The sequence below is a fragment of the Acetonema longum DSM 6540 genome (assembly GCF_000219125.1).
Classification (GTDB): Bacteria; Bacillota; Negativicutes; order Sporomusales; family Acetonemataceae; genus Acetonema; species Acetonema longum.
Genome location: NZ_AFGF01000144.1, coordinates 1 through 57671 on the forward strand (window position 1 = coordinate 1; position 57671 = coordinate 57671).

At 49.9% G+C, this 57671-nt stretch carries 48 protein-coding genes and 2 pseudogenes (1 of these 50 running past the window's edge); 40 read left to right on the forward strand and 10 right to left on the reverse strand.

Features of this window, described 5'->3' with window-relative positions; translation table 11 throughout:
- Window positions 1-83 precede the first annotated feature (83 nt).
- The gene (locus tag ALO_RS14315) at window positions 84-1013 is read right to left on the reverse strand and encodes a DMT family transporter (protein ID WP_004097048.1); all 930 of its coding nucleotides are present in this window, start codon (window positions 1011-1013) and stop codon (window positions 84-86) included.
- A gap of 191 nt (window positions 1014-1204) precedes the next feature.
- On the opposite strand from ALO_RS14315, the gene ALO_RS14320 reads away from it, so the two are divergent.
- The 9 genes from ALO_RS14320 to citF all read left to right on the forward strand — a co-directional run bounded on the left by ALO_RS14320 (window position 1205) and on the right by citF (window position 11172).
- Entirely contained in the window at window positions 1205-2050 is an 846-nt protein-coding gene (locus ALO_RS14320; protein ID WP_004097050.1) for an SDR family oxidoreductase, read from the forward strand.
- A 208-nt stretch (window positions 2051-2258) separates the two neighbouring features.
- Window positions 2259-2981 (forward strand): GntR family transcriptional regulator, encoded by a 723-nt coding sequence (locus tag ALO_RS14325; protein WP_004097052.1) that lies wholly within the window; start codon window positions 2259-2261, stop codon window positions 2979-2981.
- A 19-nt stretch (window positions 2982-3000) separates the two neighbouring features.
- Window positions 3001-4176 carry a metal-dependent hydrolase family protein gene (locus ALO_RS14330; RefSeq protein ID WP_004097053.1) on the forward strand — a complete coding sequence of 392 codons (1176 nt, stop codon included), beginning with the start codon at window positions 3001-3003 and terminating at the stop codon, window positions 4174-4176.
- Between the two features lie 223 nt (window positions 4177-4399).
- On the forward strand, window positions 4400-5245 hold the full coding sequence (locus ALO_RS14335) for a LysR family transcriptional regulator (RefSeq protein WP_004097055.1): 846 nt from the start codon (window positions 4400-4402) through the stop codon (window positions 5243-5245).
- A gap of 219 nt (window positions 5246-5464) precedes the next feature.
- Window positions 5465-6697 (forward strand): methyl-accepting chemotaxis protein, encoded by a 1233-nt coding sequence (locus tag ALO_RS23950; protein ID WP_083821106.1) that lies wholly within the window; start codon window positions 5465-5467, stop codon window positions 6695-6697.
- A gap of 193 nt (window positions 6698-6890) precedes the next feature.
- On the forward strand, window positions 6891-8240 hold the full coding sequence (locus tag ALO_RS14345; protein ID WP_040293530.1) for a TRAP transporter large permease subunit: 1350 nt from the start codon (window positions 6891-6893) through the stop codon (window positions 8238-8240).
- 15 nt (window positions 8241-8255) lie between these two features.
- Window positions 8256-8489: a hypothetical protein gene (locus ALO_RS14350; protein WP_004097060.1), complete on the forward strand. Its 234-nt coding sequence runs from the start codon at window positions 8256-8258 to the stop codon at window positions 8487-8489.
- A gap of 145 nt (window positions 8490-8634) precedes the next feature.
- Entirely contained in the window at window positions 8635-9591 is a 957-nt protein-coding gene (locus tag ALO_RS14355) for an HpcH/HpaI aldolase/citrate lyase family protein (RefSeq protein ID WP_004097061.1), read from the forward strand.
- A gap of 48 nt (window positions 9592-9639) precedes the next feature.
- Complete coding sequence (gene citF / locus ALO_RS14360; RefSeq protein WP_004097064.1) at window positions 9640-11172, forward strand: citrate lyase subunit alpha; 1533 nt, start codon at window positions 9640-9642, stop codon at window positions 11170-11172.
- A gap of 73 nt (window positions 11173-11245) precedes the next feature.
- Here citF and ALO_RS14365 read toward each other — a convergent pair whose 3' ends face one another.
- On the reverse strand, window positions 11246-12205 hold the full coding sequence (locus tag ALO_RS14365) for a LysR family transcriptional regulator (protein ID WP_004097066.1): 960 nt from the start codon (window positions 12203-12205) through the stop codon (window positions 11246-11248).
- 159 nt (window positions 12206-12364) lie between these two features.
- On the opposite strand from ALO_RS14365, the gene ALO_RS14370 reads away from it, so the two are divergent.
- The 6 genes from ALO_RS14370 to ALO_RS14395 all read left to right on the forward strand — a co-directional run bounded on the left by ALO_RS14370 (window position 12365) and on the right by ALO_RS14395 (window position 18103).
- Complete coding sequence (locus ALO_RS14370) at window positions 12365-13504, forward strand: uroporphyrinogen decarboxylase family protein (RefSeq protein WP_004097068.1); 1140 nt, start codon at window positions 12365-12367, stop codon at window positions 13502-13504.
- Window positions 13505-13691: 187 nt separating this feature from the next.
- Window positions 13692-14492 carry a methyltetrahydrofolate cobalamin methyltransferase gene (locus tag ALO_RS14375; protein ID WP_004097071.1) on the forward strand — a complete coding sequence of 267 codons (801 nt, stop codon included), beginning with the start codon at window positions 13692-13694 and terminating at the stop codon, window positions 14490-14492.
- Between the two features lie 43 nt (window positions 14493-14535).
- A complete protein-coding gene (locus ALO_RS14380; protein ID WP_004097073.1) occupies window positions 14536-16386 on the forward strand; it encodes an ASKHA domain-containing protein in 1851 nt (616 codons plus the stop codon).
- Entirely contained in the window at window positions 16383-17093 is a 711-nt protein-coding gene (locus tag ALO_RS14385) for a DUF1638 domain-containing protein (RefSeq protein WP_004097075.1), read from the forward strand. Before ALO_RS14380 ends, ALO_RS14385 begins: the two co-directional genes overlap by 4 nt.
- Before the next feature lie 37 nt (window positions 17094-17130).
- Window positions 17131-17739, forward strand: a complete 609-nt coding sequence (locus ALO_RS14390; protein WP_004097077.1) for a GTP-binding protein — start codon at window positions 17131-17133, stop codon at window positions 17737-17739.
- Window positions 17732-18103, forward strand: coding sequence for a hypothetical protein (locus ALO_RS14395; protein ID WP_004097079.1), 372 nt, complete (start codon window positions 17732-17734; stop codon window positions 18101-18103). Before ALO_RS14390 ends, ALO_RS14395 begins: the two co-directional genes overlap by 8 nt.
- A 63-nt stretch (window positions 18104-18166) precedes the next feature.
- Here the strand turns inward: ALO_RS14395 and ALO_RS14400 are convergent, their stop codons facing one another.
- Window positions 18167-19273: a uroporphyrinogen decarboxylase family protein gene (locus ALO_RS14400; protein ID WP_004097080.1), complete on the reverse strand. Its 1107-nt coding sequence runs from the start codon at window positions 19271-19273 to the stop codon at window positions 18167-18169.
- A 71-nt stretch (window positions 19274-19344) separates the two neighbouring features.
- The gene (locus tag ALO_RS14405) at window positions 19345-19968 is read right to left on the reverse strand and encodes a cobalamin B12-binding domain-containing protein (RefSeq protein WP_004097082.1); all 624 of its coding nucleotides are present in this window, start codon (window positions 19966-19968) and stop codon (window positions 19345-19347) included.
- A 336-nt stretch (window positions 19969-20304) separates the two neighbouring features.
- Between ALO_RS14405 and ALO_RS14410 the strand changes: the two genes are divergently transcribed.
- Window positions 20305-21027: a GntR family transcriptional regulator gene (locus ALO_RS14410; protein WP_004097084.1), complete on the forward strand. Its 723-nt coding sequence runs from the start codon at window positions 20305-20307 to the stop codon at window positions 21025-21027.
- Between the two features lie 5 nt (window positions 21028-21032).
- Entirely contained in the window at window positions 21033-21704 is a 672-nt protein-coding gene (locus ALO_RS14415; RefSeq protein WP_004097087.1) for a cobalamin B12-binding domain-containing protein, read from the forward strand.
- On the opposite strand, the gene ALO_RS14420 is transcribed toward ALO_RS14415, so the two are convergent.
- The gene (locus ALO_RS14420) at window positions 21701-22255 is read right to left on the reverse strand and encodes a DUF2284 domain-containing protein (protein ID WP_040293536.1); all 555 of its coding nucleotides are present in this window, start codon (window positions 22253-22255) and stop codon (window positions 21701-21703) included. The two genes, ALO_RS14415 and ALO_RS14420, sit on opposite strands and share 4 nt — an antisense overlap.
- 484 nt (window positions 22256-22739) lie before the next feature.
- Window positions 22740-23498 (reverse strand): DeoR/GlpR family DNA-binding transcription regulator, encoded by a 759-nt coding sequence (locus ALO_RS14425; protein ID WP_004097091.1) that lies wholly within the window; start codon window positions 23496-23498, stop codon window positions 22740-22742.
- Window positions 23499-23902: 404 nt separating this feature from the next.
- Between ALO_RS14425 and ALO_RS14430 the strand changes: the two genes are divergently transcribed.
- From ALO_RS14430 to ALO_RS14510, 17 genes and pseudogenes are all read left to right on the forward strand, one after another.
- Window positions 23903-25417: a CoA-acylating methylmalonate-semialdehyde dehydrogenase gene (locus ALO_RS14430; protein ID WP_040293525.1), complete on the forward strand. Its 1515-nt coding sequence runs from the start codon at window positions 23903-23905 to the stop codon at window positions 25415-25417.
- Between the two features lie 58 nt (window positions 25418-25475).
- Complete coding sequence (locus ALO_RS14435; RefSeq protein WP_004097094.1) at window positions 25476-26324, forward strand: class II fructose-bisphosphate aldolase; 849 nt, start codon at window positions 25476-25478, stop codon at window positions 26322-26324.
- Window positions 26325-26335: 11 nt separating this feature from the next.
- The gene (gene iolC, locus ALO_RS14440; RefSeq protein ID WP_004097097.1) at window positions 26336-27355 is read left to right on the forward strand and encodes a 5-dehydro-2-deoxygluconokinase; all 1020 of its coding nucleotides are present in this window, start codon (window positions 26336-26338) and stop codon (window positions 27353-27355) included.
- A gap of 20 nt (window positions 27356-27375) precedes the next feature.
- Window positions 27376-28182: a 5-deoxy-glucuronate isomerase gene (locus ALO_RS14445; RefSeq protein ID WP_004097099.1), complete on the forward strand. Its 807-nt coding sequence runs from the start codon at window positions 27376-27378 to the stop codon at window positions 28180-28182.
- A gap of 20 nt (window positions 28183-28202) precedes the next feature.
- Window positions 28203-30065: a 3D-(3,5/4)-trihydroxycyclohexane-1,2-dione acylhydrolase (decyclizing) gene (iolD, locus tag ALO_RS14450; RefSeq protein ID WP_004097102.1), complete on the forward strand. Its 1863-nt coding sequence runs from the start codon at window positions 28203-28205 to the stop codon at window positions 30063-30065.
- Window positions 30066-30083: 18 nt separating this feature from the next.
- Entirely contained in the window at window positions 30084-30980 is an 897-nt protein-coding gene (gene iolE, locus ALO_RS14455) for a myo-inosose-2 dehydratase (protein WP_004097104.1), read from the forward strand.
- Window positions 30981-30993: 13 nt separating this feature from the next.
- A pseudogene (gene iolG, locus ALO_RS14460) lies at window positions 30994-32003 on the forward strand (inositol 2-dehydrogenase).
- Between the two features lie 43 nt (window positions 32004-32046).
- Window positions 32047-33351, forward strand: a complete 1305-nt coding sequence (locus ALO_RS14465; RefSeq protein ID WP_004097116.1) for a hypothetical protein — start codon at window positions 32047-32049, stop codon at window positions 33349-33351.
- A 32-nt stretch (window positions 33352-33383) separates the two neighbouring features.
- Window positions 33384-34028, forward strand: a complete 645-nt coding sequence (locus ALO_RS14470; RefSeq protein WP_004097118.1) for a corrinoid protein — start codon at window positions 33384-33386, stop codon at window positions 34026-34028.
- Window positions 34029-34214: 186 nt separating this feature from the next.
- On the forward strand, window positions 34215-35015 hold the full coding sequence (locus tag ALO_RS14475) for a methyltetrahydrofolate cobalamin methyltransferase (protein ID WP_004097121.1): 801 nt from the start codon (window positions 34215-34217) through the stop codon (window positions 35013-35015).
- Between the two features lie 121 nt (window positions 35016-35136).
- Entirely contained in the window at window positions 35137-36546 is a 1410-nt protein-coding gene (locus ALO_RS14480; protein ID WP_004097123.1) for a sugar porter family MFS transporter, read from the forward strand.
- 45 nt (window positions 36547-36591) lie between these two features.
- Window positions 36592-37380, forward strand: a complete 789-nt coding sequence (locus ALO_RS14485; protein ID WP_004097124.1) for an SDR family NAD(P)-dependent oxidoreductase — start codon at window positions 36592-36594, stop codon at window positions 37378-37380.
- A 20-nt stretch (window positions 37381-37400) separates the two neighbouring features.
- Window positions 37401-38342, forward strand: coding sequence for a sugar phosphate isomerase/epimerase family protein (locus ALO_RS14490; protein ID WP_004097126.1), 942 nt, complete (start codon window positions 37401-37403; stop codon window positions 38340-38342).
- A gap of 62 nt (window positions 38343-38404) precedes the next feature.
- On the forward strand, window positions 38405-39184 hold the full coding sequence (locus tag ALO_RS14495) for a hydroxypyruvate isomerase family protein (protein ID WP_004097128.1): 780 nt from the start codon (window positions 38405-38407) through the stop codon (window positions 39182-39184).
- Between the two features lie 73 nt (window positions 39185-39257).
- Window positions 39258-40094 (forward strand): sugar phosphate isomerase/epimerase family protein, encoded by an 837-nt coding sequence (locus ALO_RS14500; RefSeq protein WP_004097130.1) that lies wholly within the window; start codon window positions 39258-39260, stop codon window positions 40092-40094.
- Window positions 40095-40110: 16 nt separating this feature from the next.
- A complete protein-coding gene (locus tag ALO_RS14505; protein ID WP_202945789.1) occupies window positions 40111-40809 on the forward strand; it encodes a DUF1638 domain-containing protein in 699 nt (232 codons plus the stop codon).
- Complete coding sequence (locus ALO_RS14510; RefSeq protein ID WP_004097133.1) at window positions 40802-42616, forward strand: ASKHA domain-containing protein; 1815 nt, start codon at window positions 40802-40804, stop codon at window positions 42614-42616. Before ALO_RS14505 ends, ALO_RS14510 begins: the two co-directional genes overlap by 8 nt.
- Window positions 42617-42734: 118 nt before the next feature.
- Here the strand turns inward: ALO_RS14510 and ALO_RS14515 are convergent, their stop codons facing one another.
- Window positions 42735-43892 carry an N-acyl amino acid synthase FeeM domain-containing protein gene (locus tag ALO_RS14515; protein WP_004097134.1) on the reverse strand — a complete coding sequence of 386 codons (1158 nt, stop codon included), beginning with the start codon at window positions 43890-43892 and terminating at the stop codon, window positions 42735-42737.
- Between the two features lie 199 nt (window positions 43893-44091).
- Complete coding sequence (locus ALO_RS23220; protein WP_004097135.1) at window positions 44092-45807, reverse strand: ATP-binding protein; 1716 nt, start codon at window positions 45805-45807, stop codon at window positions 44092-44094.
- Between the two features lie 318 nt (window positions 45808-46125).
- On the opposite strand from ALO_RS23220, the pseudogene ALO_RS14525 reads away from it, so the two are divergent.
- From ALO_RS14525 to ALO_RS14550, 6 genes and pseudogenes are all read left to right on the forward strand, one after another.
- Window positions 46126-46816: pseudogene (locus ALO_RS14525) on the forward strand (response regulator transcription factor).
- Window positions 46813-48177, forward strand: a complete 1365-nt coding sequence (locus tag ALO_RS14530) for a sensor histidine kinase (protein ID WP_004097137.1) — start codon at window positions 46813-46815, stop codon at window positions 48175-48177. Before ALO_RS14525 ends, ALO_RS14530 begins: the two are co-directional and overlap by 4 nt.
- Window positions 48178-48368: 191 nt before the next feature.
- Window positions 48369-49526, forward strand: a complete 1158-nt coding sequence (locus ALO_RS14535; RefSeq protein ID WP_004097138.1) for an efflux RND transporter periplasmic adaptor subunit — start codon at window positions 48369-48371, stop codon at window positions 49524-49526.
- 12 nt (window positions 49527-49538) lie between these two features.
- Entirely contained in the window at window positions 49539-52679 is a 3141-nt protein-coding gene (locus tag ALO_RS14540; RefSeq protein WP_004097139.1) for an efflux RND transporter permease subunit, read from the forward strand.
- Between the two features lie 131 nt (window positions 52680-52810).
- Entirely contained in the window at window positions 52811-54166 is a 1356-nt protein-coding gene (locus ALO_RS20995; protein ID WP_004097140.1) for an efflux RND transporter periplasmic adaptor subunit, read from the forward strand.
- A 122-nt stretch (window positions 54167-54288) separates the two neighbouring features.
- Window positions 54289-55506 carry an ABC transporter permease gene (locus tag ALO_RS14550; protein WP_004097141.1) on the forward strand — a complete coding sequence of 406 codons (1218 nt, stop codon included), beginning with the start codon at window positions 54289-54291 and terminating at the stop codon, window positions 55504-55506.
- 86 nt (window positions 55507-55592) lie between these two features.
- Here ALO_RS14550 and ALO_RS14555 read toward each other — a convergent pair whose 3' ends face one another.
- Complete coding sequence (locus ALO_RS14555; protein ID WP_004097142.1) at window positions 55593-56084, reverse strand: hypothetical protein; 492 nt, start codon at window positions 56082-56084, stop codon at window positions 55593-55595.
- Window positions 56085-56325: 241 nt separating this feature from the next.
- Window positions 56326-57671, reverse strand: the 3' portion of a protein-coding gene (locus ALO_RS14560) for a B12-binding domain-containing radical SAM protein (protein ID WP_004097143.1). Its footprint extends 433 nt past the window's final position; the window shows 1346 of its 1779 coding nt (coding positions 434-1779); the start codon falls outside the window, past its right edge; it ends in the stop codon at window positions 56326-56328.

Here is a 57671-nt window from a genome sequence, read left to right on the forward strand (position 1 = left end):
GTTTGCCCCATCCCTTTTTTTTAAACGGAAACATACTCTGCAAAGCAGGTTTGTTTCTCGTTTTCCCGTTTTGCACCCGGAGTTTATAACTGTGACGTTGTCTCGCCCAAAGCGCTGTCTTTTGCCGGCTCTATACTCTGAAGCTGCGACAACAGCATTCCGGCGAACATGAGGGCACAGCCCAACAGCTCCTGGGTTCCTAGAATTTCATCCAGCAGCCAAAAACCGCCGATAGCCGCAAATACCGTCTCCATGCTGAGAATGATGGCGGCGTGAGTCGGTGCGGCATACTGCTGTCCCATGACCTGTAAGGTGTAGGCAATGCCCACTGAGCAAATGCCTCCGTACAGAATAGGGATGGCGGCAGCCAGAATGCTCGCCATGGTTATGGTTTCAAGCCAAAGCGCCGTCCCCAGACTCAATAATCCGCAGGTGATGAATTGCCAGGCTGACAGCTTTAGAACATCTACCCGACGGGAAAAATGACCAATCAGTAGGATATGGGCGGCCCAGAAAAAGGCGCCGATGAATTCGAGAAAGTCCCCGTAGGCTAAAGTCAAATTTTCTTTCACGCACAGTAAAAACAAACCGATTACGGCGAGACCGCAGGATAGCCAGGACAAAGCCGAAAGGCGCTGGCGCAAAAATATCCCTGCCAGGGGTATCAGGACAATGTACAGGCCGGTGATAAAGGCAGCCTTGCCGGCGGTGATGTATACCAGGCCTATTTGCTGCAGGGAAGCCCCTGCAAACAGTACCGCTCCAGCCAAAATGCCGGCCGGCAGTGCGTTTTGATACCGGTCTGGCCCCGGAGCGGCCTCACGATCAGCCTGTTGGGGTTTATTGCGCCAATACAGGAGCGGCACCAGAGAAAGACTGCCCAGAAGGAACCGGATGCCGTTAAAGCTAAACGGGCCCATATAGTCTACACTCACTCGCTGGGCCACAAAAGCGAACCCCCAGATGATAGCTGCCATTAAAAGTAACAAATTTGCCTTCCATCGTGTGTTCATGAGTTAGACTCCTTATAAAAATTATACCAATAGGTAATACACGATATGTATATTATTTCATTATATAAAAAAAAAGCGAACTAGGGAAGAGGATCGAACCGGAGAGCATTTAGAAAAATTTTCAATGAGATATTGACACTGATATATTAGTATATTAGTCTGGATTTAACAAAAAGAAAGGGGAGACAACTGTGAGCAGCAACTTGAAAGGCAAGGTAGCGGTGATCACCGGCGGCAGCGGTGTGTTGTGCAGCGCCATGGCCAAAGAACTGGGGCGTCAGGGGGTAAAAGTGGCGGTGGTGAATCGGACGGCGGAAAAAGGCCGACAGGTGGCGGATGAAATTAATCAGGCCGGCGGCAAGGCCATCGCCGTGGCTTGCGATGTTCTGGACCGGGAAAGCGTCGTGAAAACCGCCGCCATCATAAAGCAAGAACTGGGCCCCTGCGATATTCTGATCAATGGCGCCGGCGGCAATGATCCCAGGGGCATTACCACGAAAGAAACCTTTCAGCCGGATGATTTGACGGACAGGCAGGAAGGGGTCAAGACCTTCTTTGACTTGTCGGCTGACGGCTTTGACTATGTCTTCCGTCTGAATTTCATGGGAACATTTATTCCCATCCAGGTCTTTGCCGAGCAGATGATCGGCCGGCCCCATCCGGTGATTATCAATATTTCGTCCATGAGCGCTCCCTTCCCCCTGACCAAAGTAGCGGCTTATGGCGCGGCCAAAGCGGCGGTGAGCAATTTTACCCAGTGGCTGGCCGTTCATTTTGCCGAAGCCGGAATTCGGGTCAACGCCATAGCCCCCGGCTTCTTTCTGACCGAACAAAACAGAACCTTGCTCACCAATCCGGACGGGTCCCTGACTAACCGGGCGGAAAAGATTATCACTCATACCCCCATGCGCCGTTTCGGCAAACCGGAAGATTTGCTGGGAACGCTGCTCTGGCTGATAGACGAGCAGGCCGCCGGCTTTATAACCGGAGTGGTTGTGCCGGTAGATGGCGGGTTTATGGCCTATTCAGGCGTGTAACAGTTAAGACGTATATCAGCGGCATCATAGGGCAGGGACCTGTCAGCCTTTCATTCCGGGCGGCAGGTCTTTGTCTCTTTCATCCCGGAAAAAATTCTGCACAATACAAACACATTGACTCGTTCATAATTTTCAGATAAAATGAAATTAATGTATATATGTATATACACCCATCATCTGTAGGTATTTATACTTCTGGAGGTCGCCCATGAAGATCCGGCAGAATTTAATACCAGTCTATTACCGTCTGGCTGAAGATATCAGGCTGGCGATTGAATCAGGCAAGCTGAAGGATGGCGACATGCTGCCCACTGAGGGACAGTTGGGTGAAAACTACGGGATCAGCCGGATGACTGTGCGTCAGGGGCTGTCTCTGTTGGCGGAAGCCGGATTAATCGCAACTGTAAAGGGAAAAGGCACATTCGTCACCCGCCTCCGCCTCAATAAGCTGGTGATTGATCTGCATCAAAATGCCGACGGCAATCCTTTTCGTTACAGACTGGTAGGGGTGAAACTGGGCCGTGAGGATCATGAGGCTGTCCGACAGCTGGGATTAACGGCAGGGGCCAAGGTGATTCTGCTGAAGCGTTTATTATACCAGAATGAACAGGCAGTGGCGGTGGAAGAAAAATGGCTGCCATACCTGAGAGGGAAACCGTTACTGGAGACCCAATTAGAATACGCCGATTTTCCCGAAGTGGTGGCCAAGCACCAGGACAGTGTGCCGGTGCGCAATGACGCGATACTGTCGGTGGGCAGCCTATCTGTCGAGCAAGCCGCTTTGCTGGGAGAGGAACCGGGAAGTCCGGCTTTGCTGATTCGGCAGGTGATCTACTCCCGGGATGACCAGCCCCTTGGCATATCTTACATGGTCTGTCATAAAGAGCGTTTTCAACTTAAGGCCACGTCTTATTCCGCTATCAGCAGGTAGATCAAAGAGGGTGATTTTCTTGCTCATTAAAGCAGGTCTTTTAATTGACGGCACTGGCTCTGCCCCCCGGCAGGGCTGTTATCTTTCTCTTGAAAACGGCAAAATCGCCGCTGTCGGGCGGGAAGGCGACTTTGCCGGGCTGGAGGCAGAGCAGGCGCTGGATTATTCCGCCTATACCATACTGCCTGGTTTGATCGATGTCCATGTGCATCTTTTCCTGGAAGGCATCTCCGATCCCAAAGCCCGCGCCGGACGGTGGCAGGAAACCAAAGAGATGACCCTGCTGCGGGCGGCGAATAATGCGGCAGTTACTTTGAAAAATGGCGTGACCACAGTCAGGGACCTGGCGGGGCCTGGCGGCATGAGCCTTGCCCTAAAACAGGCAGTGGAGAAAAAAGTGCTTACGGGCCCGCGAATCATGACCTGCAATCGGGCCATTTCCATTACCGGCGGTCATTTTCATTACGCCGGCGGCCGTGAAGCCGACGGTCCCGATGAAATCGTGAAGGCGGTACGGGAGCAGGTCAAAGCCGGAGCGGCATGGATCAAGATTATGTTAACCGGCAGTGTAAACTTTGAAACCGGCAATGCCGGACCGATGGAATTCTCGTTTAGAGAGATCCAGGCGGCAGTGACCGAAGCGGAACGGTTCAACCGGCCGGTGAGCGCCCATGCCAACGGAGTCCAGGCAGTGCGCCAGGCCCTGACAGCCGGCGTGCAGTCTATTGAACACGGTGCTCTCTTGGATGAGGCTGCTGTCGACTTTCTGAGATCCAGTCCGGCCTACTGGGCTCCTACCCTTACGCCCTTTCTGCAAATGTTGCACCAAGGACATTTCAGTCCCCAAACTCAAACTGGCCTGGAGCAGGTCTATGCTCATCACTGCGCCATGGTCAGGCGGGGGATTGCGGCAGGCGCCAAAATCATCGCCGGAACCGATGCCGGTGCTCCCGGGGTGCAGCATGGCGAGGTTTGGCGGGAACTGGGGCTGTTTGTCGAGCTGGGGATGTCTCCTGTTCAGGCCATTGCTTCGGCCACTGGCCTGGCAGCTAAGGCAATTGGCGTAACTGACACCGGCGTTGTTACTGCAGGGAAAAATGCCGACTTGCTGGTTATTGACGGTAACCCGCTGGGCGATATTCAATCGCTAAGGCATATCGTCCAGGTATATAAAAAAGGAGTTGGCATTATTTGATTATCTGTGCACTTTGAACCCTCTGCCTTTGTATAAACTAGCCGTTCGGGCTGGCTTTTTATAAAGATCTTTGCCAGTCAGAGGGGGTTTTGTTATAATAACAATAAACATTAAGCGAATGAATGACGTGATTTTATAGAATATTGCGATCAATCGACTGTTGTTTTCTTGAATAAGATGCTGCATTTCATATTTGCTGAGTTCTGCATTAGAGGTGGTTACGATGGACGAACGGGATTGGTTAATTATCAAAGTGTTATATGAACAGAAAAACATTACAAAAACTGCCCAGACATTATTTATATCGCAACCTTCTCTTACCGCCCGTATACGTCAGATTGAAGACGAGTTTGGCGTTAAAATGATATATCGCGGCAGCAGAGGTATTCATTTTACTCCCGAGGGTGATTATCTCGCAGATTGTGCCCGTAAAATGCTGACCAATACGCGTCAAATAAAAGAACAGGTTATCAATATGGGGACTGATATAAAAGGAACGTTGCGAGTGGGGGCGTCCAATTATCTGTCCAAGCATAAAATTCCCCGGCTGCTGGGGCTTTTTAAAGAACGCTACCCCAATGTCGAATTTAATGTTATTACCATATGGAGCCGTGATATCTGCAGTCTCCTGTTTAATCAAGACGTACATGTGGGTTTTATGCGTTCGGATTTTGGCTGGCGGGGCGAGAAATATATTTTATATGAGGCACCTATATGTATAGCATCCAAAAAGGTAATTACGCTAAAAGATCTTCCCGACCTGCCGCGGATTGACTATCATACGGATGACTTACATAAGGCGTTGCTTGATACATGGTGGAATGAGAATTTTTCACAACCTCCGACCATTGGGATGACAGTAGGGTATCTTGATATATGCAAATCAATGGTCATAAACGGCTTGGGATATGCCGTCGTCCCTAACGATTTATTAGAGGATGTCGGATATATTCATAAGATATATATAACGGATAGGCAGGGGAACCCGATATTAAGAAAGACATGGATCTCTTTACCACCGGGAAATACTAGAGTTAAAAATGGTGAGATTATTTTTGGACTTTGCTAAAGCAATGGACTTTAGTACTATATAGCGGGTGAAAAATTAGACATTATGAAGATTCTACGACTTATATGAGTGTAGAATCTTTTTTATACCCGAAATTCTTTAAGCGTATTTCTGATACCGGGTATCGAATATTTATATTTCTTAATTTTCAGATGCATGAGCTATGATTTAATTAGTAACATCATAAAACATGAGATCCAATAGTTGAGATGCAAAAGCATGTCATCTCAAATCATGATTAAAGGGGCGGATAACACGATGCAAAGGAAGTCAGAAACAATTTTAATGTGTACAGTGGCTGGCACTGAAGCAGCTGCGCAGGAATTTGCTGCGGCGGCCCGCGATGTTCTAGGAGAGGGAGTTATTGTGGATGCGCTAACGCCACAGTATATAACCCAAAATGAGAAATACGAGTTGTATTTGACAATGCCTTCAAGAGTCAAGGAACTAACCGCCGTTGTACCTGAAAAAAGAGTAATGGCTTTCGAAGTTGTGCCGGAGACAGGCTTTTTTGTAGCGGCAGCCCAGATTCCCCGGGGTGAAACAATATATGTGTTTCACAATAACCAGCGGGGCGGAGAAGAGATCTTTATCAGGCCCTGTCAACGATACGGCATCACACAGGTTGAATTTCGCGTTATTGCTTATCAAGAGATGAGCCAGGCGGAAGTAGCGCGTCTTGTGGGCACGGCGAAATATATTATTGGTTCTGAAATTTCGGTAGGATCGGACGGATATCTGCTTAGTCAGCATAGGGCAGCGATAAGAAACGATGCGCTTCTTATCGCTGCCAGACGAATTCTTACGACTGAGTCCGCCGTGCAGCTCATGTTCCGAATCGTGTCTATCCGTCATGAGCGTATGGCTGCCAGCGTTATTCAGAGGATTCAGGAGCAATACCAGCAGATCCAGGAAGTAACAGCGACTACTAATATTGTTACAGCAAAGCTAGAACAGGGAGTCTCCTCGTTTGTGGCCATGAGAAAGGGAATTAATGCAGAAATTACGCATATTCAGCAAATCGGTGAGCTTACGAACAAGCTATCGGAGGCAAATAAGAGTATTGAGAATATTGTTATTTCGATCAGGTCTATTGCAGACCAGACAAATCTTTTGGCTCTTAATGCCGCGATTGAAGCGGCACGCGCGGGAGAACAGGGAAGAAGCTTTGCGGTGGTGGCGCAGGAAGTAAGAAAGCTGGCGGAAGAAAGTAAAACGTCCACTAAGATGGTTATAGCAGTAGTAGATACGATTGGGCAATCAATCGCCAAGATTATCCCCGCCCAAAAAGAAATTTCGGATACTATGAAGGCCTATGGTGAAAGGCTGGCCACGATACTGAACGACTTTGAGGATAATGGCAAAGCAGTTCAAAACATTTTGGCTTCTATGGAAGAAATTACCCAGGCCAGCGATAATCTGCTAGAGGTAGCCCAAGGAATGATTGGATAAAATGATGCGTTTTGTAATTGAAATACATATTTCTGATGCTTGATATCAAATTTAAATATTTTTAATTCTTCTGAATTATACCTATAATTAGTTTGAAACATGTTTCGACACTTAATTACAGTAATGAAGGGAGCTAAGACGGCAGAATATGGTTGGACTTCAATACTAAGAAAACGGAGGAAAGAACGTGGGAATGAGTATTTGGTCGCTTCTAGCGTATATTGCGGCTATTATCTTTTGGAGCTCATGGCTCAAGAGGAATATCGGAGAGGCTATGGTCGTGGGCTGGGTAGTAGTACTTCTTTTCGGCGGAAGTCAGTTTTTTGATCTGCTGATGAAAAGTATTGTTTTCGCGGCTATGCAGGAGACCGTATATGCAGCGCTTGCTTTTGTATTCATGGCCTTTGTTATGTCGAAAACCGGACTTGTGAACCGCCTGGTAGACATTCTAAATTCGACTCTGGGGCGAGTCGCAGGCGGCGCCGGGTATATCTCCACTTTGGCGAGTGCCCTCATGGGACTGATTTCCGGGTCAGGATCCGGCAGTGCTGCATCGGTGGGCGCAGTGACTATACCATGGATGGTCAATTCTAACTGGCCCCGCCAGTTAAGCGCTACGATGGTTGCCGGTAATGCCGGCCTGGGTATTGCTTTGCCGCCATGTTCATCGATGTTTCTCATATTAGGATTAGGGGTCGTCGCCGAGAAAGTAACGATCGGATCGCTCTATATCGCTCTGCTGACAGCCGGTTTGTGGACGCTGCTATATCGTCTCATTTTAGTGCGATGGTTCGTTTTCAAGTATAATATTCAGCCATTGCCGCCTGCAATGATAAAATCCTTTTCGCAGACTTTTCGGGAAGGCTGGACATCCCTGCTTATATTTGTCGGCATCATTGTCCCGGTAGGTTTGACAATCGGCCCGGTAGCCGATTATCTGACAGCAATAAAAAGTTTCGGTCCCAAAGGCTTGAAAAGTATTTCAATCATAGTCTGGATTCCCGTGCTGATTAGCTGGATCGCGATCTTTGAAGGCCGGAAATATCTGCCGAAAACCGCTTCTGGTTTATATGAACTGGTTCAGTCATCGGCAAAGCGTTACGTAGTGGTAGGTGCAACCTTGTTTGCCGCCTTTGCCGCAGGCGATGTGATGACCAGACTAGGCCTTGCCAAAGACATGATGGCGATTTTGCAGGCGATGAATCTTTCCCCTCTGTTAATGATTATTCTGGTTGGAATTCTGGTAACTTTAATCGGCGGCCCGCTTACTTCAACCGCAACCGTTGTGGCAATCGGATCCGTTTCCTTCTCCGCGCTTATATATGCCGGCGTGGATCCGGCTATAGCTGCGGCGGTGATCTTGATTTTCTCTTCCACTGAAGGGGCTTCGCCTCCCGGAGCTGCACCGATTTTTATAGCGTGTGGCATTGCTAATGTTGACCCGGTAAAGACGTTTGTGCCTCTCATTGTATATTACGTCATACCAATAGTTATTATCGGAGTTCTTATCGCTCTAGGCGTACTGCCTACGATGGTTATGTAAGGGGGAGGAGCAGATATGGCATTGCTAAGACAAGGTTTAAACGTCTTATTTGTTTGCGGGGTTCTCATTTTTATGCTGCTGGGCACAGTGATTGTTGCGGTGCAAATCTATAGCATTCTTGCCGCCAATGGTACAATGGCGGTCAGCATAATGAAAGCACTGGGCAAACCAGCCTTTATTATTGCAGCCGTGACCGGATTGATCGGCTTCTGTCAAGGTTATGTAAATGGTTGGGACATGGGTGATTAACTAACTTTGATGGATTGTAATGGACGGTTTATCCCCCCAAGCCGTGTTGGGGGTAGCTCATTTCGAAGCATTGACGACAACAAGCGTAATTGTATCGTATACGGTTGGACGGCTGAATAATGGAGAGAACAGGAGAATTGAGATCATGGAATTCGATTACACGAAAAATGTAGTTCGACGGTCAAGGTTAATTATGCCGGCCAATAGCCCCAAGTTTGTGGAAAAAGCGTATTTAAGGGATGCGGCCGCAGTCGTCCTTGATCTGGAAGACAGCGTTCTCCGATCAGAAAAGATAACCACCCGGGCATTGATAAAAGAGCTGATTCCTATCGTGGGTAAAGGGGGCAGCGATGTCTTGATCCGTATTAACAATACGGAGGATTTGTTAAAAGATGATATTGAGGCAGCGATCTGGCCGGGAGTGGAAGGAATTGTCGTTCCGAAGGTCGAGAGTGCCACCGAGGTCCTGGCGATTGAGAAGCTTATTGCCGGCTTGGAACAACAGCGAAACATACCGCCGGGTCATATCAAGATTTCTGTCCTGATTGAATCGGCAAAGGGATATATGAGCATGAACGAAATTGCGCAGGCCAGCGAGCGAGTCGATTCACTCACGATCGGCAATGAGGATTTCCTGCGAGATAACGGTATCGCAGAAATCAAAGAAACATATCACGCTCTGCTGATCCCAAGAATGCAGCTGGTGTTTACAGCGCGGGCATACAAAAAAATTCCGATGGGTTTAATCGGGTCGCTGGCCAACTATGGTGATGCAAAGGCTTTTGAAGAAAGTGCCGAGCTTGCCTATAAGCATGGATATTTAGGCGCGAGTTGCATTCATCCCGGCAATGTAGAAATTTTAAATAAAGCGTTTACGCCCAAACAGGAAGAGGTTGGACGCTCCAGACAAGTGATAACAGCCTTTGAGGCGGCGGCGGCAGCAGGAAGAGCGTCAGCAACGTTTGAAGGCAAAATGATCGATTATGTCCACTATGACAGGGCGAAACAGGTCCTGGTTCGGTATGAAATCATCACAGCATTTGAACGGAAAAAGGCTCAGGCTCGTGAAGTTGCCGGGCATATAAACGGCCCGCGCCAATAAACCGCAGTCAGAACGATTAGAACGACCCAGAAAGGGAAGGTAGATAAAGTGAAAAATGCTGTTGGCCGTGAAATACCGGAACATATCGCCGGTTGTAAATATAATCCCTACCGGGGGCCCTGGGCCTGCATCCCCTCACGCCAGGCGAACGGAGGCAAGAGTGTTGATGCCCCGGCAGCGGAAAAAGTTCTCAAATCGATTGATGCCGCCATTGAAGCGGTCGGTTTGCGGGATGGGATGACAATCTCTTTCCATCATCATCTCCGTAATGGCGACTATGTCATGAAGCTGGTTGTTGATGCCATAGCGCGCAAGGGAATACGAGGCTTGAGACTGACGGCCAGCTCACTGAGCGCTGTCCAGGATGCAATCATGCCGCATCTTGAGGCTGGAGTCATCACCGCAATTGATACCAGCGGCATACGAGGTGAGATCGGCAAATTTGTTTCCGCCGGCAAACTGCCGCATCCGGTCATGATCCGCACTCACGGCGGCCGGGCGAGAGCGATTGAATCAGGGGAACTGTCGATTGACGTTGCCTTTATCGGCGCGCCGGCCTGTGACATACAGGGAAATATCAACGGAGTTGACGGCCCGGCGGCGTGCGGATCACTTGGCTATGCCATGGTGGACGCAGCTTACGCCGACAAGGTTGTTGCGATTACCGACCATCTCATGCCTCATCCGCTGCAGCGCATCAGTATTCCGCAAACCCAAGTTGATTTTATTGTCAAAGTAGATTCCATCGGCGATCCGAAAGGCATTAGTACGGGCTCCCTGCGGATCAGCACCGACCCGAAAGAGTTATTGATTTCTCAATATGCGGCAACGGTCATTGAACATTCCGGCTGTTTCCGCGACAATTTCTCGCTCCAATTGGGGAGCGGAGGCGCTTCCTTAACAGCGGCCAAATTCATTAAGGAAAAGATGAAGACCAAGGGCATTACGGCAGCATTTGGCGTTGGCGGCATTACCGGCATTTTCGCGGAGATGATGGAAGAAGGCCTGGTTAACCTCTTGTTTGATGCGCAAAGCTTTGACAGTACGGCGATACAATCCCTGCGGCAAAATGACCGGCATTTGGAAGTATCGGCTTCCTATTACGCCAGCCCTGGAACATGCGGCCCGATTGTGAACAATGTGGATGCGGTTATCCTTAGCGCAACTGAAGTGGATATCCATTTTAACGTCAATGTACTGACCGGTTCAAACGGCAGGTTGATGGGAGCGCCGGGCGGGCATCCCGATACGGCGGCAGGTTCTAACCTTTGTATCGTTGCTCTTCCCCTGGTGCGGAGAAATTTCCCGGTCATGCGGGAATCTGTACACACCATCGTTACGCCCGGGGAAACAGTGGATGTGATTGTTACAGACCGGGGCGTGGCCATCAACCCGCTGCGGCAAGACTTAATCCACAATCTGCAGGGCAGCGGCCTGCCGATCATGCTGATAGAAGATTTGCAACGATTAGCCTATGAAATTACAGGAACACCGACCCCGGCTCCAACGGGCGGTGACATCGTCGGATTGGTCGAGTACCGGGACGGCACGATTATTGATGTAATCCGGAAAATCGGGTGAAAACAGGACACACATGAATAGGTACCACACGGTTTTTACCTGAAGCAGAACGGAGGACGGCGGTTTTGTCTTGCTAGACAGGATCACCGTCCTTTGTCTTCTTGCATTCAGGAACATCGGGCAATTCCATGGTGCTTTGAAAAAATTGGACGGCCTTTTTTGCTTTGTTGAGAAATAATGGAATCGACCGGTTGCGATTGGTTCTTTTCCAGGAGGCCACCATTTCCACACAGGCGTCTTCCCCTTCCAGTTTGAAGAACCGGAGACTGGGACTGGCATAGGGTTTGGTGGTAAAGTAAGGGAGAATGGCGATACCCTCGCCGCATTCAACCAGGGTCAGCAGAATTTCGGTCAAATAGGGGCGTTCAACCACCTTGGGCGTAAAGCCCCGGTTGGCACATAGCTGGAAGGTGAAATCGTAGGGGCAGGGAGCAACCTGGCGGTTGAGAACGATAAAAGGTTCCCGGGTCAAATCAGCAAAATCCAAATGACTCTGATTGGCCAGGGGATGGTCGTCAGACATAACAAAGCATTCTACATCCTGATAAAGAGGCTGCCAGACCACCCGGGGGGTGTTTTGCAAAGATACCGACATGGTAAGGCCGATATCCACATCGCCATGTTCCAAAGCCATATTGAGATCCCCCCAGTTCAATTGGGCTAGCAGTATTTTGATCCTGGGATAGGAATGGCGGAAGTCTTTGACTAATTTGGGCAGGAAATGTTTGGTATGAGACTCTAAAAATCCGACCTTTAAGGTGCCCTCAAAACCGGATGCAGTATGGCGGGTTTTCATGAGGGCTTCTTCCATGGCGGCAATAATGAATTTGGCTTCTTGCAAAAAGACCCGGCCGGCAGCGGTTAACTGAACAGAATGGGTATTTCTGGCGAACAGTTTAACGCCAAGCTGCTTTTCTAAATCAGCGATTTGCAGGCTGACGGCTGACTGGGTGAGATATAAGTATTTGGCCGATTCGGTGAAATTTAAGCGTTCAGCCACACAGACGAAGATTTCTAATTGCCGGAGATCCATAAGATCCCTCCCTGTAGCAAGAGTATTGTTTTTTTTTATTGCAGCCATGAGAAAACTTAATTTCCCTGAGCAGAATAATTCTAATATATTATAAACATAGCAAGGAGTTAACGGAATATATTAAAATTTCATATTATTACAAGCGGCGGAGGGAAGAACATGACGGTAAAAAAGGATGAAATGACGGCGGAAGAAAGACTGGTGGCGACCATCAATCTGGACCCGGTAGACCGGGTGGTTTGCGCGCCAATGATCGACCAGTACGCCGGACAATTTGCCGGCATCAGCAACAAAGAATTCATGTGGGACTGGGAAAAATGCATGGGGGCGATTGATAAGGTAAAGGAGGCTTATCCTATCTGGGACAGCAATCCCTTTATCATGTGCGAGCGTTACGCGCCGCTGATGAAAAAGGTGGGACTGATGCGCACGGCCATGCCTGGCACGGAACTGCCGGATAATGCTTCTTTTCAGATGCATGAAGTAGAGATTACAACCCGCGAAGACTATGACCTGCTCATAAAAGAAGGGATCGCGGCCTACGTGGGCAAGTTTAACCAAATTGCTCACGGGTCTACACTGGAAGAACAGCTGGCCGCCATGGCCGAAAAGGGAAAGCTGCTGGCAGATGAAAACCAGCGTACCCATCGCCGGGGACAAAGTTCGACCTGGGGCATCCTGGGCGGGTCGGCGCCGGATGTACTCTCCATGACCCGGTCTCTGGAGAAATTTTTTAAAGATGTGATTCAGATACCGGATAAAGTGTTTGAGGCTATGCAGGTTATTACCGACGGCATGATTGCCATCCTGGCGGATCAGGCGGATCAAATCGGCATTCGCCGCGCCTTTATCGGCGATTCCCGCAGCAGCGCCCAATGGATTTCCCTGAAAAATTTTGAACGGATATTCCTGCCGGTTATGAAGCGGCTTGTCAACGGATTAAACGAGAAAGGAATTATTCCCATCCTGCATTTTGATTCCGACTGGACGCGAAACCTGCCGTATATGCTGGAATTGCCGGCGAAGAAGTTCGTTGTCCAATTGGACGGTTCCACCGATATTTTTAAGGCCAAAGAAATATTGAACGGACACTGCGCCGTTATGGGAGATATGCCGGCAGCACTGTTAGCTGTGGGATCGGCCAGCGAAGTGGACGAGTATGCCAAAAAACTGTTCCAGGTCGTGGGCAAAGGCGGCGGTTTTATTTATTCCTCAGGCTGCTGCGTACCGATGAATGCAAGGCACGAAAACGTGAAAGCTTTTTTTGCCGCGGTGGAAAAGTATGGACGGTATAACTAACCGGCGATTTCCGCCCGTTGCAACTCAGGGAAAAGGCAGGGATCCTACAGTAGAAAAATTAATGCACAAAAAAATCAAAAAATTCTAAAAAGATATTGACGACTTTATAAAATCTGCCGTACAATTGATGTATATATGTATATACATCAATTGTAGTTATGTATATACAATTTGGGGGTGATGAGATATGTTACTCATTGGAGAACTCATTAACACCAGCCGCAAGGCTATCCGCGAAGCAGTTGAAGCCAGGAACTCCGGATACATACAGCAGGTGGCCAAAGAGCAGGAGGAAGCCGGAGCCCATTATCTGGACATCAATTGCGGCAATATGGTCGGACAGGAAATTGAGATTATGAAATGGCTGGTTGAGACAGTGCAGCAGGTTACCGATATGCCTCTGTGCATTGACAGTCCGGACGCGGGGGCGCTGAGGACCGGTCTGAGCCTGTTAAAACCGGGATACAAGCCGATGATTAATTCTATTAGTGCTGAAAGCAAACGCTATGAGGCGATTGTACCTCTGATCAAGGAATTCCAGGCCAAGATTGTGGCCCTGTGCATTGAGGACGCAGGCATGCCGGCCACGGCGGAGGACCGGCTGCGCATTGCCGTGGATTTAGTGCAGGCACTGGAAAAACAAGGTGTGGTTCAGGATGACATTTATCTGGACCCGCTGATTAAGCCGCTGAGCACCAATGAAAACCACGGCAAGGAAGTGTTGGACGCCATCCGGCTGATTAAGGAGAAATTTCCGGCGGTTCACTTTACCTGCGGCCTGAGTAACATTTCTTATGGCCTTCCTAACCGTCCGGTCCTGAATCGGTTGTTTGTGGTCCAGACCATGACCGCAGGGATGGACGGCTATATCTTAAATCCCGGCGACAAAGCCATGATGGGAATAGTGTACGCATCCCAGGCTTTGCTGGGACAGGACAAATACTGCAGCAAATATCTTAAGGCGCACCGGAAAGGCTTGTACGCCTAAACACGAAACCGTTGAAAAAGGCCCATCTGCGAGGAGAAAAGCTATGCACAACAAAGGACTCACGGCGGATGCATCGTCTGTATTTCAGATAAAAATCGATAGTACAGGTCAAAGCTTTCCTTGCTTTGCCGGTCAAACCGTGTTGCAGGCTCTGACCGACGGGGGAGTCTTTATGGAGGCCAACTGCGGTGGCCGGGGGACCTGCGGCAAATGCCGGCTGCAGGTGCTGCAGGGTAAGGTCGCAGATCCGCAAGGTCTGTCGGCAGTGGCCAGGCAAGAAGGCGTCTATCTGGCCTGTCAGATTTATCCCAGTGAGAATTTAACCGTAGCCTTTCAGGAGAAAGAAGCCAGCGCCAAGGGGAGCGTCAGCGTCAATTTTGAGGATGATGGTAACCCTTTGCTGAAAAAAGTGGTGGTCACACCTGAATACCCCACTGTAGAAAACCACTATTCATTACAGGAAATGATCGGTCACGCCCTTAAAATGTCTGGATTTCCGGCCCATATTCCAGATTCCCCCCATCTTATCCGGCAGCTCGCTGCTGCGGCCTCGCCGGGATCCGGCCCCATAACGATTGTTCTGGCCTGCGGAGAGATCATTGCGCTGGAGCCTGGAGATTCCTCAGGCTCTTTATACGGCGTGGCCTTTGACATTGGGACGACAACAGTGGTCGGCATGCTGGTGGATGTCCGGTATAGAAGCGTCATTGCCACTCATTCCCGCACCAATCCCCAGGCTGCTTTCGGCGCCGACGTGATCTCCCGGATTGACGCGGCGTCACGGGCTGACGGGCTGGAGGCCCAAGCCGGGGCCGTCCGCCAGTGCCTGAATCAGATTGTCCGGTCTCTCTGCATATCGGCTGATATCTCAGCCCGGCACATCTATGCCGCCGCCATCGCCGGCAATTCTACCATGGAACATCTGCTGCTGAAAGTGGCGCCGGTCAGTCTGACTCTCAAGCCCTATGCGGCAGCATTCAGGCATATGGCGCCTTTTCCGCCGGCTGAGATAGATCTTGAAATCAATCCCGGCGGCAAGATTCTGCTTCTTCCCAATATCGCCAGCTTTATCGGCGCGGATACCACTGCCGCCGTTCTGGCCACGGATCAGGATATTTTGAATAGTCATACCTTGATGGTGGATTTAGGGACCAACGGGGAAATGGTGCTGGGAAACCGGCATAAACTGTTCGCCTGCTCCGCTGCCGCCGGTCCTGCCTTTGAGGGTGCCCATATCAAGAGTGGCATGCGGGCTTCTGCCGGTGCAATTGAAGATGTAACCATCAGTGATGATGTTTATATACGGGTGATCGGCCCCGGCAAGGCGGCAGGTATTTGCGGTTCAGGCCTGGTCAAAGCGGCTTCATGCCTGCTCAAAAAGGGGATTCTGTCCGCCAGCGGCCGGTTTGATCAAAACCTGGCCAGAACATTGTCTCCCCGTCTGGCAGAGCGCCTGAGGCGCCAGGATAATCAGTGGGAATTTGTCCTGGTGCCAGGCAAAGACAGCGCCAATGGCGTCGATATCGTCCTTACCCAGGCCGATGTCCGGCAGCTGCAGCTGGTGAAATCCGCCATCTGCACTGGCGTAGAGTTTTTGCTGGAAAAAGTCTGTCCGTCAAAAGACATGCCGGTCTATCTGGCCGGGGCTTTCGGCAACTATATTGATATAGAAAGCGCTTTAGGCATCGGTCTTTTGCCGGGCCTCCGTCCGGAGCAGGTCAGGCCGGTAGGCAACGCCGCCGGTATCGGGGCGGTGCGGGCTCTTTTATCACGAGAACAGCTGGCAAGATGCGGACATATCAGTGAGAAAATTGAATATGTGGAATTGGCGGCCCAGCCCCAATTCCAAAGCAGGTTCCTGGCCAATCTGTCTTTTCCGGAGGTTAGTCTATGAGAAAGTTGATTGTAGCCTGCCAGACGCTGCAGGAAGAACTACGGCTGGTTCTTCGGGAAACCGATGTACAGGATCCGGTAGTGTATATTGAGTCCGGTTTGCATAATCAGCCCGAGCTGCTGAACCGGCGCATCCAGGAAACATTGGATAAAATCGATAATGTGGATATCGTGCTGATGCTCTTTGGCTATTGCGGCAACAGCATGTTAGGCGTCAAATCCTCCCGGTTTAAAATCGTCCTGCCCAGGATTGACGACTGTATTCCTCTCTTATTAGGCTCATCCGAAGAACGGCGCAGGGTTTCCCGGGAAACGGGGACGTATTTTTTGACCAAGGGATGGCTGGACTATGAAAATAATCTTATTAAGGAATACGAGCGCTGTGTGGAGCGCTACGGCGAACAGCGGGCCTTAAAGGTGATGAAGATTATGATGGGTCACTATGGGCGGTTTATGCTGATTGATACCGGCGCTTATTCCATTGACAGCGTGGTGAAGAGAACCAGGGAGTTTGCCGCTAGGCTGGATAAGCGGCATGAAATCGCCGCCGGCTCTCTCCGGCTCATCCATAAATTGCTGCTGGAGCAGTGGGACGAGGAATTTATCATCCTGGAGCCGGGGCAGGAACTGGCCATGAGTGATATTTGCTCCGGTCCTGACGAAGGCTTGGGGCAGACCGGCCAATTCCTGACCCCGGGCAATCTGTAGGTTCTCCCCGGAAAGTAAGCGAGAGGAGGCTGGTTCTATGCGCATCTTACTGTTTGGCGGTTTCCTCGGTTCCGGCAAGACATCCACCATTTTGCAGGCAGCCCGGCAAATTACTGAAATTCGTAAGGAAACCGTGGTCATCATTGAAAATGAAGTCGGCGAGGCCGGCGTGGATGACCAGTTGTTAGCCGGCAGCGCCTTACAGGTAAGACCTCTGTTCGGAGGGTGCGTCTGCTGCCAGATCACCAGTGATTTGGTGACAGCTGTGGCGGAAATAACGGACAACTATCATCCCGACTGGCTGATCATTGAAATGACTGGCCTGGCTGTTCCGGGCAATGTGGCCAAGCTGGTCCGTCAGTATGATGCCAGCCGTTCCCCCTGCAAGACAGTCAGTATTGTAGATGCCGGACGCTGGCAGGAACTGAAGGAAGTGCTGGAACCGCTGATTTTGGCTCAGATCAAAGAAAGCGACCTGGTTATGATCAACAAAATTGATTTGGCCGACTTGGATAAAGAAATTGATCTGGGGCAGATTGAGGCAGATGTGCGGCAAATCGCCGGACCGGCGGCGACTTGTTTGACCGTCAGCGCGGCAAAGCCACTGCCTTTGGCGGTGCTGGAGGAGGTCTTCCATCTTGAGTGACGCCGGTGATGCCACAGTCTTTAGCCGCTCTCGACAGGTGGTATTTGACAAACCCATTGCCAAAGCTGAGCTGGAAGAGTTGCTGCAGCAGATTATGAATCGGATGGGAGAGCCTTTGGCCTATAACGGGGTTATCCTGGGTCATATCAAGGCGTTGGCCAGGCTGCCGGAGGAAAATCAGTATTTATTTTTATCCGTGACCCGGCTCGATCAGGTGGATCGGAAAGTCTCACCGGAGTGGAGCAGACGGCAGGGTCCCATTGACCGCATGGAATTAGCAGTGAACGCCCTGGTCTTTGGTCACAGCAGCAGTGAGGTGGAGAAGATCGTAGAGGAGTCGCTGAAAAAGGCCGGTATGATATGAAAAAGCCCCGGTTGTGTCTGTCCCTTTGCAGGGCCGTGAATAATCAACCGGGGCTTTCGATGCTTACTTGCCGGTGCCGGCGGCGATCATGGCTTTTACGTTTTCCACCTTGGCATTGGGCGGGATGGAACAGCCTGAAGTCAGGATGAAGCCTGCGCCCATATCCTTGATCAGTTTCGTGCAATAGCCGTAGACCTCATCAGGGGTGCCCAAAGCCAGCTTGGTAGCTGGTACGTCACCCTTGATGCACATGCGGTCGCCCAGAGCGGCTTTGATTTTGTAAATGTCGGTAGCGGCATCGGATTCGAAAACGGCTCTGCCTTTAGGGAAGGATCTGAAGCAATCCAGATCTCTCTCCCAGTTAGCATCCATATGCAGGTTTACAACAGCGCCTTCTTCAATGATCACGTCGGCGGCGCCTTTAATGTATTTCCAGACAAAGCGTTCCCACAGCTTGGGCGTGAAGAATTCGCTGGCGCCCCGGGAGGGAGCCAAAAATACCATTTTGGAATTTGTAGCGCGGATTTGCTGCCGCAAGGTGTCCATGGTCTCTTTCTGAATGACGTCCAGGACAGCCTCCACCTTATCGGGGATCTTGTATAAATCTTTGATGAACCGGGGCATGGAACGGCCTCCGCTAAGGTATTCATTGACGGTAATCGTGACCAGAGGCGAATAGACCATATAGCCGGCGTCTTCAAAATTTTTGACCATCTGGTTGGTATCAGCCAATTCTCCAAATAATTTATCCAAGTTGATGCCCAGCCTATTTTTGAGGTAATCGATCTGGAAAGGGGCCCACCCTTTATTCAAAATAGTATCGTAATCATCAGTAGTAATATTTTCCCGTTCATCCAGCTGCCAGAGGGTGTCATCCGGCAGCTCCCGCCCGGGCAGCTTCACCTTGGTCATGAACATTAAAGGGAACAAGATGCCGGCGGCAAAGGCGGAGTTGGTGCCGTCAAAATCTCCAAGGTCTTTGGCCGAATCCAGCATGACCTTATTGGAAGCCTGCAGACTGGAAACAAAATCCGCCAGTTTTACCCCCATATGTCGGGCGCAAAAGGAGTCCATCATCATGATGACCGGCGTTCTGTCGGTTTTCTCCAGGGCGATTGCCTTATGTACTCTTTCGGTACGCTCTTTGAGCAATTCCTGAGTTGATTTCACTGGACTTTCACCTCCAGAATTTCTAGAATCTCAAAAGAATCATTCTCATTTCTCCATACGCGGCGACTGGTTTAGCTTACAGCCTTCCGGGTGGCTTCCACCGCATCCTGGGCGTTTTTGCAGTAGCCATCGGCGCCTACGTACTTGGATACATTGGCATCCACCGGACCGCCGCCTACCAGTACGGTTACTGATGGATCAGCCGCCTTTACTGCTGCCACCGTTTCTTTCATTACGTCAAAAGCAGTAGTTAAGAGGCAGCACATGCCCACGACCTGGGGGTGATTGGCTTTCACAGCATCGACGAAATTGGCAATGGGAACATCAACGCCCAAATCCACAACTTTGAACCCATTACAATTCATAATAGTGGCCACGATATTTTTGCCAATATCATGGATATCGTCTTTTACCGTACCCAGTACCATGGTTCCCAGCTGCGCGGTTCCTCCGCCTGCCGTCAAAGCTTCACCTAACAGAGCGGCGGCTGTGGAAAACACATCAGCCGACATGATCAGTTCGGATAAATAGTAATCTCCTGCTTCATACAGTTTTCCCACCTGTTCCATACCCTGCTGCAAGGCCGCCAGAACATCAATGGCCGGCACGCCGGACGCAAGTTGCTCCTTAACCCCCGCTACGACCAAATCCTCATCCAGTTCCGCCATGGCTTTGACTAAATCCGCTTTTGTCATTTTTCATACCTCCCGCATAATAATTTGGAGACCACCTTGAGATGGTGAGTAAAGCCGTTATGAATATTTCCGCCGCTCTAACTGCTTAAGGACGGCGGTAAAAAGAATTGTATAAACTTGTATATATAAGTTATTGTAACATCTGTATTGTTATTTTTCAATCATAATTTTCAGACAATTAATTCTAGATTCAATTGTCTGGATTCGAGTGCGTTGCAGACTGAGTTCCGGGAATATTGACGGATTATTTAGAAAATGATACGATTTAATATATACACAGGTATAAACTTGCTTGAAGACAGCAATAGCAGCCTGTAGGGCATGGAGGAATCAACTTTGAGCGCTCGGATGACAGCGATCTATTATCGGGTGGCAGAAGATTTGAAGGAAAAGATCATGACCGGCAAGTTGCTTCCGGGCGAGATGGCGCCTTCAGAATCGCAGCTGGTCGAAGCGTACGGCATCAGCCGGATGACCGTCAGACAAGGCATTGGTCTCTTGGTGGACGGCGGTTATCTGTATTCGGTTCCGGGGAAGGGTTATTATGTGGCGGCTCCCAACCTGGATAAAATTATTATCGATGCCTCCCAGGATCGTTTTTTTGGCCAAAAGATGAAAGTGACTCTGAAAAAAGTGGATGTTGTCACTGCCGACGATACTTTGGCCGCCAAGATGGAAACGCGGGCCGGCGAGATTATTCTGCGGATGCAGCTAACCCTTAATTCCCGGGAGGGACCGGTGGCGCTGGATTGCCGCTATCTACCCTATCGCAAGGGAGAGCCGCTGTTGGAAAATGAGCTGCAATATGCTGACTTTCCCCATATTGCAGCCCGTCACTCCAAAGTGGTCTTAGCCAGAAGTCAATTTACCATCGGAGCCGTCCTGCTGGCGGTGGAAGAGGCTAAAGCACTGGAAACCGAACCGGGTACGGCCGCTCTGTGCATTGAGCAATTGCTTTTTGATCGTGGGGGCAAACCGTTAGGCTGGTCAAGGATGGTATGCCGCAGTGATCGTTATGTGATGACGGGAGTCGCCTATCCATACGCCGAAAGGGTGTGACTGGAGTGATTTTGACAACGTCGACAACGCCAAAAATACTGACTGCAGCACTAACGCGTATCAATGAAGATAAAGTCGTAGAACTGGCCCAGCGCAGCCTGGACCGGGGTGTCCATCCCCATCTGATCATGGAACAAATGCGAGCGGGGCTTGACGCAGTGTACCAGCTTTACAGCAAGGGAACCTATTTTTTGGCTGATTTGCTGATTGCGGCAGAAATTTTCAAGAAGGTGCAAAATATGGTCCAGGACCAAACCAGGTTGACCGATCGCCGGGAGGCAACCGACATTGTGTTTGGCACAGTGAAAGACGATATTCACGATATCGGCAAGAATATCGTAATCAGCGTCATGGAATCCATGGATCTTCAGGTCGTTGACCTGGGAGTGGATGTGGAACCTGGACGGTTTGTGCACGCTGTGGCTGCCGCTAAAGCCCCCATCCTTTGCCTCATGGGGCTTTTGACCGTCTCTTATGAGCATATGAAAGACACGGTGGCATTACTGGAGAAAGCCGGTCTGCGGCAAAACACCGTAGTCTTCATCGGCGGCCTGGTGAATGATTCGGTGCAGGCCTATGTGGGCTCCGACTATTGGGAGCAGGACGTATATAAGGCCTGCCAACTGTGTAAAACCGTCTTAAAGCGGGAACTGCCTTCCAGTCTACATATCTCCTAAAGGTTAAACAGGATCAATCCCACATAGGAAAGCGTATTTTTCCCGTTATAGTAGGGGATGCCGCAGGCTTTCTCCAGATGCATTACATCAATCCCGTAGGATTCCACCGAGGCAAGCGCCTGGTCGGGAAAGCGGCAGGGCTCGCGGTCCAGATAAGAACACCGCGGGCAGATTTCGCAGGCGCCGGCCTTTAAGGGCAGAATATCTTCCAATTTATGCTTGCCTTTTACCATGGCCAGGATGTCCCGGAATACCCCCTCATGAGCCTTGCCTGCTGCTACCATTCCTCTCCAGTCAAAAGTCCGGGCCAGCTGATGCACTGTCTGAAACAACATTCCTTCCTTATAGCGGCAGGCTCTGGATTTTAATTCCGCAAAATCTCCTACGGCAGGCGGGCATACCCAGTTGGTGTTGTATTTGCCGCAGGTGTTTTGTTCACAGGCTTTGCGAAAATCCTCGACGAATCTGATCTGGGACACTTGGGCAATTGCCGCATAATCCGCTTTTAAATCCAATGCATCCTGTATTAATGCATCATAATTTATTGCCATCACTGCATTCCACCTTTGCACAAATATCAGCTTGATTAAAATGGTAATGCCATATTTTATTTTTGTCAAATTCGGATAATTCAAAAAAATCAGCATTTATACAGACCGTGTCAAAGAAGGGACAATAAGGGGGAGATATAGCGACGGTCTGGCAGAAGGGTCATTATAATCCCGCTGCCCCACTGTTCCTCAAAAAGGTGTCTGAGGACATCGGCTTACGGCAGCAGATGAACCGAGCGACAAATACCTGCATAAAGTCGGAGACGCTGTTAGCCGTTCTAAGCATCATGCTTCTGCTGCACTCGGCCTAATATCGGGGAAATATAGTGCGAGGCAAAAATGCATCAGGGACTCACCACAGATTTTACGGTGAGTCCCTGATGCATTTTTCGACCCGGAATCATTACGACCAGACGGTGAGTATCTGATCAATTGTTATCCTCCTAACGGAAAAACATTTAGAAGGGTACTGGCGTTCGCAAATTTACTGCGGTGTTATTAATTCAATACCATGTTGGCTGAAGAATTCAAGATACTCTTTGTCGGGTCGGGTATTCGTTATAAAGACATGGATGTCTTTTAAATCGTAATAAGTGGTTAGTGAGATCCGTCCTAGTTTAGTGTTATCTGCCAAGAGAATAACCTTATCACAGTTTTCGACCACATACTTTTTAATGTCATACTCAAAAGACGAAGAATTTGTCACCCCTTTGGCAATGGATACCCCAGTAGTGGCCATAAAGGCCTTGGAAATATTATATCTTTTTAGGTTTGCTACAGCGTTGGCGTCAACAAAGGAGTTGGTTCTTCTAAATAAAGTTCCTCCCGTAGAAATAATGTTCAAATCGGGGTAGGGCAGAGAACTGACTATGACATTTAAATTATTTGAAATTATGGTTAAATTCTTTTTTTCGGACAGATGTGGCACCATGTGCATGGTAGTCGTCCCTGAGTCTATAAAAATAATATCACCGTCTTCGACAAAGCTGCTGGCAAATGCGGCAATGATTTGCTTGACCTCTTTATTTTTTTCCTCTCTACACTCAAAGGGTTCTGTGGTTTTTTTATCGCTTAGGACAATTCCGCCATAGACTTTTTTTATTTTACCTTTTTTCTCGAGTTCATTGATATCTCTTCTTATGGTATTCTTAGAAACGTTAAACATGGCGCACAATTCTTCTATACTTGCTCTTTCGGTATCAACAATATAGTCTTCGAGTTTTTTGATTCTGCGCTCTTTCAAATTTTCACCTCTAAGTTTTCGCAATAAAATAGCGAATATTCGGATTTTAAACACTTAATGAGTTGTTTTTGGTCAATTGATGGAACTAAAACACCAATGACAATACCTTGCGTCAGCAATAGCTGAAATCTTTCCGGAATGAAACAACTTTATTATATAATAAACGAGCTATAATAATCAATATAATTGGGATAGTTCCTTCATAAAAGGAGTTATGACAAATAGACTCAATATTTAAAAATTTTTAAAAAATACTCATATTTATTATTGAAATTATCTAAAAGATGAATTACAATATCACCATAAAACGCACTTGATTTTCAAAATATAATCAAAATATAACCAACAAGTAAAGCGGGAAATGGTTTATTTCCTTCGGGAAACTGAAAGAGAGGAGCTTGCAGATGGCAGTAAAGCGACTGAGGTATTGTGTCAATGGAGAATGGAGGGAATCAGCTACAAAGAAATACATGCCGGTTACCAACTCCAGTACCGGCAAGATTATTGCAGAAGCGCCCTGTTGTACCGTTAACGAAGTAAATGAGGCGGTTGCCGCGGCCAAAGCGGCGTTTCCCGTCTGGTCCAATACTCCGGTGACGGCCAGAGTTCAGCTTATGTTCAGGTATAAATCTATTTTGGATTTATATTTGGAAGAACTGACCGTGCTTGTGGCCACTGAATTGGGAAAAAACCTGAGTGAGGCCCGCGGCGATGTTCTGAAAGCGATTGAAGTGGTGGAGCTTGCGTGTGCAACGCCGACTTTGCTGCAAGGCGATTCGCTGATGAATGTTTCCGAAGGCCATGACACAGTGCTGTACAGGGAGCCGATCGGCGTATTTGCCGGTATCGTACCTTACAATTTTCCGGCGATGATCCCTTTTGGCTGGATGATTCCGCTCTGCATCACGACAGGCAATACGTTTGTGCTGAAAGCCGCCAGCGCCGTGCCTCAGACCGCCATAAGAATGCTGGAGCTTTTGATAGAGGCGGGATTGCCGGCGGGAGTTGTCAACCTGCTTACCTGCAGCCGTCAGGAAGCGGAAAGTTTATTGAAACATCCGGATGTCGCAGGTATTTCTTATGTCGGTTCTACCTCGGTGGGGCTGCATATTTATTCGACCGCGGCGACTCATGGCAAGCGGGTTCAGGCATTGTGCGAAGCCAAAAACCACGGCTTGGTGCTTAAAGATGCTTCGCTGGAATTGGCGACCGGCAGAGTCATTAATTCCGGCTTCGGCTGCGCGGGCCAGCGTTGCATGGCTTTGCCGGTTGTCTGCGTGGAAGAGGAAGTGGCGGATGCATTTGTTGATCATCTGGTTACATTCGCTAAAAGACTCAGAGTCGGGCCCGGTTATGATCAGGCTACCGATTTGGGGCCTGTCGTGTCGGCGGAACATAAACAAAGCGTCCTGAATTGGATTGCCAAAGGGATTGAAGAAGGGGCAAAACTCATTTTGGACGGCAGGGATATTGCCGTCACAGGCTATGAGGGAGGTTTTTACCTCGGCCCGACAATTTTTGATCATGTTAAACCGGAAATGAGTATTGGTACCAGTGAGATTTTCGGGCCTGTGGTGTGTATCAAGCGGGTAAAGGATTTTGAACATGGCCTGGCGGTAATGAATGGGAACCCCTTCGCCAACGGGTCCTGCATTTTCACGCAGAACGGTTATTATGCCAGAGAGTTTGCCAAAAGAACTCACGGCGGCATGGTTGGTATCAACGTAGGCATTCCCGTTCCTTTATCTGTATTCCCTTTTTCGGGGCATAAACAATCATTTTTTGGCGATCTGCACTGCATGGGCAAGGACGGCGTGGCCTTCTTCACGGAAGCTAAGTGTGTGACCAGCCGCTGGTTTGACGAAGACGCAAAACATACCAAGGTGGATACCTGGGAAGGAACAATGACGCGCAAATAACCCTTTTACATGATCCGGTCCGGTATAGCAAAAAATTTGTTGTAAAGAGGGGAGCCCGGTGCCATTAGTTACACTGAGGGAAATTTTACAGAAAACAGATCAGTCCGATTATGGAGTGGGGTCTTTTAATGTCGTGAGTATGGAAATGGTCATGGGGGTGATCAGAGCCGCGGAAGAGACGTTTTCACCGATTATCCTGCAGACGGCGGAAGCGAGGCTGAAGCATTCGCCGCTGAATCTAATCGGCCCGCTGATGGTCGAGGCCGCCTGCAAGGCGAAAGTGCCGGTAGCCGTACATTTAGATCATGGTTCACAGCTGGAAATCATAAAACAGGCCTTGGAGATAGGGTTTACCTCCGTAATGTTTGACGGCTCACGGTTACCGCTTGCGGTGAATATTACTAAAACTCTGGAAGTTGCCCGTCTGGCGCAAGGGTATGGAGCATCGGTGGAAGCGGAAATTGGCCGGGTTGGCGGCAGTGAGGACGGAGCAGAGGATATTGAAATGGCCATCACTCAGGTGCAGGACGCCCAAACCTTCTTCGAGCATACTGGCGTGGATGCCCTGGCGGTGGCTATCGGCAATGTTCACGGAGTATATAAAAGGGAACCCAATCTGCAGTTTGCCAGGCTGAAAGACATCCATGCAGCAGTGGCGGCTCCCTTGGTTCTGCACGGTGGCTCCGGCATCACTGCTCAGGATTTTCGACAGTGCATCCAGCATGGCATAAAGAAAATCAATGTACAGACCGCCACCTTGCATAAGGTAGTGGCGAAAGTGCGCTCATTGTTTCAGCAAACGGAAAATCCGGATTATTTTACTTACCATGAGTGTGTGATTGCCGCCGCGCATGAAAGCGCCAAAGATCATATGGAAGCATTTCAAAGTGTGAATCAAGCTTGGTAGGAGGCTGGGGCATGACTGGAATACAATTTGATGGCACAAAACATATGGATATTATTCCCATTGGGAGAGTGGCCATAGATTTTAACCCTGTAGATCTCAATAAACCGTTGGACGAAAGTACGACTTTCCGCAAATACCTTGGCGGATCACCCGCCAATATCGCTGTCGGCATGGCTCGGCTGGGCAAGAAAGTGGGGTTTATCTCTAAGGTTTCTGATGACCAGTTTGGCCGGTTTGTTATCAATTATTTCAAAAAAGAGGGTATCGACACTTCCCATATCGCCGTGGCGAAGAACGGCGAGTCGCTGGGACTTACTTTTACGGAAATTCTAAGCCCCACCGCCAGCAGTATCCTGATGTACCGTAACGGTGTGGCTGATTTGGCATTATCGCCGGAAGAGGTCAATGAAGATTACATTAAGAATGCCAAGGCGATTATTATTTCCGGCACTGCGCTGGCGGCGAGCCCTTCGCGGGAAGCCGCTCTCTTGGCGATGGAATATGCCAAAAAACATGGGACGGCAGTCATATTTGATATTGATTATCGGAGCTACACCTGGCAGTCGAAAGCGGAGCTGGTGATCTATTACTCCGCCATAGCCCGGGCCAGCGATATTATTCTGGGATCAAGAGAAGAGTACAATTTGATGGAAAGTGTCGTGGCGCCGGCAGGAAGCAGCGATCAGGAGACGGCTGCCCGCTGGCTGGCCTGCGACAATAAAATTGTTGTCATTAAACACGGCAAAGAAGGCTCTGCCGCCTATACCGGCAGCGGCGGCGTATATAAGATCAAACCTTTTCCGGTAAAACTGCTGAAATCTTTCGGCGGCGGCGATGCATACGCCTCTGCTTTTCTCTACGGGTTAATGGAAGGCTGGGAGATCGTCGATTGCCTTGAGTTTGGCAGCGCCTCGGCGGCCCTGCTGGTGGCGAGCCACAGCTGTTCCGATGCGATGCCGGGTGTTGACGAGATACGGGAATTTATTAAGAAAGCTAAAGAAGAATACGGTGAAATGGTAGTCAGAGCATAAAAAGCACGGGAGGCATTAGAATGTTGAGGATCAGGCAGGCTGAGCCGTTTCAATATGGCTATAATCCGGTCACGGCTATGGATGAAACGGAAGACAACACCATGATGGATTTTGGCATACTGAGGATCGCGAAAAATCAGAAGGAGTCTCTGGTTGAAGAAGATAAAGAAATTGCCTTGCTTTTAATTCAGGGTGAGGTTTCCCTAAAGTGGGACGGCCGGGAGAAAACCATTGCCAGAGGCAACTGCTTTGATGCCATGCCATGGGTGCTGCATGTGCCGAAAAATACAGCGGTAGAGATCGCTGGAATCGCGGCTGATTCTGAGCTTAGCATTACCAAAACGACCAATGACAGGCTTTTTGCAGCTAAAATGTACGCTCCGGCTGAATGTCGCTCAGAGGAACGCGGCAAAGGGACATTAAAAGAAGCGTCAACACGCATTGTACGAACGATATTGGATTATTCCGACGCGTCTTATTCCAACCTGGTGATTGGCGAAGTGATCGATTTTCCGGGAAAATGGTCCAGCTACCCGCCTCATTATCACCCGCAGCCGGAGATCTATTTTTACAAGTTCTGTCCCGAGCAGGGGTATGGGTTCTGCGAACTGGGCGAGGATATCGTAAAAATCCGGCACAATGATACGGTGAAAATACTGAATAATGCGACTCATCCGCAAACGACAGCGCCGGGATATGCCATGTATTATATCTGGGTCATCCGGCATATTGACGGCAATCCGTATAAAAGCCCGGAATATCCGGTATTTGAGCCGCAACATCTGTGGGTTAACGACAAAAATTCCAAAATATGGCCGGACAAATAGTTGACCGGGAGGAATGGGGTATGGAGACGATGCGGCTTACCATGGGCCAGGCGCTGCTTAAGTTCCTTGACAACCAATATGTGGAGTTTGATGGTGTTGTCAACAAGTTTGTGAAGGGCGTATTTACCCTTTTTGGGCACGGCATTGTAGTGGGTTTTGGCGAAGCTTTGGAGCGGTATCAGGGCGATATGGCCGTATATCAAGGAAAGAATGAGCAGGGCATGGCCCATGCGGCCATCGGTTACGCTAAACAAAAAAACCGGCGGGAGATTATTGCCTGTACTTCGTCTATTGGTCCGGGAGCCCTTAATATGGTGACTGCTGCAGCCACGGCCACTGTCAACCGGATTCCCCTGCTGCTGCTGCCGGGAGATACTTTTGCCTGCCGGCAGCCTGATCCGGTACTGCAGCAGGTGGAAAATCCGTCCAGCCTGTCCATTACCGCCAATGATGCGTTTAAGCCGGTATCCAGATACTGGGACAGGGTGGTGCGGCCCGAGCAGTTGATGACGGCGATGATCCATGCCATGCGGGTTTTGACCGATCCGGCGGATACCGGCGCCGTTGCCATATGTTTGCCGCAGGATGCGGAAGGCGAAGCCTATGATTATCCTGTTGAGTTCTTTGCCAGGCGGGTTCATCACATTGCCAGAAGGATACCTACCCGCAGCGAGCTTGAACACGCCGTCGCTAAAACGATAACCAAGAAAAAACCCCTCCTGATTTGCGGCGGCGGTGTCGTATATTCGGAGGCTGGCGATGCACTCATCGAGTTTGCGGAAAAGTTTAGGATCCCTTTTTGCGAAACACAGGCCGGCAAGGGAGCCGCACCCTGGAATCACGGCCTGAATCTTGGAGGTGTCGGAGTTACCGGCGGGCTGGCGGCAAACAGGGTCGCCGCCGCAGCGGATCTCGTCATTGCAGTGGGGACCAGGCTTTCAGATTTTACAACAGCATCCAAATGGTTGTTCCAAAACCCGGACGTAGACTTCCTGACGATTAATGTAAATGCTTTTGACGCCTGTAAAATGAACGCCATGACGGTTATCGCCGATGCCAGGGAGGGATTGCAGGCATTTGGCGCTGCGCTTGAAGCAGCGGGGTATCAATCCGTCTATAGCGGAGAAATTGAAACGGCCAAGGCGGAATGGGACAGGGAAGTTGACCGGCTTTGCAGTATCGACCTGGCGCAGGGCTTATCCCAGACCAGGGCTTTAGGCGAAATCGCCAAAATGATCGGCGAAGATGCCGTTATTGTGGGATCGGCAGGCAGTTTGCCAGGCGATTTACAACGTTTATGGCGACCGGTAAAGCCTAAAACCTATCACATGGAATACGGTTTTTCCTGTATGGGTTATGAGATCAATGCCGCGCTGGGGGTGAAAATGGCCGAGCCGCAGCGGGAAGTGTATGCGATGGCTGGCGACGGCAGTTATCTGATGCTTCATTCCGAGCTGCTCACCAGCATTCAGGAAGGCTATAAAATTAATGTGCTCCTGTTTGACAATTGCGGCTTTGGCTGTATCGAAAACCTGCAGAATTCTAAAGGAATTCCCTCGTTTTGCACTCAGACCAAATTTCGCGACCCGGCCACCGGCCGGTTAACAGGCCGGGATATGCCGGTCAGCTACGCGGAATGCGCCGGAGGGTATGGCGCTAAGACCTATACGGCCAGAACCATAGAAGAATTGAAAGCGTCGCTGGCCAGCGCCAAAAAGGACACGGTGTCAACGCTCATTGATATAAAGGTCCTGCCCGGGACAATGACCGACGGTTACGAGTCATGGTGGCGGGTCGGCGTACCCGAAGTGTCGGAGAATCCCGATGTGGTGAAAGCCCATGAACTGCTTGTGAAGGAAGTTAGCAAGACAAAAAAATTTTAATCATGGGAGTGGCGGAGGATGTTTGATAAAAGCAAAGTGCTTCTAGGCATTGCCCCCATCGCCTGGACCAATGATGACATGCCTGAACTGGGGCGAGAAAACACTTTCGAGCAATGTGTGAGCGAAATGGCCCTGGCCGGGTTCAGCGGCAGCGAAGTCGGCAATAAGTACCCAAAAAATCCCAAAGTGTTAAAACAGGCATTGGATTTGCGCGGCATACGCATTGCCAGCGCGTGGTTCAGTTCCTTTCTGACCACCAGACCTTTCGAAGAAACTGCCGCCCCCTTCCTAAAGCACCGTGACTTCCTGCACGAAATGGGCGCCAAGGTGATCGTTGTCGCCGAACAGGGCCACAGTATCCAGGGAAGGATTGATACCCCGGTGTTGGAGCGCAAGCCTCAGTTTACGGCGGCGGAGTGGGAAAGCCTGGCCCGGGGGCTGGAAAAACTGGGAAAACTGGGGCAAGAGAAAGACATGCACATCGTCTATCACCATCACATGGGTACGGGCGTGCAAACGGCGGCCGAAATTGATCAGCTGATGATGATGACGGGTGAAAAGCTGGTATATCTGCTGTTTGACACCGGCCACCTGGCTTTTTCCGGCGAGAACCCGCAGCAGGTTCTGAAAAAATACGTCAAACGTGTCAAACATGTACATTTAAAAGATGTCCGCCAAGATATCCTGGTTAAAGTGGCCAGCGAAAAAATGAGCTTCCTGCAGGCGGTCAAAGCGGGTGTCTTTACTGTGCCGGGCGATGGGATGATCGATTATGAGCCGCTGTTCGCAGAGTTTGCCAGTAACAATTACGAAGGATGGTTTGTGGTTGAAGCCGAACAGGACCCGGCGCTGGCAAATCCGCTTGAATATGCCGTCAAGGCAAGAAAATATATCAGAGAAAAGGCAGGTCTATAAGGGGGCTGGAGAGATGGAAAAGAAGATCCAGGTAGGCGTAATTGGCGCAGGAAGAATTGGCAGACTTCATACCAAAAACATTATGGAGAGTTTTCCCAACGTTACAGTAAAAGCCGTGGCGGACATTTATGCCGATCCAGTCAAAGACTGGGCGGCAGGTCTCAACATTCAGCATGTGTACAGCGACTATCAACAGATTCTCGATGATCCGGAGATTGATGCGGTACTCATTTGCTCCTCAACCGATACTCATTCCCGGATCACCATCGAAGCCGCCCGGGCCGGCAAGCATATATTCTGCGAAAAACCCATTGACTTTGACATTGGCCGGATTCACGCGGCCCTTGAGGCAGTGAAAAAGGCCGGGGTTAAATTTCAGGTCGGCTTTAACCGGCGGTTTGACCATAACTTTAAAAAGGTCAGAGAACTGATTCAGAGCGGAGCGATTGGCGACCTGCAAATTGTTCATGTTATCTCGCGCGATCCTGCGCCTCCCCCGGCTGAGTATATCAAAGTGTCCGGCGGCATGTTCCTCGATATGACCATCCATGACTTTGACATGGTGCGATATCTGACCGGCAGCGAAGTGACCGAAGTATACGCCAATGCCGCCGTACTTGTCGACAAGTCAATCGGCGAAGCCGGCGATGTGGATACCGCGCTGGTCAGCTTAAAGTTCAAAAACGGCGCCATCGGCATGATTGATAATTGCCGTCAGGCCGTATACGGCTACGACCAGCGGGTAGAGGTCCTGGGGGCCAAGGGCAGCATTGCCGCAGCCAATGATACCCCGACTACTGTTGTAATGAGCACGGACAGTGCGGTGACGGCAGACAAACCCAAGTTTTTTTCCTGGAAAGATACATGGAATCCTTCGCAGCCGAGATGAAAGAATTCTTCAACAGCATCATCCATGATACCGACACGGCAGTAACCGGCATTGACGGCTTAAAACCGGTACTCATTGGTTTGGCGGCAAACCGGTCTTACCGGGAAGGCCGGCCGGTAAAACTGGAGGAGTAGATTGCGTGCTGCAAGTCCGTAGAAGCTTAAAGGAGGAGAGAAAGTGTTTGAACAACTGAATTTTCGCCTGAATTTTAATGATGCGGATTACTCGGATTTACATTTTCCCAGCGAGGATAAGAATATCCTGAGAGAACTCGGGAAACAGGTGGCGGAAATAGCGGCCAGACCTGTCATGGAAGAAAGAAAGCAGCTATGGCTCAAACATAATAAGCTGGAAAAAACCAGGCCGGTTCTCTTGTGCGATCCTGAAAACGGTTGGAATGAATTGATCCCGGAAAGTCAAATCCGGTGTAAAAACAGTATTGCCCGGCATTGGGAGGACCATTTGCGCAAGCAGATTTTCTGGGGCAACGAAATGAATGACGATTATGTGGTGGAAGCCTTATTCAACCTCCCTTATATATATGAGGAAAAATCCTGGGGGGTGGCCGGCAGCACCAAGAAGGCAAGCCAAAAGAAAACGGCGGAAGAGGGGAAAGCGTATCATATTGAGACCATTCTGGAAGATTTCAGCCAAATCAAAGATATTACCAAACCCCAGTTAACGATCCATTATCAAACAACCGAAAGCTTATTGGCAACAGCGCAGGAACTTTTTGACGGTTCCCTTAACTGCAGAATCAATACGGTGTGGTTCTGGTCGTTTGGTCTCACCGATGAGCTGGTATTTTTAAGAGGACTGGAAAAACTCATGTATGATTTTTGCGATGAGCCGGAACACATTCACGCAGTGATGAAAATATTGTTTCAAGGTATGCAGGATAAGCTGGATTTCCTGGAAACCAATCACCTGCTCTGTCTGAATAATGACGGCACTTATGTCGGTTCGGGCGGCATGGGTTTTATTGATACGCTGCCGGCAAAAGATTTTGCGGGAACAGTGCGAACGAAAGATATGTGGGGACTGGCTGAAAGTCAGGTTACGGTCGGCGTTTCGCCGGGCATGTTTAAAGAATTTATTTTTCCCTATCAGAAACCCCTCATGGAGAGGTTTGGGCTTACTTGCTATGGCTGCTGCGAGCCCATGGATGCCAGGTTTGATATCGTAAAAGCAGCAGCAAATTTAAGAAGAGTTTCGGTGTCGCCCTGGGCCAATAAAGAGATTATGGCCGCCAAGCTGAAACATGATTATATTTATTCGCTTAAGCCTTCTCCCTCCAATTTGGCGCTGCCGGTAATGGATGAAGCGGTAGCCAGAAAAGAACTGAAAGAGGCGCTAAAAATAGCCGGGGAATATGATAACTGCCTGGAGATCATCATGAAAGACAATCACACTCTGGGCAATAATCCGGAAAATATTAAAAACTGGGTGAAAATAGCCCGGGAAGAAATTGAATCATTTTAAAACTGCTTGTGATATTGGAAGGAGGGTATTTCATGGATATCATCAGTCAGCTGGCGGATAGTGTACAGAATGGGAAAATTAAACTGGTGAAAGAACAGGTAGAGCAGGCTCTTGCCCAGGCAATCAGCCCGGCTGTGATATTGAATGACGGCATGATTGCCGCCATGACGGTAGTCGGGACAAAATTCAAAAACAATGAAATTTATGTGCCGGAAATGCTGATCGCTGCCAGAGCAATGGGGGAAGGATTAAAGGTGCTGGAGCCGGTTTTGATTGCCAGCGGGGTAAAGCCCGTCGGCAAAGCCGTGATCGGCACGGTCAAAGGGGATTTGCACGATATCGGGAAAAATCTGGTGAGAATGATGATGCAAGGCGCAGGGATCGAAATGCATGATATTGGCATCGATACGCCTGCGGCGGACTTCCTTGCCAAAGCGCAGGAAGTCCAAGCCGATTTTGTATGCCTTTCGGCCTTGTTAACCACTACTATGGCCGAAATGGAGGCAGTGATAAAAGAATTTCAGCAAGCAGGTGTACGGAAGGATTTTGTTTTCATGATCGGCGGGGCGCCTGTTACCGAAGATTTTGCCCAGAAAATCGGGGCTGATTTTTATGCGCCGGATGCTGTTCATGCGGCTGACGTTGCCCGCGATGTACTGCATAAAAAATACGCCTGAAGGGACTAATCACTGGCACCGGCGGCTTTTGCCGCCAAATCTTTCTTAAAGCGAGATCAATGATGCGGGCTCATGCTTCAGGTGAGGGGGAGACGGGCTAGCTCCTCCTCATCCGGGGACAGTGTCTGCAATGTGTTGTATTAGTGGCTCATGTATCTCGCAGATATGAAAAAGGGGCGAAGAGCATTGATAATCGTAGGCGAATTAATTAATACCAGCCGCAAGGCTGTCAGCGAAGCAGTAGATAACAGGGATGCACGATACATTCAACAGGTTGCCGGGGAACAGGCGGCAGCAGGGGCGAACTATATTGACGTCAATTGCGGCAACAAGGTATCTAATGAAGTGGAAATCATGGAATGGCTGGTGAATACCATTCAGGCAGCGGTTGAAGTTCCCCTGTGCATCGACAGCCCCAATCCGGCAGCGCTGGACATCGGTCTTAAGCTGGCCAAATACGGAACGCCGATGATCAATTCCATAACGGATGAAGCGGAACGGTTTAATGCCGTTATACCGCTGGTGCAAAAGTATGAGGCTAAAATAGTGGCTCTGTGCATGGGCGACGGCCGTATGCCGGAGACCGCAGCGGAGCGCATGCTGGTGGTGCAAAGCCTGTATGACAAACTTACTTCAGCCGGCGTTAGGGACGAAGACATTTATTTTGACCCGTTAGTCAAACCGGTGAGCAGCGTGGGTACAGCCGGTCTGGAAGTGCTGGAAACGATCCGGCTGATTAAGGCGCAGTATCCCAAAGTGCATTTTATGTGCGGCCTGAGCAATATTTCCTTCGGCTTGCCCAACCGCAAATATTTGAATCGGTTGTTCGTATCCCAGACTATGGCTATGGGGATGGACGGCTATATTCTCAATCCGACAGACAAGGGCATCATGAATGTTGTCTATGCATCTAAAGCGCTTTTAGGAATCGATGAATATTGCCTGGAATATTTAGCAGCCTACCGTCAGGGAATTTACGAACAGTAAGCACCTGTAAAGCATAGCGTATTCATTATTAAATTTTAAGAAAATTCTTTCAACCGAAGGTGCGCCCGATCTTTCACAAGTGTGTATTCTTCGAAATTAAAAAGAGAGAAGGCGATTGATTATGAGTAACCAAGGAAACCAAACAGTGTTTTTAAGTACAATTGTCCTAATTTCGACATTCGGAGGACTCCTATTCGGGTATGACACCGGCGTCATTAACGGCGCTTTGTCTACGATGACTATAGCATTAGGGTTAAACGCCTATACTGAGGGAATCGTCGTAAGCTCCCTGTTGATTGGCGCTGCTATCGGCTCTGTGTCCGGCGGCCGACTTTCGGATGCCGTGGGCCGCCGCAGAACCATTCTTTATCTTGCTGTCCTGTTCTTTTTCGCCGCCCTTGGCTGTGCCGCTGCCGCGAGCATTCCTTTCATGGTGGCATGCCGTTTCCTGCTTGGTTTGGCGGTTGGCGGGTCGGCGGTAACGGTACCGGCCTTTTTGGCGGAAATGGCGCCGGCAGAGCGGCGGGGGCAGTTGGTTACCAGGAACGAGCTGATGATTGTTACCGGGCAGCTGCTGGCTTTTGTCATTAACGCCATTATCGGTGTTACCATGAGCGGCAGTGGGCAGGTTTGGCGGTATATGCTGTCCATTGCGGCGCTGCCAGCCATTATCCTCTTCTTTGGTATGCTGAAAGTACCGGAAAGCCCGCGCTGGCTGTTGGTCAAAGGCAGAGATCAAGAGGCGCTGCAGGTCCTGCGGCAAATTCGTGAGGAGCAGCAGGCAAAAACAGAACTCAGTGAAATCCAGGCAACTTTGGCCGAAGAAGCCGGGGTTAAAAAGGCAACGTTAAAGGACTTGGCCGTACCGTGGGTGCGCCGCATCGTCCTTATCGGAATCGGACTTAGCGTAGTCCAGCAAGTTACCGGTGTTAACTCAGTGATGTATTATGGCACGGAAATCCTCAAAAATGCCGGCTTTTCAATGGAAGCGGCCCTTATTGGCAACACGGCCAATGGCGTTATCTCGGTTTTGGCAGTATTGGTCGGCATGTGGCTGCTTGGCAAGGTCGGCAGGCGCCCGCTGCTTTTGGCCGGGTTACTTGGAACCACGTCGTCCCATCTGCTCATTGGGATATCCTCCCAGATTCTTGCCGGGTCTGCCGCGCTGCCCTATGTAGTGCTGGCGCTGACAGTCACATTTCTGGCTTTTATGCAGGGAACGCTTGGCCCGGTAGTATGGTTGATGCTGGCGGAAATATTCCCGCTTAGAATACGGGGACTTTGTATGGGCATCTGTGTATTTTGCCTCTGGATCACTAACTTCTTCATCGGCTTATTTTTCCCGGTATTTCTCACTACGGTTGGTTTGTCTTCAACATTTTTCATCTTTGCCGCATTAGGGTTTGCGTCCATAGTATTTGTGAAGATTTGCGTGCCGGAAACAAAGGGGTTCACCCTTGAACAATTGGAGCATAATTTCCGGAACTATGGAGATTCCGCGATTCAAAAGGCTCGCACGAAACCAATGTAAAAGAGCGACAGCCGCATGAGCAAAATGGAAAAGAGGATTTAAGGCATGGAAAAATTACTGACAGGAAAATTATGTGTTGTAACCGGGGCGGCCCGGGGGATGGGAAGATCTCTGGCGATAAAATACGCTGAACATGGGGCTAATGTAGCACTTATAGATTTAAATAAAGAAGGGCTGGAAATGGCCGCAAAAGAAGTTGAAGCAAAGGGAGTGCAGGCATTGCCTCTGGTAATGGATGTGGCAGCGGCCCAGGAAATTGACAGCGCAATCCGCGCAATTGAGTCAAAGTTTATAAAAATTGATGTTCTGGCAAACTGCGCCGGTATTTCCACCTCCCGGTTGCTGGTAGATGTCGAGGAAGCAGAATGGGATAAGGTTCTCAATATTAATTTAAAAGCTGTTTATCTCTTAAGCAGGCGTGCAGCCCGGAATATGATCCAAAATAAAGTACAAAACGGTAAAATCGTATCCATTTCGTCACAGGCCTCAAAGATCGGCGAGTTTGGGAACGGAGTCTATTGCATTTCTAAAGCGGGCTTGAACATGCTGACACAAATACTGGGGCTGGAATTAGCGGAATATGGGATTGCTGTGACTGCGGTTTGTCCCGGCTATGTAAATACGGAAATGGTACAACAGGTTTTCCGGAAAAGAGGTCCGCTTGAAGGAATGACGCCTGAAGAATATGAAAAAACGTTAACCAATACGGTACCGATGAAAAGGATGGCAGAGCCTGAAGAAATTGCAGATCTCATGGTGTATTTAAGCAGCGGGAAAGCCAATTATATCACCGGAGTATCCGTGACAATTGCCGGCGGCAGAACATTAATCTAGGATGGTAAGGAGTGCTCATGATGAGACTTTGTTTTGTTACGGATGGTTTGGGATATATGCCCTTTGAAGAGATGCTGGATACGGCCGCAATTTTGGGCTTTGAATCTTTAGAACTGGCCTGTGGCAATTGGTCTAAGGCGCCGCATGTCGATCTAAATGGACTGCTTGAGAGTGGGCGCAGCAGAGAGAAATTTGTAAAAGAAATAAAAAGCAGAGGACTTGAAATTGAGGCCCTAAACTGTTCCGGTAATCAACTGGCGCCAAATGAAGAAGGTAAAGCGCATCAAGAGATAGTAGAAAAAACATTTCGGCTGGCAGAGCTTTTAGGAATAAAAACTATTGTAATGATGTCCGGACTTCCCGGCGGCAGTCCGACGGACATAACTCCTAACTGGATTATAACAAGCTGGCCTCCTATTACTACCAAAATTCTAAATTGGCAATGGAATGAAGTAGCATTTCCCTACTGGCAGAAGACAGTAAAACTTGCCCAAGAACGTGGTATTGAAAAAATTGCTTTGGAAAACCACGGGTGCCAGTTAGTTTATAATCCGGAAACTTTGTTTACATTAAGAAACCATGTTGGCGCAACCATTGGCATGAATCTGGACCCCAGCCATTTATTATGGATGGGCGGGGACCCGATAGCAGCTTTACGATTTTTGGGAGATGCAGTGTATCACATTCATGCCAAAGATGTACGGATTGAAAACGGATTGATTGACAAAAACGGCGTGCTTGACACAAAAGCCATCGAATGTTTTTCCCAGCGTTCCTGGAATTATGTAGCACTGGGGCATGGGCGCGACCTGCGGTGGTGGAAGGAACTCTTCTCGGTTGCCAGCATGATAGGCTATAAAGGCCCTGTAAGCCTGGAGATGGAAGACCTGACCATGGACCCGCTGACCGGAGTTAAGAAATCTATGAAAGTATTAAAGGAAGCTCTGCCCAGAGATCTATAGCATAATTAGAGGACTAAAAACCATTCCATGCTAGAATTTTAGCAAGGGAGTTGATTTTTTCCATGAAGAAATCAGTATGTATTGAGACAATTTTTACTGAAGCTCCTTTGGCAGAAAGATTTGCATTAGTAAAGGAAGCGGGCTTTGACTATGTTGAGTTTTGGACCTGGAAGGATAAGGATATCACCACGATAAAAGAGCTATGCCTGCAATATAGTCTCAAGGTAGCCAGTTTTTCCGGTGATCAGGATTATTCTCTAATCAACCCGGATGAAAGTGAAAAATATATATCCTTTGTCAAGGAATCGATAAAAACGGCCCAATATTTAAACTGCAAAAACCTGGTGATCCACTCGAATGCGCTGGGAGAGGGCGGTGTGGTTTTAAACGGTTATCCTGAAATACCTGATTCTAAAAAATTTGCAACAATCTTTAAGGTGCTGAAGGACTTAGCTCCTATAGCGGAAAGGGAAAAAGTCACACTGGTGTTAGAGGCGCTGAATTCAAAGCTCGATCATGCCGGTAATTTTTTAAATAATACCATAGATCCGGCCAGTCTTATAAAATTAGTAAACTCACCGTACATAAAGGTATTATACGACGTATATCATATGCAGATCATGGAAGGCAATATTATTGATACATTAAAGAGATACCTTGATGTTATTGGCTATATTCATATAGCGGATGTGCCGGGCAGACATGAACCAGGTACCGGGGAAATTAATTATGTAAATGTAATGGATGCACTAAAAGCGCTAAAATATGATAAAGTAGCAGGCTATGAATTGTTTCCTTTAAAAAGCTCCAAGGAAGCGATTAACGCTATAAAGAGCCTTTAGAACCCCTCGCGGAGTAACGCCGTGGCTGTCATATTCGGCGAGATGAAAAAGGAAAATTGTTGGGGGAGTTAGCATGAAAATTTGCTTTAACCAGGCAACGACAATGAAAAAATCAACCTTGGAAAAAGATTTGGAACTATGCGAGAAATATGGCTATGACCTGATTGAAATCCGGCTGGATCAATTAGAAAACTATCTCAAAAGGCATACTGTTGATGAACTGGCGGCATTTTTCCACAAAAGCAAGATTAAGCCCTATGCTTTTAATGCCTTGGAATTTATCACCTTCCGTGATGCTGCGGGCTATCAGGAGATTAAAAAAAATCTCAGATTCCTCTGTGAAACCGGGGAAAAGATTCATTGCAAGAAGATCGTAGTCGTTCCCACCTTTGACGTAGGAAATTATACGAAAGACCGGATTAAAGAAGAATCCATGAGAGCCCTCAACGATTTGGCCGATTTTGCGGAACAATATGGCGTAAAACTGGCTTATGAATTTGTGGGCTATCCCAATTGCTCGGTAAATACCTTTGGTCAGACTTATGATATTATTAAAACGTTAAACCGGGACAGTGTCGGCATGGTTCTGGATTGTTTCCATTTTCATGCGATGGGTTCCAAAATCGAAGATCTGCAACAAGCTGATGGCCAAAAAATCTTCATTTTCCATATTGATGATGCCGAAGATTTACCTGTCGGCGCCTTGCGTGACAGCAACAGGCTGTGGCCGGGCGAGGGAGCAGTTGATTTAAATGCCGTTCTGGGTACACTCAAAAAAATTGGCTACAGTGAAATGGTTTCGGTTGAATTGTTCCGGCCGGAGTATTGGGATTGGGATATTGAGCAAACGATTAAAGTGGGAAAAGAGAAAACGGAATCAGTTGTCGGCAAGTATTTTGCTATCGGATAACAAATTGGCGAGTAATTTGCTGAGAGTCAAATTGATCGGCTGCCCTTCCACGCAAAAAGAAGTAGAGTCTCTGGGGTTAACCGGCGGGATGGATTGTGAGTATCTGGATTTTTCCTATCATGCCGCCCCGGATCAATTACAGAAAGAGCTGCAGAAAAAGATCGACAACAGCCAGGACTACAGCGCGATTGTTCTGACCTATGGCCGGTGTTCCAAAGCAACCGCCGGCCTGGTGTCGCCTAAGGCGCCGATCGTCTTGCCGCGGGTCCATGACTGCTTCGAACTGCTTTTAGGATGCGGCGAGAAGCGGCGAATGCTGGCTGACAGAAATCCGGCGGCCTATTATTTTAGCGCGGGATGGCTGGATTATGGCCGGAGCCCTTATGCGGAGTACCGGGAATATGTAGAAAGGTATGGAGAAGAGGAAGCCCGCTATCTAATAGAAGCGCTTTATGGAAAATACTGCGAAGCTATCTTTGTCAAAACCTGTCTGCAGGAAGACACGGAAAAATACCGCGTAAAGCTTAAGGAAATCGCAGCATTCTTTTGCTGGGCAGTCGGCGAAGTGGAAGGCGACCTGTCATTATTGCGTGCGCTTGTTACCGGTACGCGCTTGCGGGATGACGTGATTCATATTCCTCCGGGGAAACCTGTATGCTGGGAGAGCTTAGATGAAAGACAGTGCACAGGGGAAGGAGGGGGAAGCAATGAATAGGGTTGTTTTAACGATAATGCCGCAAGGACGGGCACTGAAGGCAGAGCCTGGGACGGGACTGCTGGAAAACCTGCGGGCGATTTTAGGAGAAGATTTTGAATCGCCCTGCGGGGGTGCCGGCTTGTGCGGCAAATGCCAGGTTATGATCCAATGCGGTGAAATATGGGTATCAGCGCTGGCCTGTCAAACCCGGGTTGACCGGAATATGACGGTGCTCCTGCCGGATGGTTCTTTAGGACAAGAGCAGATATTGCGGCAAGGGGCGGTCAGTGAAAAATACGCACTGGAACCGACAATACGGAAAATGCTGCTCGATACTGTTAACAGGAGCAAAGCGGGAGACGGATATCGAAGCCAAATGGACTGGCTTGTCGACCAGGTCGGGAAAGTGGGACGGGAGAAGGAGTGTGACCCGGGACTGGCCCGGCAGTTAGCTGATTTGCTGCAAAGCGGCAGTGCATTCATTACCGCGGTAGTCTACAATGATCAAATCGTGTCGCTGGAGCCGGGAGATACAAGAGAAATACTTTTCGGCATGGCGTTTGACATTGGGACTACCACCCTTGTCGGATACTTGCTGAATCTAAACACGGGGACGCGTATTGCAACGGTATCCGCCATGAATCCGCAACGGACCTATGGGGCGGATGTCATATCCCGGGTGAATCACACGAATACTTTGCCTGACGGGCTGGAGCAACTGACCAAAGCAATCCGTGGGGGCGTTGAACGACTGATTGACCAGGCGGCAGAGATGGCGGGCCTAAGACGCACAGATATCTATGAACTGGTGTTTGTCGGCAATACCTGCATGAACCACCTGTTTTTAGGAATTCATCCCGCCGGGCTGGGACAGGCTCCCTATAAGCCGGTTTTGAGAGCCCCGGTCTGCTGTCTAGCCAGTTCGCTTGGCTTGACAATCAATTCGGCCGGGTTTGTCTATTGGCTGCCTAATGTATCGGGATTTATCGGTTCAGATACCATTGGCGCGTTGCTGTCTAATCCTGTAGACCAGGATGAAACAGCTCGGCTGGTAGTGGATATCGGGACCAACGGGGAAATGGCTATAGGGGTTGGCGGGCAAATATGGGCATGCTCTACCTCTGCCGGGCCGGCATTTGAGGGAGCCTGCATTAAGAATGGCATGCGCGCAATGCCCGGAGCTATTGATGCGGTACAGGTTGTCGGTGAAGACATAAACTATCATATTATCGGTAGTTATGAGCCGAAAGGGCTGTGCGGCTCGGGTCTGGTGGATGCAGTTGCGGGGTTTTTAAAAACCGGCGTTATCGACATAACCGGCAGATTTCAATCAGATAATTTAACTTCGTGGCCTGAAACCCTTAAAGAGCGAGTTGTTCCATGGCAAGGCAGCCACGCCTTTATTCTTGCCTTGCAAGAAGGTAAAGGGGAACCGATTATGATCACCCAGAAGGACATTCGTCAGGTCCAGCTCGCCAAAGGAGCTATAGCGGCCGGTATAGAGATAATTGTTAAAGAAGCCGGACTTCGCCTGGAAGAGATCGGTGAACTCTACGTGGCCGGCGCTTTCGGCAACTACCTTGATAAACACAATATGTGCGCCATCGGGTTGTTGCCCCTTGCGCTGGAAAACGCAATCATTCCCGTTGGCAATGCTGCCGGAGAGGGCGCCGTACTGGCGCTGCTTTCAGCGTCAGCCCGCCACGAAGCCTTCAATATAGCTGGACGGGTGCGTTACATAGAACTGGCTGGGCGGTCGGATTTTCAGGATATATTTGTGGAGGCAATGACCTTTCCGGCATCAATGTCTTTCGACCTCCTATAGTATGCGGCAAAAACGCGCATCAGGGGCTCCCTGCAGAGTTTTCAGGTGAGCCCCTGATGCATTTTTTCAGTTTAGAATCATTATGATCCGGGAATAATCATCTATTCGGCTGTGATTCTCACAGATATAGCGCCTCATCGGCCATGCCGGCTGTGTTCCGGAGGATCCTGTCGGCAGCAGCCGGGCAGGCATGGCGGAATTTGGGAAAAGCCAGGCTGGATAGCACCAGGATCTCTGCATCCGTAGCAGCGGTAATGTCTGCAGCCTGTTTGGGATGCTCCACCAATCCGTTGGCGCCGAATTCCCGGCCGGGCAAAATACGCAGTTTATTTCGCAATGAGCAGGGCGGTTCCAGTTCTCCGGAAATTAAAATGTTCAGATCGTAGCTTGAGATGCCGGAGGTTACGACCTGATCACCCGCCCGGCATTGCACCACGATGCCGCAGCAATGCAAGAACTTTCGCGCTTCTTCCGCCGATAGTCCATATAGTATCGGCATCACCCGTTCAGGGGTATGCGCCAGCCGCTGTTGCAAAAAAGCCCATAGTTCTTCTTCGCCAATAAGCTGGCTGTTCAATATAGTAGAATTTTCTGTGAATTCGGAGTAGAACCAATCGACAATAGCTCTGTTTTGCAACTTCCTTTTTCTAGCCAGGCGAAAAAACGGAGAGCGCACCGTTCGTAAATGTTCTATGTCATCTAATAAAAGAACATAGGGTGCCAGCAAACCGTAGCCGGGATCAATGAAATGCTGACCAACTTGATGAAACCCTAACTGCTCATAGAAGCGCAGCAAATACAGATTGCACACTCCGAACCCAAACTGAACTTGATCGCAGCACAGTTCATAAACTTTAGCTGAAAGCATAGGAGCTGCAATAGAATTACGATATGCTGGCGCTATCAAGAGTTTTGAGCTATAGGCAAATTTTGCTTCGTTATTTTGCCCATAGTATTTTTGGAACCGATCCAGAGAAAGATTTTTGGCCCAAAAGGCTGGAAAATCTATAAGCCGCCCGATGTTTACTCGTACTGTACCAATAATTTGTTGTCCCGCTTTTGCATATAACAGTACTCCCCACTTATCCAAATCATCAAATAGCAGCTTATTGGCATGGTCCATAGCAGGGAACCGTTTGGACATTTCTTCCGCATAAACCTGATAGCGGAAGCGGTAGATTTCCGTCTTCTCCAGAAAATTGGCAGCCATCCCAATGGTTATATTTTCTCTCTCATCAACCTGGACGTACGTGTTTTCCCGAATAGTCGTCGCCATACATTTTTCGCTCCTTTTCCAATTTGATTAGGACATACTCATAACGGCGCATTATGTCTTCTTCATGCTGGTCACCTCCTTATTGTTGAAATACGGACAAATATTGGGCAATCCTGTAGTTATTTGTAAAAAAGAGCCCCTTTCCTTGAGTGTTTTGCACTCAAGGAAAGGGGCTCTTTTATTCCTTACTTACGCTTCATCATCCGATCCGGGAGATTCTTCCTACGCCGAAAGACTGAGGCAAGGCGAAATTTTCCTTGGCTGGGGGTTGATTAAAGTACACAAAAAATGTAGTTCCCCGGTCACTCGTCTTTACCTGAATCGTAGCCTGATGGCGAGTAGCAATTTGGTAACAAATCGGTAACCCTAAGCCCGTACCGTTTTCCTTGGTGGTCAGAAACGGCATACCCAGGTTATCAAGAATATGCGACGGTATTCCGGACCCCTGATCGCTTATCGCGAGGGTGACCTGGTTTCCTTCCGAAGATGTGCAGATCGTGAGCTCACCGCCGGCCGGCATAGCTTCGATCGCATTGCGCACCAGATTGAGCAGCAACTGGCGGATTTCATGTTCATCCAAGTAGAGGGATGATATTTCTCCGAGATCAAACTTTGTGTATACGTTTGCGGCAGCAGCATTGGCCTGTATCAATGGACTCAGTGTCTGGATAATGGTATTCAGGGAGCAGCGCTTGAGATTGGCCACTTTATCTTTGGCCAGCATCAGGTATTCGCTGATGATCTCATTCGTCCGGTCCAGTTCCTCGATTAACAGATCATACCGCTCCTTGTACATAAGGCCCTCACGCGTCATACCCAGCAATTGCAGGTAGCCGCGTACCGTGGTGAGGGGATTGCGAATTTCGTGGGCCACACTGACCGCCATTTGTCCGACCATGTTCATCCGGTCCATGCGGGCGGCGATTTGCTCTAGTTCCTTGCGGGCCGTGACATCGCGGACAATGCCTTCGATAACCAGGCTGTTTCCTTGAGGATCCTGAATAAGGACCCACCTTTGCTCTACCCACACGATGTTCTGATCTTTGCGGATCAGACGAAACGTGAATGGCAAGCTGTTTGCCTTCGCGCAGTCCTTAATATAATTTTTAAACAGCGGCAAATCATCAGGGTGCACCACCTTCATGAACAGTTTGGGGTCGGCATACCATTCATCAGGGCTGTAGCCTGTCACCGCCAGAATGGCCGGACTGATATATTCCAGCTTGACGTAGGGCGACAGCCGGCAGCGGTAAATTACATCCACTGCGTTTTCCGCCAGTAATCGGTATTGAGTTTCTTTACTGAATAAATCTGCTCTTGTTTTTTCAAAATGCACAATTAAAGTACCTGTAGCGACAGCCAAGCGCAGAATACCACTGGCTAAGTTGATCCATGTAAGGAAGGCAAATGAAAAAGGAAGAATGAACGTGAGTATCCCCCATAGCATAAATGCATAGCCTGTGATAAGTCTGCCAACTCCCGGAAGATTCAGCCGGCGCAAAAAGAAGCCGGCTGTCCACAGTAGCGTTATGCTGGCAAACCAAGCGGGCGGTAAGATTTTATAGACCCCAGGCAAATCCAACAGTATAACTGCTATACTTATTAACGCAATACCGATTGAGCTGTATAGCCAGTTTTTGTTTGTGGGCTTGTTGGCGAAGAGACAGATTCCCCATACAAATACTACTCCGCAGCCAATGAATAGTAATTGATATATAATAAAGCCGAATGCATGCTGCTTCCAGGGGAATATTCCAAAATCAAAAAAAATATTGCGTAAAGAAAGGATAAACCAGGCTAGCGCCCAGATGCCAATATAGCGTTCGCGGTATATCGTATATAAATAGATATAAACAAGTATAGGCGAAAGTGTTCCTGCCATTGCACCAATCGCGGATAGCAACGCGTAATCCATGATCACTCACACCAATCTAATTATTTACATTTCTAAACATTCTTCCCAATGTAAATATCCTCCTTCTTTTATTTTACATTATTTTCACTCTGTGGAATTTTGATAGTATTTTTTGACTCATTACAGCAGAATGCTTCAAAAATAATTTATCTTGAAACTGAAGTTTGGTATAGTTAGCTTGCGAATAAAGCATTCGCAAAAGGAGGCCTTCTAATACGCTTGATTAAGAATGGTCTTTTAAGAAATCTTTAATATATTTAAGATATAATCAATTTACTAGGGTCTGGACTACGAACAGGCCATTTGGGGTGATTGGCTTTGAAACTTTTGGTCGTGGAAGACGAGGATCTCCTGCGTGACGCGATTGTTGCCGTTCTCGCTGCCGAAGGTTTTAATGTGGATGATACGGGTAATGGCGACGAAGGAATCTTTTTGGCCGAGCAGGCAGTGTATGATCTGTTGATCCTCGATATCATGCTGCCCGGCCTAAGCGGTTTAGAGATATTAAAACAGCTTAGGGGCCGGGAAGATGCCGTTCCCGTGCTGTTATTGACCGCTAAAGATCGAGTCGAGGACCGGGTGACAGGATTGGATGCCGGGGCGGACGACTATTTGGTCAAACCCTTTGCGGTGCCGGAATTGCTGGCGCGGGTAAGGGCCCTGCTGCGGCGCAAGGGCGGGGAAACGGCGCAGGGACTGCTTTCCTATAGGTGCATAGCCTTAGATCCCAAACTGAAAGACGGCTATTTTCAGTGCGAAGAATTAGGTCTTACCGCCAAAGAATATGAGTTGCTGGAATTTTTACTGCTGAACCGGGAGAGGATCTTAACCAAAGAACAGATATTTGACCGGCTGTGGGGCCTGGAAACAGAAACAGGCTTAGGGATTGTGGATGTATACATACACTTTCTCCGCAAAAAAATAGAGCGTGTTTGGCTGTGACAATTTAATCCGCACGGTCAGGGGAGTGGGATACATACTGAAAGACAAGGCGAGTGGGCAGGGATGATCGGCATATTCAGGCGCAGGTGGAATTTATTCGGCAAGGTTCTGTGGCGATTGACGGCCCTGAATACCGGTGTTTTGCTATTGGTTTTCATTGTGTATAATGTTTTGCTGTACATGGTTATCAGCAATCAGTTGTATGCCAATGTTGACAACGGCATGCGGAGCCTGGTTACGAGTGTATCTCAGGAAATCAGGCGACGGGCTGAAGCAGTGGGGTATCGGACCGAGGCGGTGACCCATGAGAAAACCTTTCGCTTTATGCTGCCGCCTCTGCCGCCGCCTCATGATCCGCGAATTTTGCTGTTGTTTTTTAATGCGGAGGGGGATTTGGCTGCCCCATATCCCAACGTCAGCCTCAATGCGGCCGAAGTGGCCAAGCTGGCGGCGGAGGCAATCAGTGGCTCTCCCCAGAGTCAAATATACGAAGGCCATTATTATCGCTGCTTCAAAATGTCTTATGACGGGGAACTGCTGCCGTTTATTGCGGTAGGTCAGCGGCTGGTGCAGATAAAAGACATTATTGCCGTTGCTAATGTGGAGCCGGAGCTCCGGCTGCTGCATACTTTTCTGCTGGTAAGTACGGCGGGAACCATGCTGGTTTTCCTTATTATAGTGGCTGCGGGGTATTTTCTGGCCGAGAAGGCGCTCATTCCCATTAATGCATCCTGGGAAAAACAAGAACAGTTTGTGGCCGATGCCTCCCATGAAATGAGAACGCCTCTGGCCGTCATCAAATCACAGGCCGAGTTGCTGCTGCATTCGCCGGATCGAACCATCGAAGAAGAGAGTGCGCGGATTGCCTCCGTTATTAAGGAAACCACCCGGTTAGGCAATCTGGTTGCCAAACTGCTGCTTTTGGCAAGGTCGGATTCCAATCAAATTGAAATCGAATATCAGCCCATTCAGCTTCAGGAACTGGTGGCAACCGTAGTCACCCAGTTTCAGCCGATTGCCGGGCTGAAGAATATCGCCCTGAGTCTGCCAGCCGGCGACTGGGTCGAGATCATGGGGGACAGGGAAAAGATCGCCCAATTGCTGGTCATCCTATTGGACAATGCCGTCAAATACACCCCGGAAGGCGGCAGTGTAACCGTCCGGGTCAATAAGAGGCATAATGCTGCCGAAATGATCGTGCAGGATACGGGCATGGGTATTTCAGCCGGGGACTTGCCCTGTATTTTCGACCGTTTCTACAGGGCCGATAAATCCCGTTCCGGCAAGGAACGGGGGAATGGTTTGGGGCTGGCTATCGCCAAATGGATTGTGGAGAAACATGCCGGCAGCATCAGCGCGGAAAGCAGCCTGGGAACAGGTACTACCATGGTGGTTACCCTACCGCGGAAACGGAATTTTTTTCCATAGAACAATCGTTTTTTAAGAAAAAATTAAGGATCTCTCTGTATACTAAACATACGATGTATGGATAATTTCGTAACAGGGAGGCATATGTCAGTAAAAAGTTCCCCTGCTGTCCTATCGACAGGAGGGGAACTTTTCCTAAGGCAGGATGGTTTGCCTGTAAAATTCATATTTGCAAATCAGGAGGGATAGCATTGAGTACTTCACACTTCAATACAATCCGCTACTTAAGCCTCATCGCCTTATCAGCCGCGCTTTTGGCCTCCGGCTGCAGCAGCAGGCAAACAGCCCAGGCTCCACAGGCCGTGGAGGTAAAAGCAATGCAGGTCATTCAGCAGGACACTCCCGTTACATATGAGTATGTGGGTCAGGTGAAGGCCAAAAATGAAGTGCAGATCAAGGCCAAAGTCTCCGGCAATATTGTTGCCAAAATGGTGGAAGGCGGCGCTAGGGTCAGTGAAGGTCAGCCATTATTCCAGATCGACCGCCGTCAATATGAGGCCGCCCTGCTGAATGCCCGGGCGACCTTGGCCCAGGCGGAAGCGGCATTGAACAACTCCCGCCGCGATACTCTGCGATATCAACAACTGGCGGCCAAGAACGGCATTGCCCAGCAGACGCTGGATGCCCAGCTGGCAGCGGAGCAACAGAATGCCGCTGCGGTCGATGCTTATCAGGCAAAGGCTAGGCAGGCGGCGGACGACCTGGACGATACTTTGATTGTAGCTCCGTTCAACGGCCGCATTGACGTGAACGATCTGAGCGTGGGCGATTACGTTACGGCCGGATCGACCACCTTAGCCGCCATTTCTTCAGTGAACCCGGTTTTCATTCAATTCAGTATGAGCGAAAATGAATATCTGCAGCTGGCACAGCACAGCAGTGGTACAGAACCCCGGGAATGGGGCGGCAGCCTAAAGCTCATTCTGAGCAATGGCGCCAAGTATCCGCTCGCCGGACGGATTGCCCAGGTAGACAAGGGGTTAAACACCGACACCGGCACACTCACCTTGAAGGCAGTGTTTGACAATCCCCAGCAGCTGCTGATTCCCGGCATGTTCGCCCGGATAGTGGCAGAGGGAGAAATGCGCCGGGGGGCCCTGCTGGTGCCGCAGCGCGCCGTGCAGCAAATATTGGGCAAGACCTTTGTAACCGTAGTTGCGGCAGGCAACAAGGCCGAATCGCGGCCGGTCCAAATGGGACCCCGGGTTGGCAGCCTGTGGGTGGCGGAAGAAGGTCTGACTGCAGGGGATCAGGTCATCGTGGAAGGGTTTTCCAAGGTTCAGGCCGGGACACCCCTGCAGGTAGTCATGGTCGCGCCGGATGATCTCGCAACTGCGGAGGAGCAATAGGGAGGGATTTTCATGGCCAGGTTTTTTATTGAGCGGCCTATTTTTGCCATCGTTTTATCGATTGTGATTACCATGGCCGGCCTCGTGGCTGCGTTTAATCTGCCCATTGCGCAGTACCCGCAGATTTCGCCGCCCACGGTCGCCGTGAGTACATCCTATACAGGCGCCAATGCCGATGTCATCAATCAAACTGTGGCTCAGATTATTGAAGAGCAGGTCAACGGTGTGGAAGGCATGACATCCATGCAATCCACCAGTTCCGACAGCGGCTCCTATTCACTGAGTGTCCAGTTTGAACCTGATAAAGATGCGGATATTGTCGCAGTGCAAACTCAGAACCGGGTGGCTCAGGCTACGGCATCTTTGCCGTCCAGCGTGCAGACAGTCGGCGTCACCACCAAAAAATCCAGTGATGACATGAGTCTGATTTTTACATTGTGGTCGCCAAACGGCACCTACGACGCCAACTTTCTGAAAAATTACGGCAGTATTTATCTGGTCGACGATATCAAACGGGTCAGCGGGGTCGGCAATGTCATGGAATTTGGCTCCGATTACGCCATGCGCATCTGGCTGCAGCCGGATAAAATGGCCCGGTTTAATATTACGGCCAGCGATATTTCCAGCGCTATTTCGACCCAGAATATCCAAGCGGCAGCCGGCAGCATCGGCAAGGCCCCGACGCTGCCGCAGCAGGAGTTTCAATATACCGCCAGAGTCAAAGGCAGGCTCACGGAAGCAGCCGAATTTGAGAACATCATTATCAAGGCTAATACGGATGGCTCGGCAATACGGCTGAAAGATGTGGCATGGGTAGAACTGGGCAGCAAGGATTATACGTTTAACAGTAAAATTAGCGGGCATCCGACGGCGGGCTTTGCCATCCAGCTGAGCAGCGACGCCAACGCTCTGGAGACGATCGGCAATGTGAAACAGGTCCTGGCCAATGCCGCCAGCCGCTTCCCGGCAGATATGCAATACACCATTGCGGTGGACAATACCGAGTTTGTGCGGGAATCCCTGCTGGAAGTATGCCAGACCTTCGTGGAAGCGCTGCTCTTGGTGCTGCTGGTCGTATTTCTTTTCTTGCAGAGCTGGCGGGCCACCCTGATTCCGATGCTGGCGATTCCGGTATCGCTGATCGGCACCTTCGGCGCCTTTTTGGTTTTGGATTTTTCCATTAATACCTTAACCTTGTTTGCCATGGTGCTGGCCATCGGGCTGGTGGTGGATGACGCCATTGTCGTGATTGAGGCGGTGGAACACCACATGCGCTACAATGGCCTCAGCCCCCGGGAGGCGACCGTCCGGGCGATGGACGAGGTTTCGGGACCGGTTGTCGCCATTGCCTTTGTTTTGGCCTCGGTGTTTATCCCGGTGGCTTTTTTCGGAGGCACCATGGGGATTCTATATAAGCAATTTGCTCTGACCATTGCCATATCCATGGCCTTGTCGGCAGTGGTGGCCCTGTCCCTGACGCCAGCTTTGTGCGCTACGATCTTAAAGCCCTATGACCCGTCGGCGCACGGGGGATTCGTCGCCAGGTTCTTTGCCAAATTCAACGCTTGGTTTGAAGCAACAGTGGAGCGTTATGGCGGCGGGGTAGGCCGCGCGATAGCTAAATCGCGGTTATGCGTGGTATTATTGGCGGTTTTGCTTATTTTGTCCGGCGCCTTGTACAAGGCTGTTCCTTCTTCTTTTGTACCCTCCGAGGATCAAGGGTACTTCCTTACAGCCGTAAATCTGCCGGAAGCGGCCAGTTTGAACCGGTCACAGGCAGTGCTCGACAAGGTGGCTGCAGAAATACGTTCCCAGCCCGGCGTCGCGGATACAATGGCCATAACCGGCTTCGACGCGCTGAGCGGGGGAACCCAGTCCAGCTCGGGCGTTATTTTTACCAGGCTGAAACCCTGGGCGGAAAGAAAGACGCCTGAACTGCAGGTATCACAACAAATTCTTAGCGTCTTTAAAAGCAGCAGCCACATTCCCGAGGCCAGCGTCATGGCGTTTAATCCGCCGGCGCTGCCCGGCTTGGGCCGGGTAGGAGGGTTTACCCTGATGCTGGAAGACCGGACGGGCAGCACGGACGAGGAAATCGACCGCATATCCAGGGGATTTCTGACTGCAGCCCGCCAGCGGCCGGAAATTGGCACCATTTATACGACCTTTTCCATTTCGACGCCGGGATATGAATTTCAAGTGGACCGGGAAAAGGTGGAAAAACTGGGCGTTTCGCTCGACGAGGTCTTCAGTACCTTACAGGCTTTTCTCGGCGGCACGCAGGTGAATGACTTCAACCGTTTCGGTCGTTCCTACAAAGTCATTATGCAAGCTGAGCCCCAGTTCCGCAATGACGTTGATGCCACCCGCTTCTTTTATCTGCGCAGCTCGTCCAACACCATGGTGCCGCTCAGCACCTTGATCAAGGCGGTGCCGGTCAATGCCGCCTCGATTATTACCAGGTACAACGGCAGCAGGGCCGTGCAGATCAACGGCAGTCCGGCCACGGGCTACAGCTCCGGACAGGCGATTACCGCCCTGGAGGAGGTGGCTGCCCAGACTCTGCCCAGCGGTTTTAGCTACTCCTGGTCAGGCCAAAGCCGGGAAGAAAAAATATCCGGCGGCAGGACTCCCATCGTGTTTGGCTTTGCCTTGCTGTTTGTCTTTTTAAGCCTGGCGGCGCTTTACGAGAGCTGGCGCATTCCCTTTGCCGTTATGTTAAGCGTGCCTACCGGCCTCTTCGGCGCTTTTCTTTTCCAGTATGCGCGCAACCTGGAGAATAGCATCTATATGCAGATTGGCCTGGTGATGCTGATCGGTCTGGCAGCGAAAAATGCCATATTGATTGTGGAATTCGCTAAGGTGCGGTTGGATGCAGGGATGAAGCCGGCGCCGGCCGCTATTGAAGCTGCCAAAATCCGCTTCCGGCCCATTTTGATGACCTCAATGGCCTTTATCATCGGCTGCCTGCCACTGGCCTTGGCCAGCGGCGCCGGTGCCGGCGCCAGAAATGCCATGGGGACCGCGGTGGTGGGTGGCATGTTTATGGCTACGCTCCTGGGGATATTCCTGGTGCCGGTTCTCTTTGTGGTCATAGAACAAATGGCGGCAAAGCGCCAGCCGCAGCAAAACGCGATTAAGCAGCATATTTGAGACTGTTTGTTATAGATCTGTTTCGGGCCGCTCCTTCTCCCCAGCGAAGCAGGAGCGGCGTTCCTGCGTAGAGAAGCAAAAAACTAGAATGGATCAACAGGAAAACAAGTAAGTTAATTAGGAGGTTATCTATGAGAACATCCGGAAGGCGCATGACCAAGCTATTGGTACCGATTCTCGTTTTATCTGCCCTCAGCCGCCCGGTATTCGCCGCGCCCATTGAGCTGTCGCTTGACGAGAGTATCACCTTGGCGCTGCAAAATAATTCGGATATAAAAATCGCGGCCTCTGAGAGAGAACAAAACAGTTGGGCGCTGAAACAAGCAAAAGCGGGCAAAGGATTCAGCCTCAGCCTGACCCATAGCGACACGCGCTATAGCTCGCCGACGGTGGAATTCGCCGACGGCCGTTACAGCCGCGACAAATTTGCCAGCACAGTGTCGGCCAGCTTGCCGGTCTACTCCGGCGGTAAATTGGAGAGTCAGATCGAGCAGGCTAAACTGGGGCTCGACATTGCCGATCTCACGGTCGAGGCAACCAGGCAGCAAATTAAACAAAACGTCACTACAAACTATTTCGGCGTGCTGCAGTATCAGCAAGAATTGCAGGTGAACCGGGAAACGGTCGATAACTATACCGCCCACCTGAAAAATGTCCGGGATAAGTATGAAGTCGGCACAGTGGCCAAAATTTTAGTTGTGCTTGATGATACGGCCATTCGGGCGCAGGTTGCCCAGTATAAGGCCCAGGTGACCAATTACGCTTCTATTTACGAGCGTACCAGGAAACTGACAGCCCTTGGCGGCGAGTCGGCGCAGCAGTTGGACTCCGATCAGACCAACTACCTGGTGGCCAAAGCTAACTACGACAATTATGTAACCCAGCTGGGATATTATGTGATTACGGCGCCCATTGACGGCGTAGTGATCGGCGAGCCTACTCCCGCCGGCCAGACGGTGGTCCAGGGGATTTCCGAGGCTCAGGTGCTCATGACCGTTGCCGATATGTCCCAAATGCAGGTCAAGGTCATGGTGGATGAAACGGATATCGGCAAGGTAAAAACAGGGCAGACTGTTTCCTTCACTGTGGATACCTACACGGACAAAACCTTTACCGGCGAGGTAACGCGCATTTCCAAGGATGCCACTACTTCGTCGAATGTTGTTTACTACTATGTATATGTAGATGTGGATTCGCCGCAGGGCCTGCTGTATCCGACGATGACCGCCAGAGTCACGCTTCACGTTGGTGAGAGCAAAAATGCGCTGGTGGTGCCTTTGTCGGCCATCAAGGAAGAAAAAGGGCAAAAGTATGTGCAAGTGATGGTCAACGGCCAACTGCAGAACCAACCGGTCCAAATCGGATTGAGCAATGACGAGCAGACGGAAATCCTCAGCGGACTCAATGAAGGCGATCAGGTCGTGCTTCCTGCGGCCAAGGCGCCGACTGCAAACGCTCAGCGTCAGGGACCGCCGCCTCCCCTATAAAAGCCAGGAGGGAAAATCATGACTTATTGCGTTCGCTTTGATACTGCCGCCGATGCCAGCCGGGTCTTCCCGGCACGGGACGGAAGTATGAGGCCGGATGAGATTCAACAGGGGGTGAGGAGATGTTCTGGGAAAGTGTTCTGATTGCGCTGGAAGGACTGCGGGCGAACAAGCTCCGTTCCGCCCTGACGATGCTGGGGATTATCATCGGCGTTGGCGCCGTTATTGCCATGGTTTCCATTGGCCTGGGCGTACAGCAAAGAGTGCAGAGCTCCATTGCCAGCCTGGGAAGCAATCTGCTGATTGTTATGCCCGGGTCCAATTCGCCGTCCGGCGGGGTGCGCCTGGCAGCCGGGTCCAATATTACACTGACCCGCCGGGATGCCCAGGCTATTTCCCGGGAGATCGCCGGGATCAACTATGCAGCGCCTGCTGTCAGCAGAACCTTTCAGGTCATCTATGGCAACCAAAATTGGAATACCAGTGTTCAGGGTACCACGCCGGAATTTTTGCCGATCCGTGATTTTGCCGTGGCTGCCGGTACCTTTTTCAGCAGCAGTGACGACGCCACCCGCAACCGGGTAGCGGTACTCGGACAGACCGTAGCCAGCAACCTGTTCGGCAACGTCAGCCCGTTGGGCAAGACTATTCGTATTGGCCAGGCGCCGTTTCGCGTAATCGGGATCCTCGCCAGCAAAGGGCAGTCATCCATGGGGCATGATCAGGACGACATGATCATTATCCCCCTGGCCACCGCTCAGGACCGGCTTCTGGGGATCACTTATGTGAATAGTATCAGCATCCAGGTGGAAAATGAAAAAATCATCGATCAGGTTCAAGAGAATGTCACCTCTTTGCTCAGGACGCGTCACCGCCTGGCGCCAAACGTAGAAAATGACTTCACGGTGCGCAATCTGACCGCCCTGATGGCGACCATGCAGGAGACTACCGGCACGATTACGCTGTTTTTGGGGGCGGTAGCCGCTATTTCTCTTCTGGTCGGCGGCATTGGGATCATGAATATCATGCTGGTGTCGGTGACTGAGCGGACGCGGGAAATCGGCATCAGAAAAGCATTGGGCGCTACCTTTAACAATATTCTTACCCAATTTATTGTCGAAGCGACGGTCATCAGTGTCACCGGCGGCTGCATCGGTATTTTGCTGGGGATAGCCGGTGCCCGCGTCGTATCGCTTATAGCCGGATGGAGTACGGTTATTTCCTCGCTGGCCATCCTGGGGGCCTTTGGCGTTTCAGTCATCATCGGCCTGTTTTTCGGGATTTATCCCGCCCGCCAGGCGGCTCTGCTGGATCCGATCGACGCTTTGCGGTATGAATAAGAAATTGAAGCCCACTTCCTTGCCTTGCGGCTTGAAAGTGGGCTTTGTCGACAATCTGAATTACGCGAGAGGTGTTTTGGGCGATGCTAAAACTTATAAGTGACACCTACGCCCAGACCGCTTTCACTGTCGCCGTGATCCGGCATAAAGGAGTAATAGTGGACGTTCAGGTCCAGGTTGCGGTCCAGCTTCATGTTGCCACCTACCTGCAGCTCTTTGTAATCGCTGCTGGCGATCAAAGAGCCGTACCCGTCCCATTCAGACGAGAGGTGGCCGTTTACAGCGACCCCCAGATACATGTCCGACTCTGAATAGAAACTGCGGTGGCCGATGATGCCCCGAAGATTGTCGCTAAAATGAAATTGGCCATAAATATCATCCATGTCATCACCATAGTCTCGGTCAACAGATTGCAATCCCAGAGTGAATTTTTCTGTGAAGCGATGCTCCAGGTAGACAGCATCGGTGCTGAGTCCCACGGCAGTTTCATTTTGATACAGGTCATTAATCGGCGCTGCGAAACCGGCGCTCGCATTCAGCGTGAGGAGAGCCGCCAGGGCAATTACAGTTTTTTTCAATAGGATAGCCTCCTTGCAAAAAAAAATTTACCATCATATTACCATTATACTACAGGGAATAGATAATATGTATGTCGATAATTATGTAAATAAAATAGCATGGGATTATGACAGAAATGTGACAAACAGCGGGCTTCTCCCGCGGTAAATACTTCCATTTTTAATTGCGCCGGCGCCGTTTTCGCATCGGAGGTGTCCTTGGAACGGATTGAAAACGGCGCCGGCATTGTTTAGTTAGGCATTATGAGTTATGCGGGAAGAATGATTGGAGGGATGCGGCGGTGCCGCTGCCCGGGCTTTTTAGGCTGCCGTCGGCCATCTGACGGCTTTGAATGTTGATTCTGGCTATGACTTCCCGCATGTAACGGCTGCTGCCGGACATGATATCCTGCAGGGAGTCACGTTTGAAACGCAGCAAATCGACTTTGGCCGTATAGCCGATGGCTTCGGTCATCATCAGGTACTCATCGGAAATATCCGTGGGAATGCCCATCTCAGCTATTGCATTTCTCAGCTTGCCTGTTTCTTTAATGAGGTCGGGAGTACTTTTCCCTTGCAGTGAGAATCCCAACTGTCCCCAAAATTCAACCGGCTTATAAATGGAATATTCATACTGCATCAGCTCGAAAACAAAATCCGGAGTGATGGCAAAACCGAATTGGCCGGCATTTTCCATCCATGCGGTGTGGGGGAAGACACCCGGGGGATTGACAATGACCGTATCAGGCAGTGTTTCCTGAATCAAGCGGATATCCGCCTCGTAAACATCCTGCAAGGTAACATCAGCCACTACCGGCGTAGGATAAATCAGAGACAGGCCGATGCGGCAATTCTTGCCTACCGCCGCGGCAGCCAGTTTAATGCAGTTGATGGTATCCACGATCTCCTTTTTCCGAACTCCTTTGTTCATCACCGTTTCATTGATCAAGTCATGGCCGGTTTCACCGCCCATGAATACCGCCCGCAGTCCGGATTGGATCATCAGGCAATAGGCGTCGTAAATAGCCGGGGTTACCCTTACCGGCCGCACAAACATCGAGTAATTCACCGTTAGATCATGCTCCAAGATAGCCTGGGCGATCTTTTTGCCATGCGCGGGCGGCGTTTCGGAACTGCTGAAACGGAAGAAGGAGATACCCTGCCGGCTCATAGCCTGAAACTCCCGGATGATTTCCGGCACCGGCCGGGGCTGGTAGGCTGAGGCCTGTCTGGTATGGGAGCAGAAGTTGCAGCGGTTCCAACTGCAGCCCATACCGTCTACCAGGGTGTGAAATAAGAGTTTATCCCGCATGTCCTCCGGGCGATAACGGGGGATAGTAAGCGATTGATTCTGTGCTGGCAGACCAGCGGGATTGTAAATCCCGGTTTGCACTAACCGTGACCGGCTGATTTCACGTTCAAACTGGGTGAAGAAGTCTGTCCGGGAGAAGGTTTGCCGCTGCAATGCAATCATCTTCTCCAGCACCTCTTCACCGGGGCCCAGAATGGCTACATCGAATTTTGTTTCATGGAAGACATGTTCCCCGTATACTTTTACCTGAGGTCCGCCGGCGACAATGATAACCTCGGGGCAAGCCTCCCTGACTT

Bases quoted from the DNA above. Each gene is read 5' to 3' on its own strand.
- ALO_RS14365 (WP_004097066.1), bottom strand. From the start codon at position 12,205: ATGGATCTCCGGCAATTAGAAATCTTCGTCTGTGTGGCTGAACGCTTA.
- ALO_RS14500 (WP_004097130.1), top strand. From the start codon at position 39,258: ATGAAAATTTGCTTTAACCAGGCAACGACAATGAAAAAATCAACCTTG.
- ALO_RS14315 (WP_004097048.1), bottom strand. From the start codon at position 1,013: ATGAACACACGATGGAAGGCAAATTTGTTACTTTTAATGGCAGCTATC.
- ALO_RS14345 (WP_040293530.1), top strand. From the start codon at position 6,891: ATGAGTATTTGGTCGCTTCTAGCGTATATTGCGGCTATTATCTTTTGG.
- ALO_RS14445 (WP_004097099.1), top strand. From the start codon at position 27,376: ATGTTGAGGATCAGGCAGGCTGAGCCGTTTCAATATGGCTATAATCCG.
- iolD (WP_004097102.1), top strand. From the start codon at position 28,203: ATGGAGACGATGCGGCTTACCATGGGCCAGGCGCTGCTTAAGTTCCTT.
- ALO_RS14335 (WP_004097055.1), top strand. From the start codon at position 4,400: ATGGACGAACGGGATTGGTTAATTATCAAAGTGTTATATGAACAGAAA.
- ALO_RS14530 (WP_004097137.1), top strand. From the start codon at position 46,813: ATGATCGGCATATTCAGGCGCAGGTGGAATTTATTCGGCAAGGTTCTG.
- ALO_RS14510 (WP_004097133.1), top strand. From the start codon at position 40,802: ATGAATAGGGTTGTTTTAACGATAATGCCGCAAGGACGGGCACTGAAG.
- ALO_RS14405 (WP_004097082.1), bottom strand. From the start codon at position 19,968: ATGACAAAAGCGGATTTAGTCAAAGCCATGGCGGAACTGGATGAGGAT.
- iolE (WP_004097104.1), top strand. From the start codon at position 30,084: ATGTTTGATAAAAGCAAAGTGCTTCTAGGCATTGCCCCCATCGCCTGG.
- ALO_RS14350 (WP_004097060.1), top strand. From the start codon at position 8,256: ATGGCATTGCTAAGACAAGGTTTAAACGTCTTATTTGTTTGCGGGGTT.
- ALO_RS14380 (WP_004097073.1), top strand. From the start codon at position 14,536: ATGCACAACAAAGGACTCACGGCGGATGCATCGTCTGTATTTCAGATA.
- ALO_RS14370 (WP_004097068.1), top strand. From the start codon at position 12,365: ATGACGGTAAAAAAGGATGAAATGACGGCGGAAGAAAGACTGGTGGCG.
- ALO_RS14495 (WP_004097128.1), top strand. From the start codon at position 38,405: ATGAAGAAATCAGTATGTATTGAGACAATTTTTACTGAAGCTCCTTTG.
- ALO_RS23950 (WP_083821106.1), top strand. From the start codon at position 5,465: ATGTCATCTCAAATCATGATTAAAGGGGCGGATAACACGATGCAAAGG.
- ALO_RS20995 (WP_004097140.1), top strand. From the start codon at position 52,811: ATGAGAACATCCGGAAGGCGCATGACCAAGCTATTGGTACCGATTCTC.
- ALO_RS14515 (WP_004097134.1), bottom strand. From the start codon at position 43,892: ATGGCGACGACTATTCGGGAAAACACGTACGTCCAGGTTGATGAGAGA.
- ALO_RS14430 (WP_040293525.1), top strand. From the start codon at position 23,903: ATGGCAGTAAAGCGACTGAGGTATTGTGTCAATGGAGAATGGAGGGAA.
- ALO_RS23220 (WP_004097135.1), bottom strand. From the start codon at position 45,807: ATGGATTACGCGTTGCTATCCGCGATTGGTGCAATGGCAGGAACACTT.
- ALO_RS14355 (WP_004097061.1), top strand. From the start codon at position 8,635: ATGGAATTCGATTACACGAAAAATGTAGTTCGACGGTCAAGGTTAATT.
- ALO_RS14375 (WP_004097071.1), top strand. From the start codon at position 13,692: ATGTTACTCATTGGAGAACTCATTAACACCAGCCGCAAGGCTATCCGC.
- ALO_RS14325 (WP_004097052.1), top strand. From the start codon at position 2,259: ATGAAGATCCGGCAGAATTTAATACCAGTCTATTACCGTCTGGCTGAA.
- ALO_RS14550 (WP_004097141.1), top strand. From the start codon at position 54,289: ATGTTCTGGGAAAGTGTTCTGATTGCGCTGGAAGGACTGCGGGCGAAC.
- ALO_RS14540 (WP_004097139.1), top strand. From the start codon at position 49,539: ATGGCCAGGTTTTTTATTGAGCGGCCTATTTTTGCCATCGTTTTATCG.
- ALO_RS14420 (WP_040293536.1), bottom strand. From the start codon at position 22,255: ATGGCAATAAATTATGATGCATTAATACAGGATGCATTGGATTTAAAA.
- ALO_RS14485 (WP_004097124.1), top strand. From the start codon at position 36,592: ATGGAAAAATTACTGACAGGAAAATTATGTGTTGTAACCGGGGCGGCC.
- ALO_RS14385 (WP_004097075.1), top strand. From the start codon at position 16,383: ATGAGAAAGTTGATTGTAGCCTGCCAGACGCTGCAGGAAGAACTACGG.
- ALO_RS14470 (WP_004097118.1), top strand. From the start codon at position 33,384: ATGGATATCATCAGTCAGCTGGCGGATAGTGTACAGAATGGGAAAATT.
- ALO_RS14390 (WP_004097077.1), top strand. From the start codon at position 17,131: ATGCGCATCTTACTGTTTGGCGGTTTCCTCGGTTCCGGCAAGACATCC.
- ALO_RS14490 (WP_004097126.1), top strand. From the start codon at position 37,401: ATGAGACTTTGTTTTGTTACGGATGGTTTGGGATATATGCCCTTTGAA.
- ALO_RS14480 (WP_004097123.1), top strand. From the start codon at position 35,137: ATGAGTAACCAAGGAAACCAAACAGTGTTTTTAAGTACAATTGTCCTA.
- iolC (WP_004097097.1), top strand. From the start codon at position 26,336: ATGACTGGAATACAATTTGATGGCACAAAACATATGGATATTATTCCC.